The following is a 57671-nucleotide window of genomic DNA, read 5'->3' on the forward strand; positions in this document are numbered from 1 at the left end:
GGTTTTTTTGTGAATTTAAATTTTTGTGATTTTTTAATTTTTTCATGAAAAGTTTGGAAGATAAAATTAAAATTCTCTCGTTTTTTGATTTTTCTCTTTGAAAGTTTCATAATAAAATCAAAATTTTGCCTTTTTTTGATTTTATTTGTTAGAAGACACAAAATAAAATCAAAATTTGCTGTTTTTTTGATTTTATTTTGTTATAATTGATTGAAATAAAGGAAATTTAATATTTTTTTGATTTTATTGGAGGATTTATGGATTATTTATACACTTTATACTACAAGAATAAAAATGAATATGAAAAAATTTATAAATCGAGAATAGATTTTAGTGAGACTTTAAAAACTAATTTATCTATAAAACCTTATAGGGAAAATTTGTCCTTTCAGCTTTATTATGTCTTCAATAGAGAAACTTCAAATCTAATAGACATGGTAAATCAAAACAATAATATTTTGGAAAAATTAAATGATGAACTTCCAATAATTGCTAAAAGTGCAAATTTATTGGAAATTATTTCTAGTGAATTAAAAAGCTCTAATGATCTTGAAGGCGTAAAATCTGAGAAAAAAGAAATAATCGAAACTACAAGAAATATTTTAAATTCAAAGGACCCTAAAAAATTAAGACTCACTAGCATGATTAAATCCTATCTCTTACTTTTAAATGATAATTCTTTGAAAGTTCCATCAGATTTAAAGGATGTTCGGAAAATTTATGACGAGATAACTAAGGGAGAAATTGAAAAAAAAGACCAACCTGATGGGAAATTTTTTAGACTGGATCCAGTATATGTTCAAAAGAAAAATTCTGTAAATGGTGAGATAATACATCAAGGGATTTCAGGAGAAAACAAAATAGAAGAATCAATGTCAAATCTTCTAAATTTTCTTTTAAATACCGATTTAGATTTACTCATAAGAGTTGCTATCGCTCACTATTATTTTGGATACATTCATCCCTTTTACGATGGCAATGGACGTGTAAATAGATTTATTTCAAGCATCTTTCTTAGGAGCAAGTATTCTTATTTAACTTCCATGTCTCTTGCTCGTGGATGCTGGATTAACAAAATTTCCTATTACAAAAGCTTTGATATAACTAATTCAAAAATAAATAAGGGCGAAGTAAATTACTTTGTAGACGAATTTTTAAAAATTTTAATAGCTGGTCAAGAGGATATTATCTTTAATTTGACTAATAAAATAGAAAATTTAAAGCTTGCTAGAAAGTGCATTGAAGCTAAAAGTTCAAATTTGAACACCGAACTAAAAAAATCTATCCTATTTTTACTATGTCAAAATTATTATTTTGACAACAATAGCGGTCTCACACGAGATGACATATTTGAATATACTGAGGATTTTAAAAACAAAAACAAAAAAATTAGAGAATTAAAGGAACTTGAAAAAGATGGTTTCATAAAGGCTATAAAAGAAAGACCTTTAATTTATACTTTAGATAAAAATTTTATAGAAAATTTATAAAATAAAGACTTGCTGTGCAGGTCTTTTTTATTGAACTTAAGAAAGTCTCTGTCTTTCAATGAGATTCATTATTTGTTAAAATGTAGTTAGGAGGTCATTATGCCAATACTTAGTTTAACGAATATTAAAAAATCCTACATAGACGAGGAAACTATTAGAGATGGAAATTTAATAGTGGAAGACCGCGACAAAATTGGCCTTATTGGAATTAACGGCAGTGGCAAGTCCACTCTTTTTAATATAATTACAGAAAATCTCTCCTACGATGCTGGGGAAATTTTTAGAAAAAAAGATTTAAAAATCGGCTACTTAGAGCAACAGCTAAATCTTCATCAAGAAGGCAGCATTTATGACAATTGCCTTTCTATTTTTTCTGATTTAATTGAGCTTGAGAAAAATTTGAGGGCCCAAGAGCATATTATTGCTGAAAATCCAGACAATTTGGAAGAGGAACTGAATAAGTATCAAAGGATGCAAGACGAGTTTCACAAGAGGGAGGGCTACTCCTTTCACTCAAGGATCAGGGGAACCTTAATTGGTCTTGGCTTCACAGAAGATGATTTTGACAAGGACATTAAAACCCTTTCTGGCGGGCAAAAGTCACGAGTGGCTCTTGCCATGCTCCTACTTGAAGATGCAGACCTGCTTCTCCTTGACGAGCCTACCAATCACTTGGACATTGATGCTATCTCTTGGCTGGAAAAGTATTTGAAAGATGTGGACAAGGCAATTATTATTATCAGCCACGATAGATATTTTTTAAATAATATTGTTTCAAAAATTGTCCTCCTGGAAAATGGGGAGACTAAAACTTATGCTGGCAACTACGACAACTACATGAGACAGAGAAAAAAAGATTTTGAAGTCCTTAAGAGGCAGTATGAAGACCAGCAAAAGGAAATAAAGAGGCAGGAAGAAATTATAAAGAGATACATGAATCTTGGTCGCGACAGGTTTATCAAGCAGGGCAAGAGCAGGAAGAAGATGCTGGACAAGATGCAAAAAATTGAAATGCCTGCGTCTAATAAAAAGACAAATCTTTCCTTTGCAACCAATAAAACTTCAGGCAGAGATGTCTTGGAGATAAAGGACCTTTCAAAATCCTTTGGCGACCACTTAGTTTTTCACGACTTAAATGCCTTTGTCTACAAGCAGGATAAAATCGGCTTAATTGGCCCCAATGGCGTTGGCAAGTCCACCCTCTTTAAAATTATTGCAGGAGAGCTTAGTCCAAGCTCTGGCGAGGTTAAAATTGGGTCTAATGTGGACATAGCCTTCTTCTACCAAGAGCTTGACAACTTAAATTTAAATAAGACTGTCATGGACGAGATCTGGGACGAATTTCCAAAGCTTGAACATTTTCAAATCAGAAAATATTTGGCAGAGTTCCTCTTTGTGGGCGACGACATTTTTTAAAACTGTAGATGAACTTTCAGGCGGCGAGCGTGGAAGACTATCCCTTCTAAAAATTATGTTAAAGGGTGCAAACTTCCTTGTCCTTGACGAGCCAACTAACCACTTGGACATTGACTCAAAGGAAATCCTTGAAGACGCCCTCTTAAAATATGAGGGCACCGTTCTTTCCATTTCCCACGATAGATATTTTTTAAACAAGACTGTGGACAAAATTTTTGAAATGAAGGAAGATAGCATAAATGTCTTCTTGGGCAATTACGATTATTACCTAGAAAAGACCACTGAAACTGAAAGCCTTAATGATGACTACAAGTCCAAGACAGAAATTGCCAAAGAAAAGCGTGAAGAGAGAGAAGTCCGCAAAAAAAATAGAGCCCTTCGCAAAGAAAAAGAAAAGCTTGAAAAAGAAATTGCGGACATGGAAGAAAAGTTATCCACAATCGATGACAAACTGCAAGACCAAGAGACTTACAGCGATTATCAACTAGCAAATGATTTATCAATAGAGCGTCAAAGCCTTGCAAACACTTTAGAAGACCTCTATGAAGCTTGGATGGAATTGGAAGAGAATTAAAAGATTTCAAAAATTTTTTTCCACAGGACTTTTTGCGATGACTACTTTATCCCCAATCTTATGCACATTATCCACAGGTTAATAAACACCTGTCTTGAAAAATAGTGCACAATTCATGCACATTTTGAAAAAATTATCATTAAACATAAAAAATGTCTATATTTTCCAATTATTAACTGGATTTTTACAAAAAATATACAATCTTATCCACAATTTGCCAAAAGTTATCAACTTTTGTGTATAAAATCAAAAAGAGCTGCCTAAAAACAGCTCTTTTATCTTATTTATTATTTAATCTTTTTATCATGTCCTCTGCAGGGTCTAAAATTTCAATTTCTGTAAGTTTTTCAAATTCTTCCTTCATGTAAGGAAAGTGAGTGCAGCCTAAAATTATGGCTCTAGGCCTTCTTTCCATCTTGTTAAAAAAGTTAAAGAGCTCTCTTAGTCCAAGCTTATAGACAATTTCTTCAGGGGAAGTTTTCTTTTCGATTTCTTCTACTAGGGCAAGGATCCCTATTGCAATTGTGTTTCTAAAAGTTTTTTCTGACAAAATTTTATCTATGCCATGGGCTGATTTTGAATTTGCTGAGAGGATTACTATGTCTTCATAGGAAGAGTCAAGATTTCTATAAAAGTCCAAGGGAGTAATGATTTCGATGTCCTGACGGTGGGTTAAGCCCTCCACATCTATAGAAGCAGAAAGGGAATTGCAGTAGATAAAAATTTTTTCAGCTCCCTCTTTTTTTGCCTCCCTTATTTTTTCTTCAACAATATTTGTAAGCTCTTCCCTTGAATAATATTGAAGGGCGGATTGGTCCTTTGGGTTCTTGGAAATTGGGAAGCTCAGTGGCTCAAATCCCTTTTTCTTTAAAAGGTCCACTCCCATTTTTGTGTCCACATAAGTTCCTGCGAATACTCCTACTTTCATTTTTTCACTCCTTTAAAATAAATCCATTTTAATTTTTTCTCCAAAATTCTGTATTTAATTTCTTTTGCAGAATAAATTTCTCCGTCAATGTTATATAAAAATTCTCTCTCTGATGAAATTTTCCCTGACCTAGTTAAAATTTCTCTCACGCCACTTTTCCCAAGGTGGTCTCCCCTCCTGTAGGAAGTAAATAAGCTTGCTATCCTAAGGGGACTCATCTTCTCTGCCAAAATTAAATTTAAAAGCCCATCGTCAATTTTTGCCCTTGGGGCAGGCTTAAAACCATTGCCATAGTAGGACCCGTTGCAGAGGGCAGAAATTAAAAAAGAGCCAGATAAATTTACTTCTTCATTTTTTTCGTCAAGACAGGAAATTTTTAAGTCTACATTTTCCAAATTCATTACAGATTTTACTACGCCATAAAAATATCCCAGCCTGCCTCCAAGCTTTTTTCTCTTCATTATGTCATAGGCATACTTCAAAACATTGGTGTCAAAGCCAAGACTTGTGACATTGATGCAGGTTTTTCCGTTAACTTCAATTAAATCAATGGGGGCAATTTCATAATCAAAAATATTTTCTAACTTAAAATTATGGTAAGAAAAATTTTTGGAAAAGTCGTTGCCTGTGCCTCCGGGTATGAGTCCAAGAGCAGTTTCACTTCCGCAAAGGACAGAGGCAACTTCAGATAGGGCGCCGTCGCCACCTTTTATGTATAAAATTTCGCCGCCCCTGTCCCTAAAGTCCTGGGCAAATTTCACTGTGTCTCCGGCTTTCTCTGTGATTTTTATTTCATCTTCATCAAAATATTTTAAAAGTTCTCTTGCAAGGGTCTCGTCATAGGACCTGCCAGACTTAGAACTTATTATAAAAAGCTTTTTCATATTCACCACTTATAATAATTATATTATATGGTAAAAATTATTCCAATAGAGTTCTTTCATGGCTTTTGGGGTAAAAGAAAAAAAGGAGGGATCTTATGAAATGGAGAGGACGAAGACAAAGTTCAAATGTATCAAGAAGTAGAGGCGGCGGAGTAGCCCTTGGTGGCGGTGGACTTCTAGTGGCACTAATAGTTTTTTTACTAACGGGAAATCCAATGGACGCAATTCGCTCTGGCTTTGGTGGCACAGCACCTACGAGTACACAAAATTATGAACTTTCACAAAAGGAGCAAGATTTATACGATTATTCAGCTGTAGTTCTTGCAGATACAGAGGACGCTTGGCATGAAATATTAAAAAATGAAGGCGTAAATTATAGGGAGCCTCAGCTAAAGATCTTTAAGGGTCAAGTAAAGTCTGGCTGCGGCCTTGCCAGTGCAGGCATGGGACCTTTTTATTGCTCAAGAGATGAGGCAATATACATGGACCTCTCCTTTTACGATTCACTCATAAAAGACTTTGGTGCAGATGAGGGCGACTTTATCTTGTCCTATGTAATTAGCCACGAGGTTGGTCACCATGTCCAAGAGGTGACGGGAATTATGGACCAGTACCAAGAGCTTATGGGAAAACTTTCTGAAGAGGAGAGAAATGCGCTTACAGTTAGACTAGAACTGCAAGCAGACTATCTTGCAGGTGTTGTAGCGAGATATCAAGAGGACAAGGGCTATCTGGATCCAGGAGACATTGACGAGGCAATATCAGCTGCCTGGTCCATTGGTGACGACACCTTGCAGAAAAAAGCTCAGGGCTATGTGAGACCAGAGTCCTTCACTCATGGCTCCAGCGAAGAGAGAACTCGCTGGTACAAAAAGGGCTACGAGACAGGCGACCTTTCAGCCTGGGATACTTTTTCTGCGAAAAATTTATAAAATTTAAGAAGGCAAAAAGGTTTATTATGTGACATACCTCAAATACCCTTATTTCGCTCCAAACATCCTTCTTTTTAATTTTGATTTTAAATTAATGGAATATTTTTATGTGTTTCATGCTAAAACCTCATCACGCTCCTGCTTGTGAGCTCTGGATGGAATATAATGTTACCGTTTATATAAAAAGATCCCAGGGGTTAATCCAGGATCTTAACATTTCTATATTTTGATTTTAAAAGCAGTTTATTAAATTTTTTCTCTTTTTTGTTATTACAAATACAACTTTATTTATAATTAGCAGAATTTTATCATATATAATCGGCCTTTTATTTCTTCCATTTCAACTGATTAAAAATTGCTATACTTATTCAAGGTTCAATGCTTTGAACAAACTTAAATAAATATTCTTATAACAAAACTCGAATATTATTTAAAAGGTAATTTAATCATTGGATATACATTAACATTCAGGAACTTTTACCTTTTCGCGTTCGTAATCACCAATTTTATATTGTCCTAAATTTAAAAATATTCATCATATTTTCAATGAATACAAAAAGCTGACTCAGGTAGAGTTTGACCTCCGTCGACAACTATACTTTGGCCTGTTATATATTTAGCCTCATCTGAAGCTAAAAATATAGTAGCATAAGCAATATCTTCAGGATCTCCGAGTTTATTGAATGGAATTATTGACTCTTGATTCTTTATATATTCTGCTCCTAACACATCTCTCATTCCAGGAGTTAAAATATTTCCTGGCTCTACGGCATTTATATTTATTCCCAATGTGGAGAATTCTAAAGCCGCCGTTCTGATAAAACCATTCACTCCACTCTTGGCGGCACTATAATGAGCCAATCCAGGGTTTCCAACTCTATTTCCTGTTATAGAAGAAATAACAACAATCTTGCCACCTCTATTAAGATAATTTAAAGACACTTTTGTGTTTATAAAGATACCGTTTAAATTAATATCTATAATTTCTTTCCAATCATCTAAATTCATATCATTTATTCTTATTTCTGGAAAATAACCTGCGTTTAATACAACAATATCTATTTGCCCTAAGAACTTATAAGTAAGTTCAAACAAATTTTCAGTTTGAGTAACATTGGTAACATCAGCTTTAATAAATTTAACTTTGCCATTATAATTATTTAAGCTTTTTTCTGCATCAATACCTCTTTTTTCATCTCTACCAGAAAAAACTACATTAGCTCCATTTTCGGCAAACACTTTAACAATAGAATAACCTATCCCCTTGCTTCCACCTGTTACAATTACATTTTTATTTTTTACAGAAAAAGGCATTATATACCTCCTTTTTATAAATACCAATTTGTTGGATTCTCATTAAGATTTAAAAGAATGTTTTTTTCTTGAGAATACTCTAAAATTGTTCTTTTATGCATCTCTTTTCCAATACCTGACTCTTTATAACCGCCAAACATAGCTCCAGCTGGAAATTGATTATATGTATTAATCCACATTCTACCTGTTTTTATATTGGATACTACATTAAAAGCCTTATTAATATCCTTGGTAAAAACTCCTCCTGCAAGTCCATAGTTAGAGTCATTAGCCATTCTTATTACATCTTTTTCATTATCAAAAGGTATAACTACAGCCACTGGGCCAAATATTTCCGTTTGAGAAATTTCCATATTATTATCAGCTTCAATTAATGTGGGTTCTAAAAAATTTCCATTTTTTAAGATTCCTGTTGAAATTTTTTTTCCTCCCGTTAATAATTTGGCTCCACTATTTAAAGATTTATTTATTGTTTCAAGCACTTCGTCTAAGTGTTTACTTGAAATAAGCGAACCCATTTCTGTTTTATAATCCAGAGGATCACCTACATTTGTACGCTTAAATACATCAATAAGTTTTTGAACAAATAAATCATAGAAATCTTTTTGTATAAATATCCTAGAGCCAGCAGCGCAAGTTTGCCCTTGGTTTAATAAAATTCCTAATTTAGCTCCCTCAGTAGCTAAATCTACATTGCAATCAGAAAAGAATATATTAGCACTTTTTCCACCTAATTCTAATGATGCTGGAATTATTTTACTAGCAGCTGAAACATACAAGTCTCTACCAATGCTAGTTGATCCTGTAAATGAAATCTTATCTATATCATCATTTTCTTTTAAATAATTTCCACATTTTCCGCCTGATCCAGTAACAACATTTATAACACCCTTAGGTACTAAATCTTTAATTAAATCCATCAATAATATAATTGAAACGGGGGTACTGCTTGAAGGTTTTAATACTATTGTATTGCCCGCCGCTATAGCTGGAGCAATTTTCCAAATTGCTATAAGTAATGGAAAATTCCATGGAATTATTTCTGCCACAACACCATATGGCTCATACAAGTTTATACTTAATAAGTTTTTATCAACAAAACTAGAACCGCCTTCTAGTGTCCTAATAGCTGAAGCAAAGTATTTTAAATGTGATATTGCCTTAATTATATCAATATTTAATGTTTCTCTTATAGGCTTTCCTGTATCTATAGTTTCTGTATAAGCGAATAATTCTTTATTATTTTCAATAATTAATGCTATTTTATATAGTAATTCTGATCTATATTCTAACGTTGATTTTTCAAACTCTTCAAAAGCTTTTCTAGCAGAACTTACAGCATATTGAACATCTTCTTCAGTAGCTTCTGGAATTTTTGTAATTATCTCACCCGTAGCAGGATTATAAACATTCTTCCACTGACAATCTTTAGAATCAATAAATTCTCCATTTATAAACATTTTTAGATTAGTTTGTAAAATCATAACAACGTCTCCCATTATCTCATTAGCTATCTTTGTGTAATAATTTTTTTATTACATCATAACTAATATCTAATCCCAAACCATCATTACCATAATTATTTGAATTCACGCATGATACACCACTACAACTTAAAATATTTGATGCCATATTTTTCCCCAAATCATACAAACAATCTTGTATATTTTGATCTGGATAACCACGAACTTCTATAGAATCATCAATAACATTTAAATTATTGTCTAAACCAAATTTATTAAATACCTCTTTTGCTTTATTTTTCCAAGAATAATTGCTAAAAAAAGCCCAATAATTATTCTTCATATTTTGATGCTTAAGATATTCTAATAAATTTGCCATAGGTGGAAATATGTCATTATCATAAGTAGGAGCTCCCAAAACAATACCCTTATACAACCAGGCGTCAGCAACGATGTTAGTAACATCTTCATTTGATACATCACACATCTTAATGCGTTTTAATCCATTTTCTGCTGCTCCTCTGGCAATTATTTCAGCCATAGTCTTAGTATTACCATACATTGATCCATAAACAATTAACATACCATCTATAGTTTTTTGTTGTGCTAAATCTTTATAAACTTCTAATATTTTACTTATGTTTTTTCTCCACACAACACCATGAGTAGGGCATATAATTTTTATATCTAAATCCTTTAGTTTCCCGAGAGCATTAATTGCATGAGAAGAATATTTTCCAACAATATTTATATAATATTTTTGTGTATCCCTAAGATAATCTTCTTCGTATTCTACTTCATCATCAAAGACAGCTCCATTGAGAGCACCAAAACTTCCAAAAATATCTTGAGAAAATAATATTGATTCATTTTTATAATAACAAACCATCGATTCAGGCCAGTGAACCATAGGTGTTAAATGAAAGGAAAATTCCTTGTCCCCTAAATTTATGCACTCACCGTCTTCAATCTCAATTATATTTTCATAAATATTATAATAACTTTTTAATAAATCTTTTGTCTTTTTATTGCATATAATTTTTACATCTGGATAAACACTAATAAAGTTTTTAATTCCACTCGAATGATCTGGTTCTATATGATTGATTATCAAATAATCAATGCTACTATTACCTATAACATCATAGATTTTTGAAATGAAATCACCAAATACTGTATCTTTTGTCAAATCAACACATATATTTTTCTCACCTTTAATAATATAGGAGTTATAAGCCACCTTATTTGGGATTTTTATCATTCCTTCAAAAATAGATAAATCTCTGTCATTTGCTCCTATGTAAAATACATTATTAGAAATTTTTCTAGATTTTAAAATGTTCATAAAACCACTCTTCCTTTTTTTTAAACAATATGATAAGTTTAAAAAACTTATCATATTGTTAAAGATATAATTTATTTAGTTGGTAATATTTTTTCTACCTCTTCATGTGGTCTTGGTATTACGTGTACAGAGATTAATTCCCCAACTCTTTGAGCTGCTGTAGCACCTGCGTCTGTAGCAGCTTTGACTGCACCTACATCGCCTCTAACAAGAACTGTTACAAGTCCTCCGCCAATTTCTTCTTTACCAATTAAGGTTACATTTGCGGCTTTAACCATTGCATCTGCTGCTTCAATAGATCCTACTAATCCTTTAGTTTCAACCATTCCTAGTGCGTCTAACATAAATTTCCTCCTTATTTTTTAATAATTTTTATATATGTAGAAGGTTGTATACCCATGGCATTTGCCTCCTCTACATCAATATGACATTCTAAACTTGATTTTTCAGAAACTCTTATAATAACATCATCCAAATAGTTTCCTCGTATTCCTTGGAAAGAAATACAAACCAAGTCGTTATTCTTCACACCAAATTTCTTTGCTTCATCTGGAAGCATATGGATATGCCTCTTAGCTACTATAGCGCCTTCTTTTAAAACGATGGCTCCTTTCTTACCCACAATTGTAATCCCTGGTGTGTTATTTAAATCCCCAGATAATCTTACTTCTGGTTTGATTCCTAGTTTAATACAGTCTCCGTATAATAGTTCAACTTGGGTTTGTGATCTAAACGGTCCCAATACTCTAATTTTTTCAATACAACCTTTTGGTCCACAAATGTTAACCGTTTCTTTACAAGCAAATTGACCAGGTTGTTTTAAGTCTTTTATGGAAGTTAATTCATAATCTTTACCGAATAATAAATCACAATCCTCTTTACTTAGGTGAAGATGGTGATTTGAAATTCCTATAGGGATAACCCCATCCTCTCCATAATTATTTGAAAAGAAAATGTCATTTTCATTATCCACAATCATTTTTTGAACTCGTTCAAATAAATTAGATGTGTTTTCATACATATTAAACACCATCTACTTTCTATTCTTAATTTCATAGATTGCCTGACGTATAGCATTTGCTATTTGTTCATCGCTATATTTTATTTCATCTGTTTTTTCAAAATTCAAAGTCTTTGGCTCATTATAACAACATGTTGGATTAGTAACCTTAGACATTACATCTTTTTGAAATTTCTCATCTTGTTGTATTACAGTTTTAGGGTTTTTACTTTCAAAAGCAACTTTCTTTATATTAATTAAGTGCTGTGGCCCAACATTTTCTGAAACAGAGCTTCCTCCGCAAGTACCACATCCTAAAGTAAAAGCAATTCCTAAGTTTGTTGTTAAACCTGCTCCACCAGTAGCTCCACCAGAATTAATGATAATTCTTGATGCTGGTTTTACAGAAAACTTTAGAACTATCTCTGGATTTTCAGTATGAACACTAAGAGTATGACCCATTCCATGTTCTAATAGCTTAAAGCAAAGTTCACAAGCTTCTTTCCAATCCTTAACAACATAAAATCCTAATACACAAGTAAGTTTTTCATAGGATAGTGGATAATTCTCGCCAACTCCTGCTTGAGGACCTACCAAAACCTTAGTGCCTTCAGGTACTTTTATTCCAGCATGCTCAGCAATATATTTGGCAGATCTACCAACAAATTTAGCATTCATACTATGAGTGCCAGGATTGAAAATTACATTTGCAACTTTTTCAATTTCATCCTTATTTAGGAAATATCCTCCATTTTTTTCAACTTCCTTAACCACTTCTTCGAAATTTGATTCTTCACAAACAATAGATTGTTCAGAAGCACAAATTGTACCGTAATCGAAAGTTTTACTAATGAAGATTTTTTCAACAGCTTCTTTAACATTGGCAGTTTTTTCAATATATGCTGGAGAATTACCTGCACCAACACCAATAGCTGGTTTTCCAGAACTATAAGCCGACTTGACCATTCCAGGTCCACCTGTAGCTATAATTAACTTTACATCGTCACATTCCATCAAGGCCTTAGTTGCATCAAGGCTAACCTTGTCTAAAATAGAAACTACATTTTTAGGTGCCCCAGCTTTTTCTGCTGCTTCATTAATTAATTCAGCTGCTTGCTTTCCACTCTTGATAGCACTTGGGTGTGGTGAAAAGATAATTGCATTGCCTGACTTTATAGCAATTATACTGTTATAAATAACAGTAGCAGTAGGATTTGTTGAAGGAACTATTCCCATAATTAGTCCAACGGGATGAGCAACTTCAATTATTTTCTTTTCTAAATCCTCCCTGATAACACCAACTGTTTTTAGATCTTTGATTTCTTGATAAAGAAGATAAGATGCCATATGGTTTTTATAAGCTTTATCATGGGCATTTCCAAAGCCTGTCTCTTCATGCGCTAGTAGCCCTAAAAAATAAGCATTTTCTTCAACTACATCAACAATGTTTCTTAGAATTTTATCAATTTGCTCATTAGTTAATTTAGCCATTTCATCAGCAGCTACTTTTGCTATCCTTGCTTTCTCAAGAGTTTCTTCTACAACACATTCTTTTATTTTAAAATCATCCAAAATGTCTCCCTCCTTTCTTAAAATCTATCATTCACTGTATAATTCGTTTTCAATACCTTCTATAACTTCAGACTTGTTCATTTTATTTAAATCAGCAGAAGCAACATCTGACATTTCAAAATAAAGATCTTTCAAATCCTTTACTCTGTATTGTTTTAATCTTTCTGTTGTTGTCTCAGCCTCATTTGTTTTAGAAAAATCTATAAGCACTTCAATATCGAGTAGATTGATTTCTTCTAAATCAATTTCTTTTTCAAATTCTAAATCTAATTCTTCTGTTATTTCTTCTGTAGGCTTTTCTGAAGAATCCCCTTCAGGTTTTTTTCCGTTTTCTAAAACCCAAGTATCTGGATCTTCTAAATTTCTCCCATCATTTGGGTAAGGTATTTTAGACCTTAAATTTCTCGAAAAAACCTTCATAACTTGTTCGTCTGGTCTAGGTATTACACAAATGTTTTTAACACTCTTTTCTTGCACTCTTTCCGCTGCCGTATATCCTGCGCCCAAAGAAGCTTTAACAGCTGCTACATTTCCTAAAACCATAATCATTGTAAGGCCTGCTCCAGCATGTTCTTTTTTAAATAAATATACATCCGCAGCTTTCAACATAGCATCCGCTGCTTCTATTGAAGGTAGAAGACCCTTTGTCTCTATCATTCCTAAAGATTCAAAATTCATTTCAACCTCCTATTCTATATAGAACAATCACTATCTATGATACCTATGACAGTGGCATCAATTGGTATATTGTTATCACCTAAAGCAATTCTTGCAGAGCTCCCTCTAACAACAATAACTCTATCTCCTATACCAGCTCCGATCGTATCTACAACAACAATCTTTTCTCCTTCATTAATGCCACCGATAATTGAACCAATCATAAGTTTATAGCCTTGTATTACATCAAGTTTTCTTGTTGCCCATACATTACCTGTCAATTCTACATTAATCATCTATCTCACCCAAATTAGCCTTTTCTTTTATAGCTCTAAGAGCTGTCTCTACATCTTCAATATTCCCTAACACTGCAATAGTTGTTAAAGTTTGAGGACAATTGCCTTTAATATCGTAGACAACTACATTTGCAGCTTTTTCAGCCACGTCAGCAGCGTACAATATCTCATAAATCATCCCTTGAACAAGACCAACTGCTCCATACATTTGAGAATCATATTCTCTAATTCTGGTTTTAAGGATATTCCTACATGACTCTCCAGGTGATTTAATAATTTTTAATCTAATCATAATCTATCCCTCTATCTTTGTTGAAATAGAAGAACCAAGTGCAATCCCTAGAGGAGTTATAAACAGAGGATTGTATGGTTTAACTGTTTTGATTCCTAAATTTTCTTCTATCATTTTTTCAATACCACTGAAACAGCAACTTCCGCCTACAAGGTATATTTCGTCTACATTTTTCCCAGCGATATGATCTCCAATAATTGTTGATATTTTATCAATTACGGGTTTAACTATAGGTCTCAGTTTATCATGATTTTTATAATCTCTTTTCATTAACTCTGCTTCATCATAATTTTTTTTCAAAGCACCAGCTATTACTAAAGAAAAGTGACTACCTCCAGTTGCTTCATCAGATATATAGACAACCTCACTATCTTTTATTACAGATATTCCTGTTGTTCCCCCACCAATATCAACAATTGCACCATTTTGTATTTGTAAAAGTGCATTAGCGGCTGTAGGTTCATCAAAAGTGTCTGCATTAATAAATCCAGAACTTTCAATAACATTTTTTATTACCCCATTATCCAAGTTTTCTGTTCCTGGTGGAATAGCGCAAGATGCATAAACAAGTTCAGCACCTATTCTCTTTTCAAGATTTTCTTTTATTTCTTTTAAGGAATCTACAGCACCAATATAGTCAACTACCATTCCGTCTCTAACAACATTATCCCATTTAAGAAATCCAGCTACTGGCTTCCTCTTTTCATCAAGAACCGACACCGTGATACACGCTGTACCCAAATCTATACCAGTATATAACTCTTTAAATCCTTTGTTTTTTGGATTTTTTATTTTTCTTTCAAATTGCTCAACGAACTTATCTACTCTTGAAAAATTATTATTTAATGTCAAAATATACCTCCATATGCTAATCTATAAAACTTTTCAAATTGTTAAAAACGCTTATTATAATATATTTTTGGTACTTATCTAAATTTTTCTCATTAGTTTCGAAAAAATTTTTTATTTCAATACAAATTAAATATATTAAGTTCAATCCTTCTGTTTTATTAGATTCTATTAATTTTTCAAATGAATCATTTAGTAGGTGTTTTGTATGTTTTTTTAAATCAGGTAAAGAAATACCAACCTCGATTAATTCATTATCAATCTTATAATTCTCTTCTTTATCACAAAAATCATTTAATACTTTTACAATTTCATAAGAATTCTTAGCTAAATCCTCATTATTTTTATTTATTAAAAATATGTAAAATATAATTTTTGAGATTAGCATATGAAAATTTTCATAAACAACATTACTTTCAAAAGACTTTATTACCGATAAATCATTGTTTTCAATATCTTTTGTATGATTCTTTGGCTTATTAATATTGTTAACAGTTTCTGATGTAATCTTTACACGTTTATCTATTAAAAACTGTCTGGCTCCTGGTGTCAATTTTACATCTTTCTTAACGACAAATTGATTAAAAGGAGATTTTTTAAATTGCTCTCTTAGATCAAATTCTGTTAAATAAATCATTTAAATCACCAACTTACAAAAGTTTTTTATAAATCTCCTCTATATCCTCTAGACTAGGTTTAACAGGGTTTGTTAATGTACATCTATCTTTTAAAGCCTCATTTGCCATTTTAGGCACCGCAATTAAAAATTCATCCTTGTCAATTCCAAGTTTTGATAAATCGAAACAAATACCTAAATACTTTTCAAATCTTTGTAGTTTGCTAATAAAATTATTAATTCTTATACTATTAGAACCACTAGAAATTCCAAAAACATTTGCTAATCTCAAATATCTTTCTTGAATATTTATTTCATCAGTTTTGAAAGAGTTATATTCGATCACATATGGCAAAATTATCCCACAAGCAAGCCCATGAGGTAAATGGAAATGAGCTCCTAGTGCATGTGCCATACTGTGACATATTCCCAAAGATGCGTTTGTAAAAGCAACCCCCGCTATACAAGATGCGTTATGCATTTTACTTCTATATAACTCATTACTTCCATCGTTTACAACAGCTGGTAAATATTCGTAAACTAACTCTACTGCTTTTTCAGAAAGTGCATCTGTAAAATCTGTAGCACTTGTTGAAACATAAGCTTCAAAAGCATGTGTTAAAACATCCATACCAGTGTTTGCGGTAACATTTTTAGGAACAGTTTTTGTATATTGATAATCTAAAATAGCAATATCAGGTTGCATTAAGTAATCAATCAATGTGTTTTTTGTATTAGTAAGTTTGTCGGAAATAACAGCAAAATCTGTAACTTCACTACCTGTTCCACTAGTAGTTGGTATAGCAACTAGCCTAATATCTTCATTATTAGCTTTATAATAAATATACTTAACAGCTTTAGCTGTATCAATAGCCGAACCACCACCAAATGCAATGATTATATCTGGTCTATATTGTTCCATTAATCTAACACAACAAGCAACTATTTCAGTTGTTGGATCTGGTTGAACCTTATCAAATACTATTAACTGTGCCCCTGGACATAAAATTCCTTGTATATTGTTAACAGCGCCATTTTTGAATAAAAATGGATCACATACAAGTAAAACTTTATTATAATTGTCTATTTTTTTTAAAGCATTATATCCAATTTTAATCTTAGTCTTTAATTCAAAATCCAATTTCATCCTCCTTTATTCACGTTCTAATAAATGTTTATAATAATCAAGTATATATTCGCAGAAATCATTTATTTCTTCTTCACTATCAATAGAAACATTATATATACAATCAACTTTTGCATCTTCTAATTCACCATTAAGATTAATTTCATGATCTTTTATAGATGCAAATGATAGCCCGATTACTTTCATTCTAAAAGATTTCGCAAAATTAGGAGGATAAGTTCTTTTCTTTTGACAAAGGTTTGATATGAAAATAATTAGATTAGCGTCTTGTTGTGTTGAAATAATGTTAATTCTTCTCCATGGGCTTTCTATATAACTACCAGGTATGTCAATTGTATTTTTTCTATATATGATATTTGAGGTTTTCTTATCTCTATTCTCTCCGTTTAATTTATTTGAAATCAACCTTTTTCCTATAAACTCTGGTCCCACAAGCATAATTCTTTTTCTTTTCAAGTTTTTGTAACCTCACAAACGGTATAACCTAAAATATCTTTAAGCTTCGAATTGACTGTTTGTAATGAAACTTCTACAGCTTCAACATCACCTGAAATAACAACTGAACCAGTAAATCTATCTAAAAAACTTATTTCAACATTTGCCGCTTTTGACGCTATATCGGCAGCAATCATAGCGGTCTCAAAAGGAGATAAGGTTAAAATCCCTATAGCTCCAAAATCCTCAATTCCTAAATTTTCATAAATTTGTTTAACTGGTGAAGAGATGACATGTGCAACTGTTACTTGCTTTCCTGGAACCGACTCTTGTACAATCCTTGGTTCATTAAAAGAATCTAACATTTATAATCACCTCTATAATATAATTAGTAATTTAAAGGTGCATCTGCTATTGAAAGAACAGCGTCTCCAAATGCGTTACAAGCAGCCTCACAAGCTGATTGAGTTCCTGTTACTAGAGCAAAACCACAGTTAGTATTTGTAGGAGGTCCTACAAACTTAACTAGTTCCACATCAGCAGCTTTAATTGCTGCATCTAGTGCATAAGTAAACTCAAGTGGAGCAGCCACGAAATAAGCTAGCGATTCGCCTTCTTTGACATTTGCCATTTCAGAAAGGTAACTTCCAGTTCTGCTTATACAATGAGCAAAATACCAAATTGAATCATCATCATTACAACTAATAAATCTTGGACCATCTTCATAAAATTCTTCAATAGTTTTCATACCACTTCTTACTTCAGAAGGATCTGGACCAGAAATAATTCCAATGATTTCGCCTTGAAGCTTACTTGAAGCATGACCAGCTCCACAATACATAGTATCCCCATAAGCAACAGAGACATTTGCCTTTTTAGTAGCTTCATCCATTGCTATATATCCAACATCATCATTATCGCCTGAAAATATTCCAATGCTTGTATGGCCTTCAGGTAAATTTAATTTTTTTACCATATCAGGATTAACATTGGACACAATTCTCATACTTAATACTTCACACGGAATCTTATCGTATTTCATATTGTTACCCTCACCTTTCAAATTTTCTGATTGGTTCTAGAACTCTCCACTTGCAATCTAAATATTTTGGAAAGAAAACTAAATCACCTTTACTAAATTCAATCCATTCGCCATCACAACAAACTTCAGCACGTCCATAATCAATCAATACAGTTTCATCACTGTCATAAGTATAATCAAATTCACAAATATCACTTTCCCATGTTTTTTGCGTCGACATAAATTTTATTTCAGCATCACATGGTTTCCTAACTAATATTTTCACAATAACAACCTCCCATAATGCTTAATTTTTTGAGGCATCCATATTCTTAGTCAAAAACATAGCTACTATTATCGCTAAAATCCCGCCAATTAATTTAGTTGCTATTAACGCACCTATAAAGTCAGGCATATTAGCTGAAGCATAAGCCAAATGATCACCTAATGCAAAAGCAGCTGGAACCATAAAAGCCATTGCCATAGTTTTTCCTCTTGAGTCCATATCTTTAACCATAGCAAGCATTGGCAAACTATTAGCAACACATGCAATAATACCAGCCATAGCTATTTCATTCACGCCAAGAACACTACCAAACTTAGATAGTGGTTTATTAAATGTTCTCGTAATAAAATCAACAAAAGGATAAGCTCCTGCTAATGTAATCCCAATTATTCCAACTGTTTCTAGTTGAGGTCCTATTGGGGCCATTCCTTTTATTACTTCAACACCTGTTAAAGCTTGAAAAATTGCAACTGCTAAGGATAAATAAACTATAACAGTAATAAATAGAGCAAATTTTTGGAAACCTTTCATTAGTTTTTCTGGTATTGCCACTAAACCTATTGATAAAAGGATAGATAATACAATAGCAGGTATAAGGTTTTTTATAATAGTTAATACCTCAAGTCCCATCATTATTCCTCCAATAAATGATGCTATTGGTATAACAATTATCCCACACATTACACCCTTTGCTAAATATGGGTGATCTTCTTTTTCTATAATCCCCAAAGCTACTGGTATAGCAAATGTGATACAAACACCCATCATACTTGCGTATAATCCTCCTGAAAATACTGCAATATCAGGATTGTTTGTAAGTTCTTGAGCCAATGGATATCCACCCATGTCAATAGCTAAAAGAGAACCAGCTAACATTGACGGATCAGCACCAATAGCCCTAAATCCAGGAGATACAATTGGAGATAAAATTTTTCCTAAAACAGGAGCTAAACACATAAGACCAACCATTGAAGTGGCCATAACTCCCATAGCTTCCATTCCTTCGTCAAATTTACTTCCAAATCCAAGCCTATTTTTCAAGATAACTCTATCTATTGCCGCAATTAAAGCAAATATAGCCATAATAAACATTATAATTTTGCTAATCATACTACTCTCCTATTTGTCTTTATATATGGCTTTCAATTATTGTACAATTCCTCTTTCTTGCAAAATCCTTTGCACTCGTTAATCCTTCTCCTGTAACGTTTGCAATTGTAAAACTTGCCATATCATCTCCATTAAATCCGATCGCTGACAAACTTGATCCATTCTTAACTAAAATAGAAGTTCTTAGTCTTTTATCCGTTTTTTCTAGTCTAGAAATCATTTGAGAGTGAATAATCACAGTATGTTTTAATCCTTGTTCTATAAAATTAGCAACATTGAGTGCTTCTTCAAAATCTGAAACAAAAACCAAAGGAACAACAGGAAGTAAAAGCTCTTCGGTAACCAAAGGGCTTGTTTCTTTAGACTCAATAACTATTAAATCATAGTCTCTTCTTCTATCAATCTTTGCTGCATCGAGAATTTCATTTGCACTCTTACCTTCAAATTTTCGATTCATTTTTTCTTCATCATTTAAAATGATATTTCTTATAACGTTACACTCGCTATCACTATCTATATAGTAAACTCCATTTAGTTCAAGTTGGTTTATAAACTCGTCTTTAATTTTATCAACCACAACTATATTCTTTTCAGTAATGCAAAGAATATTATTATCAAATGAAGCACCTTCAACTATACATTTAACAGCTCTTGAAATATCAGCTGTTTCATCAACGATACAAACTGGGTTTGCTTCTCCACCAGCAATAACTCTTTTAGGAGTCTTTAATGAGGCTGATTTCATAGCTCTTCCACCCGTAGTGACAACTAGATCTACATCAGGATGATTCATAACTTCTTCCGCTACAGATTTATTAGTTTGTTCCAAAACTTCTACAAGATTATTTATCCTTATGGTTTTGTATATAATGTCATTAATTAAATCACCTACATATTTAGAACATTCATTAGCTCTAGGGTGAGGGATGTTAATTATCGAATTTCCAGCGGCAAGCATCCCTATACAATTATTAATTAAAGTTGCACACGGATTATTGCTTGGATGAACAGAACATACCACTCCATAAGGTAAGTATTCAGTTATTGTTCTTGAAACATCGGATGATAATGTAGTAGTATATAAATCTTCTATTCCTGGAGTTTTCATAATAGAAAGTAGTATTTTTTCAACCTTATCTTGAAGTTTTCCCATACCAGTTTCTTCTAGCTCCATTTTAGCTATATCTAAGGCCCTGTCCTTCAATCCAGCTCTAATAGCCTTTATAACTTCGGTACGGGCAATTATAGGAAGTTCATTATAATTATGAAATGCCTCTAATGAAAGAGAAATAACTTTTTCCACAACATTATCATTTGTTAATGTTTTATAATTTTTTTCACTCATTGATTCTCTCCTTATTGATAATCAAAGGTTATTCCCTTTTCTTCAGCCTTATCTAGTGCTAGTAGTGTTACTATATCACCCTTATTAATAATAATATTTGAATCTGTTTGCATTTTATCAATGTCTGTTGCTGTTATTAGTTTTTTTTCATTTTTATTATATTTATAATCCAACTTATTATTTTCTTTAGTCAAGTTTTTCCAGTTAAAATCTATACCATATTGTTTTAAAATATCTTTGTATTTTTCAATCCTGTTTTTAAATGAGATAGGAGATACTTCAGTATAAAGTATCTCTTTCTCTCTTATAAAAACCTTATTTCCGTTCTTTATGGCCTCGATCATCCACTTACTTTCGTAGTCATCAGGAATCAACAGTGCACACTTTGACAACAAATTTAGTGATAAATCTAAAAACAATACAGATCCATTTTTATCAAGTGTTTTCAAATCACTTCGGTTGATTACTAGATTATTCCCAGCAATCTTTGAAATCTCTTGGCTTTTATATTCATAATTAATAAATAAAAGTTTATATTTTTTCTCTAAGTTTTCAAAGAACGAAATTAACTCATCAGATGAAAATTCATCAAATTTATTTGGTATAAATATATATAATTTAGGAAAGGAATTGCTTTTTTCTTTGTTGTCTAATATTTCTAGGATAACCTTACGAATAAGATTATCTAGTTCTATATTATTCATACATTTCCTCCCTTAATAGATAATTATTCTACTGATGGTAATATATTTTCTACTTCGTTGTGAGGTCTTGGTATTACGTGTACAGAAACAAGTTCACCAATTCTTTGTGCTGTAGCTGCACCTGCGTCAGTAGCTGCTTTAACTGCACCTACATCTCCTCTTACCATAACAGTTACAAGTCCTCCACCAACTTTTTCATAACCAATTAGAGTTACGTTTGCAGCTTTAACCATTGCATCAGCTGCTTCTATTGATGCTACTAATCCTTTAGTTTCAATCATTCCAAGTGCATTTAAGTTCATTATTATCCTCCTTAATTTAACCACCGATTTGACATTTCAAACCATTAGATTCAACAATATCTTTAAATTTTGATGCATCTTCTTTTTTTAATGGTTTAGCAATGTCACTCATTCTATAATCTCTGTCTAAAAGTCCATATTTATTTTCTCCATATACGTGATATGGAAGAATATGAATTGTATCAACATCATTTAGACTTTTTGCATAATCACAAATCCTTTCGAACTCCTCTTTGTTTGCATTAACATTAGGAATAGTAGGGACTCTTATTATTACATCGGTAATTTCTGATATTCTCCTCGCATTCTTATGAATGAGATCTAATCCTGTTCCCACATATTTCTTATGGACATCTTCAAAAGTAGATTTGCAATCTAATAAAGCTAAATCCAAATATTTAAATACAGACTCGACTGCATCTTCACTGCCATATCCTGTAGTTTCCATTGCTGTGTGCCAACCTTGAGCTTTACATGCTTTAAGAAGTTCTGTTGCAAACTTCCATTGAACAAGTGGTTCTCCGCCAGACAATGTTATTCCTCCCCCAGATTCTCTATAAATAATAGTATCTTTTTTTAGTATTGTGATGACTTCTTCAACAGTCATAACCTCACCTTTAAGAACCAGAGATCCAGTTGGACAAATATCTGCGCAATCTCCACACCCCACACATTTATCTCTATTTACTAAACCTGGGTTGTTTTTATTTATTGCGTCATATTTGCAAATTTTTGCACACTTCCCACATTTAATACAAGTTGACTCATCATACATTACCTCCGCTTTCCTGTTTTGAGATTCTGGATTTGAACACCAATAGCACGAAAGCGGACAACCTTTTAAAAAAACTATCGTTCTTATTCCAGGCCCGTCATTGATGGAAAAACGTTGTATGTTAAAAACAACTCCTGTTTCTTTATAATTAATTGATACCATCTAAACCTCCTGAAACTTAAATCAGACTAATCAAAATTCCATTTCAGTACGTGCAATAATGTTATCTTGTACTTCCTTAGCAAGTCCTATAAATTGAGCACTGTATCCAGCAACACGAATTACTAAATCTTTATGTTTTTCTGGGTGTTTTTGTGCGTCAATTAAAGTATCTCTGTCGATACAGTTAAATTGAATATGCATACCCTTTCTTGCGAAGTATCCTCTTACTAGAGATGCTAAATTCATAAGTCCCTTATCTCCTGCTAATGCACCTGGCGAAAACTTCATGTTATAAAGTGTTCCGTTACTTGCTAAAGCATGGTCTAACTTAGATACTGAGTTTGCTGCTGCTGTTGGTCCAAGTCTATCGAATCCAGCTCTTGGTGATACACCATCAGCTAGAGGTTCTTTTGCAAGTCTTCCTGTAGGAAGTGGTCCAACGTCTTTTCCGTATAATACGTTAGCAGATACTGGGTACATACCAGCTTGGAATCTACCGCCACGAGCGTTTCTATGTTTTTCTACTTGTTCACAATAAATTCTACCTGCAATGTGGCTAAATTGGTCGACTTCATCATTGTCATTACCAAAAGCTTCAGTGTTTCTTAATATTCTAAGCATTTCTTCGTATCTTGGGTTATTAGATTTAGCTGTTGTTTCATTTGAGCTAATAGAGTTTCTAAAGTTAGAAAGATTTGAAGAAGATCCACCTAATATTTCTTTTACTCTTTGATAAATTAGGTCTTCTGCATTATTTGAGTTAAAGTCGACTCCAGAAACATCAACTGTTGCACCATTAGCATTACCAGATGCAATAGAAAGTTCAGTAGAGCCAATATTAGGAACTGGATATCCAAAGTTGTTTTCTAGAGCATCTTTCAATTCTTTAACAGTCATCTTCTTGTCTTTGAATACATTTTTGTAAATACAATATAGAGAGTCTCCAGCATCAACTACACCAACGCCTTGTGGACCTGAGAAGTTAAACTTAGCTCCACCTTGTTGAACTGATTTACCTTTTTCCATACAGCCTTCAATAAGAGCTGATTCAAATGGAAGTGGTACTAAATCTCCGTGTGCTGTATCTATACAGTTGTCAGATTCAACCATCTTTCCAACGAAGTATTCCATTTGTTTATCAAATGCTTCAATGAAATCATCAATTGAAGTAAATGTATCAATTTCTCCAGTCTTAGGTCCGAGTTGTTTTCCGTTATAGCTGCGTCCATTATTTAGAGTAACATCAAGAACGTGTGCAACGTTAAATGCAGCTGCATCATGCCATCCGTCATATTGGTGAGCAATATCAGGTTCTACACAACCAGATGGTGTATATGTTCTAGCGAGTTTTAGAGGGATTCCTCTGTTAACCATAGCTGGAATAATTACTTCGTCATTGAATAAGTTAGGCATACCATAACCTAATCTGATAACTTCACAAGCTCTATATAAGAATTCATCAGGAGTTTGGTTTCCAATACGGCATCCTACTGATGGCATTGGTAGACCAACGTGTGCTAATGCATCTAAACACATGTAACTAATGTCATTTGTTAAATCTCTTCCATCTTCATCAGTTCCACCTAGCGCTAAAAGTTCGAACATTTGATATCCTGCAAAAGCTTGAGCTGATACATCATCACGTACTTTATTTTTGTCGTTGAATTTAACGAATAAACAATCTAGTAATTCTTGTGCGAATTCTTTATCAATGCTTGAATCTTTTTCATAGAATGGATAAATATATCTATCAAAAGGTCCTGGTGAATAACTATGAGCATTAGTTTCAATGTTAATTAATAGATGTACAAACCAGAATGATTGTAGTGCTTCCCAGAATGTAGTTGCTGGGTTTTCTGGAACCTTATAGCAGTTTTTAGAGATTTGAAGTAATTCTTCTCTACGTTTAGGATCTCTTTCTTGATCTGCCATTTCTTTTGCTTTTGCACCATATCTATGAGCAAAATTAATTGCTGCTGTATAAGTAATAATTATGGATTTATAAAATTGTCTCTTTTTAATAGCATCAGGATCATCTACATCTAAATTATCAAGAGCTTCAACAGCATCCTTTAATATTCCTTTAAACCCTTCTTTTAAGACTTTTTCATAATTACAACAAACGTGTCCAACACCAGCAAATTGATAGTTACCAACATTAAACATTGCGTAATCTTGACAATCTAGAGCTTCTTGTGACATAAGTGATGTAGCATAATCACTCATTGTTTTACCTTTCCATTTTTTAACAAGTTCTCTAACTACATCTTTGTCTTCTTCACGAATAGCAAACCTGTCACAAAGTCTAGTTTCAACTGTGTCTAATTCAGGTTCTAGCCATTCAAGTGAGTATTCTGGAAATAGTTCGGAAGATCTAATGGACTTACAAGGGGCACCTACGATTAATTCGTCATCCCTGATTGTGATGTGCATGTGATTAAATAGGTGTTCATTAACCTTTGCACGTCTTAGAATAGTAGGTTCACCTTCTGTTTGTTCATAGATATCAGTTACTAGAAGTGCTCTTTCTACTTCAATCATTGGCATAGCGTCTAATACCGCATTTTTTAATCTCTTAACTCTTTCTGTTGGCTCTTTAAAGCCTTTACCAATTAAAGCATCAGTCATTTGTAATCCTCCTTAACATAAATTAAATTTTTCTAACTACATGCTATGTAGAAACTTGCTATTATTCTCGAGCAATAATAGTCACATTCGCTTATAAGCTGGAGAGTAATCCTAAGGTTAAGTGTCTACTTTAACCTAGTAAATTAATCACCTTATACAGTAATTATATGGCTGTCATTTTTTTTATGTCAAGCGTTTTCTTAGTTTATTCTAAATTTATTTCATTAAAATCTATACCCTATAATTATAGTATAATATTTATTTTAAACCATTTTTAAATTATTGTATTTTAAAAGTGCAACATTTTGTTAAGTATAATAGGAAATCGTTTCTTTATTCATTGGTAATTTTTTACTATAAATATGTTGTAAACTTAAAAAAGTTCCTTGCTTACCTATGTATTATTAATTATTATCGTACATGAAAATCATTATATTTATCTTGTCATAATACTCTTTTCTTGATTCTTTGTTTCTTAACTAAACTATTATTAGACAAACACCCTGAGTCATTTTAAGTTCAATTTATATAATTTTAAAAATATCTAATCTATACTGTTTTTCTATATTTATAGTTAAAATTTATGCCGAGCCTCTATATGTAAAAACAATAATAGCAACAAGCTATTATAGGATAGTTTATAAAAAAGGGGCTGTTGCAAAAGTCCCATAATAGAAAAAGACGAGGAAACATAAAAATCCTCGTCTTTTTTTGATACAATGTATTTATGAAAACTGTTAAAAATACATCATCATTAACTAACTATACACTATTTAATGATACAATTCAACTAAGATAAAACTTTAATACAGAAATATATATTCAAAATGATGTTAAAATAAGGCTTGTAAAAAATATAATTGAAAGGTTAAACTTAACGGAACTAAGAAAAGTCTATTCATCATTTGGAAGGAAAGCTGCTGTAAATCCAGTAACCATGCTAGAAATAATAATATACTGCTATTCAGAAGGAATATTTACATCAAGAGAAATAGAAAAATCATGCAAGTATGATTTAAGAATAAGATACCTACTAGATGGAAGCAAAGCACCAGACCGCTCTACCATTAACAGATTCAGACAAAAAATACTAGAGCTAACACCAGATATACTAAATCAAATGGTCCAAATACTGATAGAAGAAAATCAGATAGACCTATCAATTATCTATATAGATGGAACAAAGATAGAAGCCTATGCCAACAGATATAGTTTTGTATGGCGAGGAAGTATAGAAAAGTGGCAAGAAAAATTAACAGAAAGAATAAAAGAAGAACTAGGATTAAGTAAAAGTCTAATTCCAGACCAAGTAATTCAAGCAGTAACAACAATCTTTAATCAATTGAGAAAATATTGCAAAGAGGAAAAAATAAAATTTGTTTACGGAAAATGAAAAAGAAAAACAAAAGAACAAAGGGACTATGAACTATTAAAAGATTGGAAAGAAAAACTAGAAAGCTACAAGAAACATCTAGAAATAATGGGAGACTACAGAAACTCCTACTCAAAAACAGACCATGACGCAACCTTCATTAGGATGAAAGAAGACCACATGAAAAATGGTCAACTAAAACCAACCTACAACATTCAGCTGGCAAGTGCATCAGGCTGCATCATAGGAGAAAACATATCCCACCACCCATCTGATATGTACACCCTAAAACCATTCTTGGGCAAATTACTAGAAAACTATGAAGGAAAACTAGAAAAAATAGTAGCAGATGCAGGATACGAAAGTGAAGAAAACTATGTATTCTTAGCAGAAAATAAATTAACATCATACATAAAACCATCAAACTATGAAAAGTCGAAAACACGAAAATATAAAAAAGAACAAGAATTTAGAGAAAGCTTAAAATACGATGAAAGGCAAGACAAATACATATCACAAGAAGGAAAAGTCTTTGTAAGATGTAAAGATAGGTACGATACTAAGAAAAGTGGTTATGTTAGTATAACAAAAGTCTACAGATGTTTCGACTGGAACAAAGAAGGACAAAAAACCAAGGGAATCTACATATCAGAAACATTTCAAAAATATAGAGAAGAATCCCTAAAAAACATAACATCCGATCAAGGATTAGAAGAAAGAATAAATAGATCAATTCAAGCCGAAGGAGCATTTTCCAAAATAAAGTCAGGCTTAAACTACAACAGATTCCACCACAGAGGAAAAGAAAATATAATAAGTGAAATATGTCTCTTATCGATAGGGCTAAACCTAAATAAACTGGCATCAAAAATAGAAAATAAGAACTTAGAAATCATAAAATACAAAGCTGCTTAAGGAAAAAATATTCATAATAGCAAGCTTTATTAAGTGCACCCATTTTTATAGGGAACAGCATAAAATTATCTAGAAAATATTTTAAAAGCAAAAAATACAATGGCTAAACTTAAATACTTGATAAAAAAAAGATGTTGCAGAGTAGAATCATCTATTCTGCAACATCACCTTATTTTTTTCTGTTCTTATTTTTATAATTTCAAGAATAAATAAAATTATTATTCCAATAAAAAATCCAAGAGGGCTAAAGGTCTCTAAGCTAAGAGGAAGATTTCCACCTATAGTTGTTGGACCCATGACTATGGCATAGAGAGATCCAACCATCATACCTATGATGAGATAGATCATCTTGTCCCTGGTCCTCCTCATCCTATCTCTTATGACTCTAATGGACATAAAAATTCCAAATAAAATGCCAAGAGACATGACAAAAAGTGGCAGAGTTTTTTCAAAATTAAAGCGAAGGACTTCCCCAACAGCTTCAACTACAGGTATGTAAACTCCAGCTATTAGTAAAATAGATGAGCCAGATATGCCAGGTAGGACCATGACAGAAATTGCCAGAGCCCCTGCCAAGAATAAATAAAAGTACTCAAAGATGTTGGGCTCTATTAAATCAAAATTTCCAATGAGCCTGCTCTTGCCACGAAAATAAACTAAGAAGGCAACTACAAGAATTCCAATAAAAATAAAATAAAAATCTTCTTTGTGCTTTTTTAAAATTTCCCTTTCGCTATTTATTACAAAGGGAAGAGACATAATAGTCAGTCCCAAAAAAACTGATGACATAAAATAAATTTCACTTTGAAATAATTCTGACAGGAAAAAAATACTCAAAAGGAGTCCAAAGACCCAGCCCAGACCAAGCTTTAGGAGATAAAAAAAGGCGGGCTTTCTCTTATTTTTCTCTCCCTCAAAAAAGAGGTGGAGAGCTTCTATAAATTTATCATAAAATCCAAGTATGAAAGCAATAGTGCCGCCGCTCACTCCAGGAATGGAGTCGGCAAGAGCCATAATCATACCGTGAAAAATATCAATTAACATAATTCCTCCAGTCCTTTTATGATAACACTTAATTTTTAAAAATAATAAAATCCTGGAAAATTTTACAAATATTTAATAATTTTTATTATTAGTAAATTTTTTATATTTTGTGGCAATATGCTATAATGAAATCAATTAAAATATATTTATATCTTCTAGAGAAAACTATTTAAGCTTAATTCCAAAAAGGAGGAAAAATGAATTACAAAAAAATTATCGAGGACTTAGTTTGTGCAGCACTTGGCGTTATACTTGTAACTTGGACAAAGGATCCTTTTTTAAGTTTTTTTATCTTTTTAATCCTCATTGTCCTTTACAAATTAATTAGAGCTTATTTTTCTAAATAATCTAACTTTCTACATAAAAAATCCACTACACAAGTAGTGGAAAATTTATATAACTTATAGGACTTCTCTGTCTTCTCCTATTTCATCATAAATGCCTTCGATACTATCTAAGTAAATATCAGAAAGTCTTGCAATATAGTTTGGTCCCACTATAACAGCCGCAATTGCTGCAACTATTAGGGCAATAAAGGATACTGTCAAAATCTCTGGCATAGACTTTGCAGGAATTATCATGACAAGTGCCACAATCGAAGAAATAATTGTAACCTTAAATATTTTTACGCCCATGACAAAAGTTTCAGAAAATAACTTAAAGCCTGCCTTTGTAATAAGTTTTAAGCAAGTAAAAAAGGGAAGGTCCCTATATCTCTCATCAGCCATGACAAAATTTGAATAGGCAAAAATAAGTGAAAGAAATACTGTTACTAAAATAAATAAAAGTGAAGCTAATAAAATCCCTCTCATGCCAGCATCAGTTAATACAGCCCCAGTTCCTGATGTTAGAGCTGAAAATAAAAGTGCAACAGAACTTATTAGACCAATTAAAATATTCATCAAGAAGACTTTTCCCGTAATTGTCTTTATTCCTCTAAAATATTCACTGAAGCTTCCTTCTCTATTGTACAAAAGTCCTCTACAGATTATGTAATTAATGATCCAAGCAAATATAGTTCCAATTATAGCAAGATTTCCGTCATAAATTCTTTCAAAAACTCTCGCTATAATTCCACCTAAAATCATTAAAAGGATAACTGAACCGTAATTAAATTTTCTCATTGTGACCTCCTATCTATGTCTGTTTTTATTTTAACACAAAAGATATTTTTAAAAAACTTATTTATATTGGGCCTTGCTTTGGGTATATAAATAAAAAAATAAAATAAAGGAGGAAGTATGAAAAATATAAGTATAAATGAACCTGTTGCAAGTCTTGTGGAAAAATATCCTGACTTGAAAAATATCTTAAAGGATATTGGTTTTAGTGAAATTACAAATCCCTTGGCACTTTCTAGTGTCGGAAAAATTGTTTCAATAAAAAAGGGAGCTGGAATGAAAAATATTGACCTCGACATAATTAGGGAAAAATTGCAGGAAGGGGGCTTTAATCTCATTGAAGACCAAGATCCTCAAGATAATCCTTCAGATGAAGGCAAGAGGCTTGAGCTTTTAAAGTCCTATATTGAAAGAGTTTCCAAGGGCGAGGACCTGGAGGCTGTTAGAAGTGACTTTGTTAAAAATTTTAAGGATGTTTCTTCAAAGGAAATTGTTGCGGCAGAAGAAAGCCTAATAAAAAGTGGTCTTCCCCTTGAAAAGGTTCAAAAACTTTGCGACATCCACTCTGCCCTCTTCCACGAAAGCAATATTATAGACGAGAGCCAAAAGGACCTTGAAAAAATCCCTGGCCATCCCCTAAATATTTTAAGCCTAGAAAATAAAAAAATTAAGTCCTTGGCTGATGGGGTTAAGGAAGGTGAAGACAAGCTAAAAAAGATAAGTGACCTTTTAAAAATAAATTCTCACTATGGAAAAAAGGCTGGACTCATCTACCCTCTTTTGAAGACAAAGTACAAGATAAGTGGTCCAAGTGATGTAATGTGGGCTGTTGATGACGAGATAAGAAGGGACCTATCAAAGATTATTAAGGCAAATTCTTATAACCAAGAGGACCTCAATAAAATTTTAGACAGGGTTTATGAAATGATTTATAAGGAAGAAAGTATCCTATTCCCACTTTTAAAGGAAAACTTCACAGAGGAAGAGTGGAATAAAATCTATGGTGACCTTGGGGAGTATGGACTAGACCTAGTGGGTGAGCTTCCTCTTTGGAAGGACTACAAGCCTAAAGAAATTTCCCCAAAAGAAAAAATTTCTTCTGGAAGCCTAGACTTTGAAACTGGAAGTTTAAAGCTAAATGAGGCCATGCAAATCCTAAGGACCCTTGATGCCGAGCTTACCTTTATAGATAAGGATGACTTGGTTAGATTTTATTCTGAGGGGGAAGACAAGATTTTCCCTAGACCTAAGTCCTGTTTAAATAGGGATGTAACTTCTTGCCACCCTCCAAAGGTTGTGCCAATGGTTAAGTCCTTGCTTGATGATTTTAAAAACAAGAGGAAGGACCGTCTGGTGGTGTGCAGGAATATTAAGGGTAAGAAAATTCTTGTTAAGTATCTTGCAGTCTATGAGGATGGGGAATATATAGGCACCCTAGAAACAGTTGAAGACATAAGCCAATACTAAAGAGATTAAAAAAAAGCCACTATGAAAGTGACTTTTTATTTTTATAAATCTTCTTCAACGGTATTGGAATAAATCCTCTCATTGTTTTCTTCATAAATATCAGCTAGGCTTGCACGAAATCTTGGTGTTAAGAGGAAAAAGGCGATAGCAGCAATTCCACCAAATATAAATGTAAAAATAAGTGCTGCTGGACTTTTAAGAGATAAAATTCCTGTGACAAGGGCTATGGCTCCTGTCAGCAAGGAAATCTTATAGACTCTCACTCCTGCCATAAAACTTTCCTTAAATAATTTTAAACCTGTCCTTAAAATGAGCATAAAAGTGTCAAAAAATGGAAGGTCCCTGTATCTCTCATCTGCCATAAAAAAGTTCACATAGGCAAAAAGAAGAGATAAAAGAATTGTTATTAGTATAATTAAAACTATTGCGATTATAAGAACTCTTGTATTATTTATTGCAAAAGGCGTAAATAAAAATCCTGCTCCTGATATAAGTAGGGCAAACATAAGTAAGATGACAGTTATAACTCCCACTAAGATGTTCATTAAAAATGCCTTGCCTGTAATAGTTTTTATTCCCATAAAATATTCAGAAAAACTTCCCTCTCTCGTGTAAAGAAGTCCCCTGCAAATTATGTAGTCAGAAATAAAAGTGACAAAGCCTCCAAGAATTGACAAGTTGCCGTCAAAAATATTTTGCAAGATTCCAACAATTATTGCATTGGCTATAAGTATTAAGATAATAGAGCCGTAATTGTACTTTCTCATAATGACCTCCTATCTATGTCTGTTTTTATTTTATCACAAAATATATTTATAAAAAACTTATTTATATTAAGTAGAATTTTGGGTATATAATAAAGGAAATATAATAAAGGAGGAAGACATGAAGAAAATATTAGGAGCTCTAGTGGCAAACTTTTTGTCCTTTTACATATTAGACATGATATTTGAAAATATTTATTTCTCAAAACCAAGTGCCTTTATAGCAATGGCAATAATTTTCTCACTAGTTAACCTTACAATAAAACCAATACTAAAAGTTTTATCCCTTCCAATAACAATAGTAACCCTTGGACTATTTTCCTTGGTTATTAACGCAGTGGTCCTTGAAATTGCCTTTAACCTTGTGAGGTCTGCATCTATTGGAAGCTTTGGCACAGCCTTTTGGGCAAGTATAGTTTTGAGTTTTATTAATAGCACTATAAGAGAAATAATGAGTAAAAACTTTAAGTAAAATTTCATAAAGAAAAAATGCCGCAGTTATGAAAAGTCACTGCGGCACTTTTAATTAACGGTATTTTAAAACTTCTGTAGCAAGCTCAAGCATTTCAATGGCAACATTGAAGTTTTCGCCAAAAAGATCAAAGACAGCATCTTCAGAAAGAACTCCACAAGGAAGGTCCTCTGGAATTTCGCCCCTGTCATATCTTTCCAAGTCTTCAAAATAAGTTTCAGAAGAATAATAATCGCTGAGCTTTTTGTATTCCTCTTGATGAGCCTCAAATCTTTCAATGGCAGCTCTCAAATTCTCAATTACATCATTGTGGTCATTTAAAATCTTTTCCATTTCACTAATTCTTTTAATAGGATCCATAATATCCTCCTTATAATTAATTACATAAATCTTTATACCCTTATTATAAAAAATAAATTGCAAAAGAAAAAGATAGGACTTTCATCCTATCTCTTATGAGGTTTGGTTTTTCGATTCTATCTAATCTAACTTATTTTATATAGTGAACATGGTCAATAATATCTTTGTAAACTTCCTCTTTTCTCTCGTTATAAATAACTTTGTTTTGCTCAAAAATATTATTACCCTGGCTATCAATGGATACAATTAGGGGACCGAATTCCTCTACATCACATACCCATAGAGTCTCTGGCATTCCCAAGTCTTTCCACTGTGCATCTACTATTTTATTAACTCTTGTAGCTGCCCAAACTGCATTGCCTGCAGGTATTACTACATGAATGGCTTTATTTTTTTTGCAACCACGAGCAGTTCCTTCGCCCATGCCACCCTTGCCAATTATGACTCTTACTCCAGTTTTGTCGATAAACTCTTCTTCGAATTTTTCCATTCTCATTGAAGTAGTTGGTCCAACAGAAATCATTTCATAGTTTCCATCTTTTTCTGAAATAATAGGTCCTGCGTGTAGTATTGCCTTGTCTTTAACATCTACAGGAAGTTCTAGTCCCTCTTCTATTACTCTTCTGTGAGCAACATCACGACAAGTTACCATTCTTCCTGAAAGATAAATTATATCTCCAACCTTTAAATCCTTTATATCTTCAGCTGATATAGGTGTTGTTAAAATTTTTTTACTCATAATTCTATCCCCTCATGACTTAGTATTTCATAATTCATTTCTTCATCAAGTACAATTAAGCCCCTTCTGTGAGACCAACATCCAACATTAAGTGCAACAGAAAGCACGCTTGGATGCCTTGCAGTGTTTACAATATTAACACCCATTACAGAATTTTCTCCTCCAAAACCTTGAGGTCCAATTCCAATTTTATTTATGCCATCTTCAAGTCTCTTTTCTAGGTCTCTAGCTCTCTCATCTTCGCTGTGGTCTCCAACCTTTTTCATGAGAGCAAGTTTTGAATTCATGGCTGCAGTTTCAATAGATGTTCCTATTCCAACTCCAACTAAAAGTGGTGGACAAGCATTAAGTCCATAGGAAGTCATTCTGTCTAGGATGAATTTTACAACAGCTTCGTAGCCTTCGCCTGGCATAAGGGTTACACCTGCACCAGGAAGTGAGCAACCGCCACCTGCCATGTAAGTGTAAATCTTGGCTGATGAGCCAGGGACAATTTTTGTAAATACTGTTGGAGTTCCCTTGCCAATATTTTTTCCTGTATTATATTCTTCAAAAGTTTCAACGCTATTGTGTCTAAGAGGAGTTTCCATAGTCGCCTTATAAGTAGCCTCTCTTAAAAGTTCTTCTAAGTTAGCTTTAAAGGGGAAGTCTTCTCCCACTTCACAGAAAAATTGTAGGACTCCTGTGTCTTGACAGGAAGGTCTCTTCATTTCCCATGCAAGCTCTTGATTCTTTTTCATAGTTTCATAAATTGTCTTTGCCATAGGATTTGTCTCTTTTTCTGAAAGTTCCTTTAATTTGTCCTCAACATCCTTGGGAAGCTTCATACTAACTACACCAACAAAGGCTGCCATCTCGTCAATAAATTTTTTTTCTAAATTTTCTCTCTTCATTTTTTACTCCTTTTTAGTTTGGAAAGAAGGGGAAGAATATTGGTAAAAGTATTAAAGCTATTGCTCCACAAATTAGCATAAGTGGCAAGCCCGCCTTAACATAATCGTTAAACTTATATCCCCCAATGTTATAAACCATAGTGTTTGCTGGCATACCAATAGGCGTTGCATATGCCATTGACCCACCAATTACTGTCGCCATTAAAACTGCTCTTGGGTCTGCTCCAATTGCCTGTGAAATAGAAAGTGAAATAGGAACCATGAGAGCTGTTGTAGCTGTATTTGACATAAAATTCGTAAGTGTTGCACAAATTATAAAGATTATAATCATAAGTGCTGTTGGCGATGGATTGTCTCCAAGCTTTGAAACAATTGTACTTGCTATTAAATCTCCTGTGCCCGTTTCCTTTAAGGCAGTTGCAAGTGCAAGGGAGCCAACAAAAAGTAAAATAGTATTCATGTCAATGGACTTAATTGCATCTTTACTGGAAATTACTCCCATGACAACAAGTGCCAAGGCTCCAATCCAAGCAGAGATGAAAAGTTTTACTCCAATTTTCTTTTCAAATACCATTGCCAATACTGCCAAAATTAAAACTATAAGTGATGCCCATTGTTTCCACTGAGGCACATCCTCATAGGACTTCTCTTGGGAATAAATAGAATCAGCATCTTCATTGGCTACATTGTCTGGCAAGAGCTTGTATCCAATTGTGACAAAAAATATTATGCCAACAATCAAAACTGGAATACCAATCTTTGCATACTCGAAAAATCCAAACTCAAGTCCAATGGTTTCAAGTCCTGATTGGGCAATCATGTTGCCTGGCGCACCAATCAAACTCAAATTTCCACCCATGGCTGCTGCAAAAACAAGTGGTAACAAAATTTTTGACTTAGGAAATTTTGTAGACTGAGAAATACCTATTAAAACAGGAATCAATACTGCGGCTGTACCAGTATTTGATAAGATTCCAGACATAAGCCCCGTAATAATCATTACCGCCGCTATAAGTTGTCTCTCTGTCTTGGCAAATTTTGTAACAAGACCACCAACGCGCTGTGCCATTCCCGTTTCAAAAAAGGCAGCACCAATAATAAACATTGCCATGAATAAGAGCACATTGGAATCAGTGAAGCCTGCAAAGGCATCCTTTGGCTCCAAAACTTTAGTCACCACCAGGCCTACTGCTACAATCATAGCTGTAACCCATAGTGGGATTTTTTCCCATGCAAACATAATTATTGCAAAAAGTAAAAATCCAATTGTTATTGTTTGTGTATTCATAACATCCCCCTCATGTACTTTATGATTTCATTATATGGAAGGCTTTTTACTTAATCTATCTCATTATTAAGTAAAAATTTTGTTGTGAAAACAAAAATTTTTATTTTCAAAAGTATTTTTATCTGAATTCAAAAATTTTAATCTTAAAATTTTACAGGTTAATTTTTCTCTCTCCTCTTAAAATAGAGCTTTCAAAATTTTTTGCCTTTTTTGTCTTAGCTTTTAATCTTAAAATATATCTAGTCAAAATTTTAATATATGAAAACATTTAAGTTTAAATATTTTAAAACTTTAGCTTGCCCTTTCAAAAACTCAAAAAAAACTTCGGACTAGCCGAAGTTAAATTAAATAATTTTATTCATGTTTTTCTCTAAATCTTCAATAATTTTTTTATAAATTTCCCTCTCAATGTCCTTGTAGTCTAGGTCCCTTTCCTTTTTTTTATTCTCTTCGTTTTCATAGACCCAATCCTTCTTTGCCCTCAGCCAATTTAGATTGTCATCACTTAAAAAAACTTTTTTAAACTGTGCATCAATTTCAAGAGTCTCCTTGTCCAAGCTTTGTCGATATTCAGAAGGAGATCTGCCAAAATTTTCCCTAAAGGCTGCATTAAAACTTCTCACATTGGGAAATCCGTGATCAAGGGCTATCTCTGCTATTTTTTTCTCGCTCTGCTTTAAATCCTTAGTGGCACCAGAAAGTCTCTTCCTCAGCAAATATTCTGTAAAAGAAATTCCCAGGGTCTTTGAAAAAATTTCAGATGTATAGTTTGGATGATAACCAGCAACTTCAGCTACATCCTCTAAGCTTATCTTGTCCCTATAATTTTCATCAAGATAGGCAATAATGTTTCTTACCACTTCATTTCTATATGAAGTTTTCTTGTCATCACTGTCTTTTTCCTCTTTTAAGGCAAAATTTTCAATAGAATTTAAAAGTATTTTGTCTGTAGCGATAGACCTCTTGATTTTATTTTCCAGGGACTCCTCCTTAAAGGACTCGACAATTTCCACAAGACTTTTTCTGAGTTCCAAGGCATACTTATTGTTTCTTGTACTTCCATCACTTGCCCCCGTCCAATGGTATCTATCTCTATTATTATCAAACCCATCTAAAATTTTTGGATTGAAGTGAAATACCAAGGCTATAGTTTCCTTATCTTTTGCAAGAGTTGCGTGACCCTCATTGCTGTCAAAGAAGGCTATATCTCCCTTGGAGAGCTTATAAATTTTTCCATTGACACAAGCCTCCAGCTTGCCATTAATGACAACTAAGCACTCCACATCTTCGTGCCAATTGTAGTTAAAGGCGCCAACATAATAGGCGTAACATTTAATTGGGAATTTTTTATTATTAATTTTTCTATAGTATGTAAAGTTTAATTCCTTCATCTTATCAACCTCACCCTAATTGTATCATATAGCTTAATTTATTTAGAATTATAAAATAAAAAACCTGCAAAATTACTTGCAGGCTTAAAACTAATCTTCCATTAAATATTTTACTGTAACTGCTGCCATTGATTTGGCGCAGATGACCATGGCATCTTCTCTTATGTCAAACTTTGGATGGTGGTGAGGGTAGGGCGCATCATCCTTCTTTGCTCCCACATAGAAAAAGCAGGATGGTCTTTTTTTGGCGTAGAAGGAAAAGTCTTCTGATGGTGGCTGTGGACCTCCGTCACTTATTTCTTTTACTTCAGGAATCTTTGCCTCCTTAATTGCATCTACAACAAGATCTGTCATGGCTGGGTCGTTGTATAAAACGGGATAGTCCTTGGCGTAATTTATCTCAACTTCCATGCCAAAAGTTTCCCCAATGCCCTTGGCAATTCTCTTAACTTCTCTCTCGATAACGTCGCTGGTTTCATCAGACATTGCTCTGACATCTCCTGTCACTGTGACAGAATCCTTTATAATGTTAAAGGTTCCCTCGCCGGCAAAGGACCCAATTGTCACAACTCCATTTTCAAAGGGAGAAAGTCTGCGGGACACAATACTTTGAACTGCTGTTACAAAGTGTGATGCTGCAACTATGGCATCATTGGATAGGTGTGGCATGGACCCATGACCGCCAAGGCCCTGGAATTTTACCCTAAACTTTGCCCTGCCCGTTTGAGTGTTGCCCTTGTGGTACTGAACTGTTCCAAGGGGCATAGATGACATTACATGGATTCCAAAGACATTGTCCACGCCCTCTAGGACTCCTGCTTCAATCATTTGCCTTGCTCCTCCTGGAGGTGCTTCTTCTGCGTGTTGGTGGATGATTACAATTTTTCCACGCAAGTTATCCTTTTTCTCATTTAAAATATCTGCCAAGACCATTAAGTAAGCTGTGTGGGCATCGTGGCCACAGGCGTGCATAACTCCATCATGCCTTGAGGCAAAGGGAAGTCCCGTCTCTTCATGAATGGGAAGGGCGTCGAAGTCTGCCCTAAGTGCTATAGTCTTGCCCGGCTTTTTTGTGTCGATGACAACCCTAAGACCCTTGCCGCCCATATTTTCTGTCATTTCCACATCCTTGCCCTTATAAAAGTCTGCTACATATGCTGCAGTCTCAACTTCTTCAAAGGAAAGCTCAGCATTTTCGTGAAGGTGACGGCGGTATTTTACCATCTCATCTTGTCTCTTATCAATTTCCTCAAAAATTTCCTCAAGTAACATATTCTCCCCCTCTATAAAATTTTTCTCATAAAAAAATTATACTCCTAAAAATTTGCATTATAAAGGGACTACAAATGTAGCCCCAAATTTTTTTATTATTTTAGAAACTTAGTCTTTCTTAAAAAATTCTACGCCTGCTGTGAAGATGTCTTCTATTTCTATGCCTGGTATGTTTTTAAAAGTATCTTCTAAGACTCTTTCGCTGTGACCCATCTTGCCAAGGATCTTGCCGTCCTTTGACATCAAGGCTTCTACATTTAACATTGAGCCATTAGGTGCATCTTCGTAGCAAATTGCCACTTGTTCATTTTCTAGAATTTCATCAAGCTTTTCTTTACTTGCTATAAATCTTCCTTCGCCGTGAGAAATTGGCACCTTGTAAGTTTTTCCTACTTCAAGTTTAGCAAGCCATGGTGAATTATTTGACACCACCTTAGTGTCTACAACTCTTGCTATGTGTCTGTTGCAAGTGTTATATGTTAAAGTTGGGTCCTCTTTTTCTAGGTCTTTAATCTCACCGTAAGGTAGAAGTCCTGTCTTAATTAGAGCTTGGAAGCCGTTACAAATTCCAAGTATTAGTCCGTCATTTTCGCCTAAAAGTTTTTCTATTGCCGCCTTAACTTTTTCAGACCTTATTACATTGGCTATAAATTTACCAGAACCGCCTGGTTCGTCACCAAGTGAAAATCCGCCAGGTATTGCCAAAATTTGTGCCTTAGAAATTTTTTCTGCCAATTCTTCTATAGATTCTTTAACTTTTTCATTGTCCTTGTTTTTAAATACTATAACTTCTGCACTTGCTCCAGCTCTTTCAAAGGCTCTTGCTGTGTCGTATTCTGAGTTTGTGCCAGGGAAAGCTGGTATTATTACCTTAACCTCATCTACTGGCTTCTTGGACTTCATCCTTCTCTTAGGAGCTTCTTTTTGTTTAACTTCAGTTAATTTATTTGAGTCCACTGGCTTAAAGATTTTATCCATTGTCTTAAGGTAAGCATTAGATAATTTTTCTACATCTAATTTTTTGCCATTTACATACATTTCGTAGTCATCTCTAAAGTCGCCAATTTTTTCTATAAAGTCTCTGTCTTCCTTATATTCAACTACAAAAGAGCCGTAAAGAGGTGAGTATAAATCTTCTACTTGAAGATCAAAGCCCACATTGTCTATTGCCATTTCAAAAATTTGTGGAAGTGTGCCCTTGTGATTTATGGTTGCAGCAGAAATTATGTTGCCCTTCTTTATTTCATTTTGTAAGTTTATAAAGTTTTCCTTAGTTTCTTCAAGATTAAGTGTGCCAATGTGGTCTCTATCTGTCCTTATTAGACCAATTTTTCCTATGCCCTTAAATTCTGGACTGATAATATTTTTTGCCTCAACAGTATTTACTGCAAAGGAAATAAGTGTTGGTGGCACGCTTATGTCTTCAAAGGTTCCACTCATGGAGTCCTTGCCCCCAATAGGTGGTGCATCAAAATATCTTGATGCAGTTAGGGCTCCAAGTAGTGACTTAAGTGGTTTTGACCAAGACTTTTTGTTGTCCATTTTTTCGTAAAATTCTTGGAAGGAAAGTCTTATGCCAGCAAGAGGTGCTCCTGCTGCAACAAGTTTTGCAATAGATTCAATTACTGCGTAATAGCCGCCAAGGTATTGTGACTCTTCAGATAATTTTGGGTTGAAGCCATAGGACATGACTGATGCAGTCTTGGACTCCCCATCATCTGTTGGAATAAGAGCTGCCATAACTTGGGCTGGAGTGTTTTGCTTTTTGCCGCCAAGAGGTTGCAATACAGTTGCTGCTCCCACTGAAGAGTCAAAGCGTTCTATCATATTTTTCTTGGAAGTAATATTTAAGTCAGATAAATATTTTTCTAAGTCTTCTGCCCCATCTTTATTAACTAAAAATTCTGGGAAGTCTTCAGAAACAACTTCAACTTCTTCTCTTCTCTTTGCTCCAGTTTGGTTTACAAAGTCGTAGCTCATGTCGCAGATAATCTCATCTTCGTAGTACATCTTAAGTCTATTGTCGCCAGTTACTCTTGCAACTACTGTGCTTTCCAAGTTTTCCTTGTCTGCCAAGTCCATAAATGTGTCCACATCTTCTTTGGCAACGACAACTGCCATTCTCTCTTGTGATTCAGAAATTGCAATTTCTCTTGGCTTTAAGCCCATGTATTTTAGGGGAACCTTGTCAAGTTTAACTTCAATTGAGTCGGCAAGTTCTCCTATGGCAACGGAAACTCCGCCTGCACCAAAGTCGTTACACTTTTTAATTAACTTTGCTGCCTTAGGATTTCTAAATAATCTTTGAATTTTTCTTTCTTCAGGTGCATTTCCCTTTTGCACTTGGGCAGATTCAGTTTGAATAGAAGAAACCTTGTGAGATTTTGATGAGCCAGTTGCTCCACCAATGCCATCTCTGCCAGTTCTGCCGCCAAGAAGAATTATGATGTCGCCTTCTGTAGGTTCAATTCTCTTAACATTTTCAAGAGGACAAGCTGCTATAACTGCGCCTGTTTCCATTCTCTTTGCCACATAGCCTGGGTGGTATAATTCGTCAACAAGACCAGTTGCAACGCCAACTTGGTTGCCGTAAGATGAGTAGCCTATTGCCGCTTCAGTTACAATTTTCTTTTGTGGAAGTTTACCCTTTAAAGTTTTTTCAATTGGAGTGAAAGGGTCGCCTGCGCCAGTAACTCTCATGGCTTGATATACATAAGATCTTCCAGAAAGTGGGTCTCTTATGGCACCGCCAAGGCAAGTTGAGGCACCGCCAACAGGTTCAATTTCTGTTGGGTGGTTGTGAGTTTCATTTTTAAACATAAGTAGGTAGTCGCGGTCTTCAACCTTACCATCAACTTCTACCTTAGCCTTAATCTTTACAGAGCAGGCATTTATTTCTGATGAAACTTCTAAGTCGTCAAGCTTGCCATTTTTTCTAAGTTCCTTGGCAAGAATTGTGCCAAGGCTCATTAGGGTAATTGGCTTTTTGATGTCAAGCTTTCTTCTCATGTCAAGATAAGCATCAAAGGCTCTCTTTATTTCCTTGTCAAGTTCAGTAACCACATCAAAGTCAATGTCAAGCTCTGTGTTAAAAGTTGTATGTCTGCAGTGGTCTGACCAATAAGTGTCAATTATGGCAACTTCCGTTTCATTTGGGTCGCGATTTTCAGACTTGAAATAATCTTGCAAAACCTTTAAGTCTTCTGGACTCATGGCAAGAGATTTTTCATCCACGAATTTCTTTAAGCCTTCCTCATCTAAGTCATTAAAGCCTTCATAGACAAGATTTTCGTGGTTTTTCTTCGCATCTTCTCTCAAAATAGTTTCTGCATAAACATCAACTTCTTGTGAGTCAACAGGATTTATCAAAAAGTTTTTAATTTTTTCAAGTTCACCATCATTTACGCCGCCAATGTCGTAAACTTCTGTCACCTTTGCCCTAACTTTTTCATCAGTGAAAAGAGCAATGGTTTGAACAAGTCCATCTTCTCTGTTGTCAAATTGTCCAGCTTGGTATTGGATGCCTATTGGATTTTCAAAGGATTCTTCCAAATTTTTGTAGTCTTCATAATAAACATCTTCCACTGGCGCTTCGTAAAAGACAGATGCCATGGTCTTATCAAGAGTTTCATCTGATACATCTATATCATATCTTCTGTAAGTTTTTAAGAAAGTGGCATCAATGCCAAGAGAAGTTTTTATTTCTTCTCTAAGGGATTTTGACTCATGATCGAATTCATCTTTCTTTGCAATATAAATTCTCTTTACATTATTTTTCATCTTCAACTAACTCCTTTGGCTCCACTGCATAATCGCCATTAAAGCAGGCTTTGCAGAAAACATCTTCTTTCATCAAAGTAGCATCTAACATCCCTTCCATGGATATAAAGGCAAGGGAATCTGCGCCGATTCTCTCTCTCATTTCTTCAACAGAATAATTTGCGGCAATAAGTTTCTTTCTTGATGGCGTGTCAATGCCATAGAAACAAGGATATTTTACTGGAGGAGAAACTATTCTCATGTGGACTTCCTTGGCTCCAGCCTTTTTCATTCTCATGATGAGATTTTTAGAAGTTGTACCCCTAACTATGGAGTCGTCTACCAAGACTATTCTCTTGTCACGCAAAACTGTTTCTAGTGGATTTAATTTTAATTTAACAGAAAGTTCTCTCTCTTCTGGTGTTGGCTTTATAAAAGTTCTGCCCATGTACCTATTTTTTACAAGGCCTTCGGCAAAGGGGATGCCTGATTCTTGTGCATAACCCATAGCTCCAGGTGTGCCTGAGTCTGGAACTGCAAGGACAAGGTCGGCTTCAACTGGAGCTTCTTTGGATAAAATTTCTCCACATCTTCTTCTGAAGTTGTAGGAGTTTACGCCGTCAAGGGTTGCATCAGTTCTTGCAAAATATACATATTCAAAGATGCAGTGCTTTTTATCTTCCTTTTCAAAAAAGTCTGAGTGGATTCCCTTTTTATCTACAACAATAATTTCTGAAGGCTCAACATCTCTTATGGCGTCAGTGCCAATTATTTCAAGAGGAGCATTTTCAGATGCAATTATTACTTCGCCATTTTTTGCTCTGCCAATTAAAAGTGGTCTAAAGCCGTAGGGATCTCTAAAGGCAACTAACTTGTCTTCGAAAAGCATTACTACACTGTAGGCACCTTTTATTCTCGCCATAGTTTTTTTCACAGCTTCAACAATGTCGCCCTTATAGTATTTTGCAACGAGAGACAAAATAACTTCTGTGTCAATGGCAGTTTGGAAAAGCATACCTTCGTCTTCAAGTTCTCTTCTTATTGACTTGTGATTAACTAGGTTACCATTGTGGGCAAGGGCAAACTCCCTATTCTTTGAGAAGGCAAGTAGGGGTTGTGAATTGTATTCATAGGAGCCACCTGCAGTTGCATAGCGGACATGACCTATGCCAATATTTCCCTGTAATTTAATAAAACTTTCGTCGTCAAAATTATCGTAGACAAGACCCATGCCCTTGTCTAGGACCATATTTTTTCCGTCAAAGACGCAAATACCGCTGGCTTCTTGTCCCCTGTGTTGAAGAGAATTAAGTCCGTAAAATAATTTTTTGCTCACATCACTTTTTGAGTAAATGCCAATAACTCCACACATTAGCCTAACACCTCTTCCTTAAAATTAGAATTTCCTAAAAAATTAAAATAAAAATCTTCCATTCTTCCTCCAATTAAAAAAGCTCATCAAAAGATGAGCGTAAAAAACTTTTAGGTGAAAAATTAGTCGCAAAAATTGCGTCAAGAAGTCCTTGAGGTCTATCCATAAAACTATTTGTAAACGCAGGGCAAAAAAGCATACAACTAATCCTCCAAATAATAATAAAATAATTATATCATAAATTTATTAAATTGTACTAAGGCTAATCCTATTTATTATTTAAATTTCAATTATTATCCTTAGCTGCATTTATGTCCACTATAAAAATAGAAAGCATGGTATAAAGTAGCCAGGACTTGTTGGGGTAGGAGAGATAAATTGGCTCCCAAGTTGGAGCAAATTTTTCCTTATAGGCTCTCAGTCCTTCAAAGGAATAAAATTTGTAGCCAAACTTGTAAATCAAGTAGGCAAGTTTTTCTTCCACAAAACTATTTGTGTTGATGCCAACATTAGATAGGGGCGCCATGCCCAGGTCAAAATAAACTTTTCCTTGGTCTTTAAAATATAAGAAGAGTTGCAAAAATAGAAAATCCATAATTCCACTTGGCGCATTTTCTCTCTCAAACCTCATTAGGTCAATTGTCACCCAAGTTTTATTGGGGTTGGGCATAATATTTGCAAAGGCGAAAATTTTTCCATCAGCATCCTTTGCCACAGCCATCTGACATAAGTTTAAATAGTCCCTATTAAAGTAGCCAAGAGAAAATCCCTTCTCCCTCTTGCCAGCTAACCAGTCATCAGAAATTTCTTTAAGCCTATTCATAAACTCATGGTCAAAGGGCGGCTTTATAACTTCAAAAGTGTAGCCTAATTTATCAAACTTTGATAGGACATTTCTCTGTGACTTGTGCTCTCTTCCCTCTAAGTTAAATTTCCCTAAATCTAGGGCTGCCGTCTCCCCAAATTTTATAAAGGAAAAGCCAAAATCGTGAAGCTTAATAGTTTCCCCTTGTCCAACTTCATAAAAAATTGGCTTGTAACCGTAGAGGTCTGCTTCTTTTACAAATTTTTCTAGGAGCTTGTCAAAGTCCTCGGTCCTTCCAAAGGGCTCTCCCATGACAATGACTCTGTCCTTATAGGTTGAAATAGAAAGACCACAAGTTATGACTCCATCTTCTTCGTAATAATAAAGATCCTTGTCGCCAACTATGGCAAGGGGCGCTTCTGGAGAGCAGTCGTAGTCACTTAAAAGCTTCCTAATCTTTTCCAGATCCATTTTTTCTCCAAGCTTAACTTTTTTCCCCTTTAAGAAAAACAAAAGTAGTCGCATTGAAATAAATAAAAGTATAAAAATAATAGAAAATCGCAAAAAACTTTTCTCAAAGGGAATTAAAAAGAAGTCCCTGTAGTGAATTGGCTTTAGCCTATAATTTATTGCCATAAAATAAATGGTAATTACAGAAATCACAAGAAAGTAAAGGCTGTCCATGGTAATTGCCTCAAAGGAATATACAAGTTGTTTTCTGTAGGGCATCTTTCGCGTGGAAACTGCCAGAAGGATGACTAAAATTAAAAATACCATTTCAATTATTCCAAAGCCGCTTAAAAAAGAATAGATAAGGGCTAGGGAAAGAAAAATTATGGTAAGTCTTGGTGTCTTCTCCACCTTTTCTCTATTGGCTCTGCCTAAAATTATAAAAGAAACTCCAAAAATTAAACTTGGAAATTGGTAAATCAAGTTTGCATATAGGGGACTAAACTGACTTAGCCAATAATGTTCATTCATCTCTTCTGGAATAGTTGCAGATAAAATCATAAAACTTCCCGTCAAATACAAAAAGAAGGAGAGAAGGTCTAGCCCCAAGGACCTCATAATTCTCGAGGGAATCTTGTCATTTTTCTCGTCAAAGATGGTGCCCAAGTCCCTTACAAAAAATACAAGTCCAAGGATAAAGGGAAGGATGTAATAAAAAATTCTGTAGAGAAGTAGCCAGCTTAGGACTCTTTCACTTTCAATGCCTATAGAAGAAAAGGCAGTTAGTATTACAAGGTCAAAGGACCCTAGTCCGCCAGGTATAAAGGAAGAAATCCCAATGATGTTTGCAATAACAAAAGCAGAAATAATTATAAAAATATTGAGCCTTATGCCAAGTAAAAATCCAAGGAAGGAGAAGAAAAGTCCTGCACAGGTCCACTCACAAATTGACACAAGAGAAACTTCTGTGGCATATTTTTTTGAAAGGGAAAGCTCTCCATCATTTCTAATTTTTGAAAGGAAAAATAAAACAGGATAGTAGAGAATTGCTCCCAGTAACCAAATTTTATAGTTGATTAAAATTTTGCTCTCATAAAAAATTAGAAACACTAGAGATGTAAGTGCCAAAAAGGACAGACCTGCAAAGTCAAAGAAGAGGGACTTCACCAAAAATTTTAAAAAGTGCTTGTCTTCCTTGCCCTCGCCAAAATATCTCATCCTAAGTCCAATATTTATGAGGCCGCCAAAGCCTATTAAATTGTTAAAAGAATTTACAGTTATAGATCTTTTTACAATGTAATTTTTGTCCCTGTCTAATTTTAAGAAATTGCTCAAGAGCAAATCGTAGAAGATCATGGGCGAAAAGGCAAGAAGCCCTAAGACTGCCATGGCGAAAATATTTATTAAAGAAATTTCATTAAAAATATTTGAAACTTCTTCCAGGGAAATTTCCTTTCTTAGTTTTGTAAATTCAAGAATTACCAAAAGAATTACTCCAAAGAGAAAAATTGGCTTAATTCCCCTGGCAAATTTTTTTAATTTTTCCACTAATTAACCTCTTTCTTTAAAAAATCAAGGACCACTTGGTTGTATTCATGGGGCTTAGTCCTTGCCACCTTGTGTCCATGATTTTTTATAATATATAATTTAGATTTTTTTATTTTTTTAGCAATATTGTGAAAGTTTTCCAGATAAATTAAGTCTCTCTCGCCAGCAATAATTAAAACTGGAAAATCAAACTTTTCGTAGTCGGAATCCACAATTTTTATTTTATCAAAATTTAATTTATAAACAGAAAAATAATTTCTAAGACCTGTAAAAATTTTGGATAATATTTTTAGGTTGTAGTAAAAAATGTAGGTGGCGATTCTTGGAATAAGTTTTACCTGTGAAAAATCCTTGTTGGGAGAATTTAAAATAAGCCTCTTAACTCTCTTGGGATAATTTTTTGCAAAAGTTAGGGCTAGATTTGCCCCGTCAGAAAAACCCAAAATATTTATGGTCTCTATCTTTAATGCTTCCAAGACCTCATAGACATCAAGGGACAAGTCCTCCAAATTTAAAGAATAATTTTTGTCGCTTTTGCCATGACCTCTTGTGTCCATGGCTATGACCAAAAAATCCTTCTTAAAGACAACAATTTGCTTTTCAAAAAAGGAATAGTCGTCACCATTTCCATGTAGCAGTAAAAGTGGCTCTCCACTTCCAAGAATTTTTACAAAAATTTTTGCACCGTCGCGCATTTCAATAAATTTATCCAAATCCCTCACCAAGCATATTCTACCACCTTTAAAAGATGATGGCTTAACTTTTAACTTGCCAAGGCAAAAAAAATTTTCAAAGAAAAAAGAGGCTGTTGCAAAAGTCCCATAATAGAAAAAGACGAGGAAACATAAAAATCCTCGCCTTTTTTTGATACAATGTATTTTTGAAAACCGTTACAAATACATATAACAAGAGGGTAAAGAATTCATAATATGTAATGACAGATACAGAAAAAGAAAGATTGGATACATAACAATAACAAAAATCTACAGATCTTTCAACTGGAACAAAGAAGGACAAAAAACCAAAGTAATCTACATATCAGAAACATTTCAAAAATATAGAGAAGAATCCCTAAAAAACATAATATCCGACCAAGGAATAGAAGAAAGAATAAATAGATCAATTCAAGCCGAAGGAGCATTTTCCAAAATAAAGTTAGGCTTAAACTACAACATATTCTACCACAGAGGAAAAGAAAACATAATAAGTGAAATATGCCTCTTATCAATAGGGCTAAACTTAAATACTTGATAAAAAAATGATGTTGCAGAGTAGAATCATCTATTCTGCAACATCACCTTCTCATTCTTATTTTCAAACCATTTCATATATTCCATCCGCTACCGTATTTAAAAACTCATAATCATGCGAAACAACAATTACAACTTTATTAGATTTTTTTGCCAAATCTTTTATAGCTTCTGATACAATTATCATATTTTTGAAATCTAAGCCACTTGTAGGCTCATCAAAGATTATGATTTCTTTATATGAAAGTAGAGCTAAGGCAATTGTTAACCTTTGTTTTTGTCCTCCTGAAAGCGACATTGGATGCTTATCTCTATATTTATCTAATCCAAGCCTATTTAGAACTACATCTACCTGATTTAATCTATCCTCAGATAAATTTAATTCACATTCTTCTTTTACGCTTCGAGTAAATAATTGTGAATTAATGTCTTGTGTTACAAGGTATGTGTTTTTTAATCTATCTTTATTATTTAAAAGTTTATTGTCTAAAAAAATACTTCCTGTATTTTTCTTCATAAGTCCTGAAATACATTTTAACAGACTTGTTTTTCCTATACCATTTTTCCCAACTATACCTAATACTTCACCTCTATTCAAAGAAATATTAATATCTTTAAATATAAAATTTCCATTTATTATATACGATAAGTCTTCACATAAATACTCATCATTTTTATTAAATTCTTTTTCAAGAACTTCCAACTTCGGAGTAGATAAAGTTCTAATTTTGAGTTTATTTTCTTTTTTTGAGTTAAATAATTTTATCTCTTCTTGTGTAAAACAATCCTTAATTATGCCTTCGTCTATATAATATGCTTTATCAATAATGTCTTTTAAGTAATATAATCGATGTTCTGCAACTATAATTGTCTTCCCTTCTTTTTTAAATATTTCAATATTGTTTTTTATCGTTTCAATTGTATCCATATCAAGATTTGAAGATGGCTCATCCAATACGACAATATCTGTGTTTAATGCAAAAATAGATGCAAAAGCTAAAATTTGTTTTTCCCCACTCGACAATGAGATGACATTTTTCCCTAATAATCTATCTATATTTAAATTATTAATAGTTTTTTTTAAGCTTTTTTTTATTAACTCTGGATCAGCTCCCATATTTTCAAGACCAAATACAATTTCTCCCTCGACATCAGAATTAAAAAATTGAGATTTTGGATTTTGAAATATCGAACCAACTTTTTCTGAAATTTTATATTGTGATATATTTCTAGTAGATTCTCCCTCTATTAAAACTTCTCCAACAAAGTCAGTTTCTTCTTCAAAATGTGGTATAATTCCATTTATTAATTTAGTCAATGACGTTTTGCCTGAACCACTTAGTCCCATAAGTAGTATACATTCGCCTTTTACAACATTTAAGTTGATATCTTTTAATATTTTATATCCCGTTTTAGAGGTACAAGATACATCATTTATATTAACATAACCCATTCTAACTCACCTAAAATATAACCATAATTAAAACAACAGATAAAATCACTAATACATCATAAACAGTAAATTTAAAATCAATTATCGTTGTTTTTCTACCTGGATTCTCGACTCCTCGTGTTACAGCTGCCTTAGATAACTCTTCAGACATATCAATTGCAGAATTTATTATAGGTACAACAAATATATCCATGTTTTTAATCATACTAATCCCCCTAATCTTCATTGATTCTCTAACACAATGTATATCTTGTCTTAATGTGGGAAAATATCTATAAGTTATCATAAATGCTAAAATAAAATTTTCTGAAAATTTAAATTTTCTAAAAACTCCTGCAATTCCTCTTACAGTCACCGTTTTGTATAACAATGTTCCTGCCATTATGCAAGGAAAAATCTTCCTTGCATAAGAAACAGGTACAATAAATGTCGTTACAATCCACTTGGGTGAATGGGGGAAAACAAAATAATTTATTATTAAAAAAGTAATAAAAGTTAAATATACTTTTAATCCTGATTTAAAATTTCCGCAAACTGTCAAAATAATCAACAAATAGCTCATTAAAATTAATTCACTTGCCACAGATCTACTTTTAAAGAAAAATATATTTACCAATAAAAGCAATATTATTGGGGTTCTAGGATCTAATTTTAATCGCTTGAACATTTTAATTTCTTGCCTCAAAATTTTTATACAAAAATGATTTTAAAATTCCACAAGATAATAATCCAAAAACAAATGGTGTTACAATTAACACAATTAACATTTGTGTATTAATAAAACTTTTTAATGTATTAACATAATCTACTGGCATTCCATTTTCAAGTATTTTTGATATGAATTCATCTTTTAAAATCCATACTTGTGCTGGAGAACCTATCATACCTAGTGAAAAAAAAGCATATGAAAGTGAATTCCCTTTATAACTATCATACTTTGATAGGTACCTTATAACTTCTGCCAAAATACTGGCAATTGCTAATGATGCAATTATTATTAAACTAAATTGACCAGTTAAATAGTATATTATAGCAACAATAGCTCCCATTATTATGACTGCTCCTGTTTTTTTAACTTTTTGAACCATAATCATATATGGTATAGCTCCAACCAAGGCTATAAATCCAGGCATAAGTATCCACATTAATGGATGAAGACCGCCTAAAAGCATAAACCCAAAATTAATTGCAAAATATATTGCAGTAAATATACCTATTGTAATAACATCTTTTCCTTTTAATTTTTTATTATCCATTTTAATCCCCTCAATAAATAAATTCTTCTGCCATTTTTGTCTTTTCTCTTTATTTTATTTTTAATTTTTTACATTCATATTTGAAAGAGCCTTGGCTTGCATTGCTAAACCTACCATTATCATAGTAAAATCTACAACTGGTTCTGCCCACCAAACAGCCCCTGCTCCAAATATTCTTGGCAATATAAGTAAGGCTGGGACAAGTAGTATTAACTGCCTTAGCATTACAATAATTCCAGCTTTTTTCCCATCCCCAATCGCTTGAAAAAAAGTTATTGTCATAATCATAATTCCATAAAGAATAAATACTGAATAGAATATTCTGAAATTATTAACTCCGCTTGAAATTATATCCTGACTTACTTTAAATAAACCAAGTAACTGTTTTGAAAATACTTGTGCTGGTAACCAAAAAATTGCTGCAAGTACTGTTCCTCCTATAGAAAATATCTTCATAGTTTCCTTTACTCTATTGTATTGTTTTGCTCCAAAGTTTGTGCCAATAATCGGCTGTAACCCCTGACTCATTCCCCAAATTGGTATAAATGAAAACCCATAAAATCTCAAAGTTGCTGACATTAATATTGCATTTGGATCTCCACCATATTTAAAAGCTTGTTTATAAAGTAATGTTTGTTGAACCATGAAAAATACTTGCATGATCATAGCTGATACTCCTACTCCAAACATTTCCTTTGATATATCTTTTTCTTTTTTTATTTTCCCTATTTTTACATTTTCACTTTTATTCTTAAAATAATAAAGAGTAATGACAGCTTGAATTATTTGTGCTGTTACAGTGGCTATAGCTGCTCCCTCAATGGCATAATCGCCCATTAATTTCATTAGTATTGGATCAAGAGCTATATTGATAAAGGCACCAAGTCCCATAATAGTCATTGCTCTTTTCATAAGACCTTCACCACGCATTACCATATTAGCTGACTGGGTAAAGTTTACAAATATTGAACCTATAAATATTACTCTTAAATATCTTATTCCTAATGCCTTTATTTCTCCTGTTGCTCCAACTAAATCTAAAAAATATGGTCCTAGAAGTATTCCTCCTATTGTTATAATCGTTGAAAAAAAGATAACCCAATAGATAAGATTTCCCATAAGTTTGTCTATAGTATCATTATCACCTTTTCCCATGGCTCTTGATAAAATGGATGCCGAACCTATCCCTATAAGCGTTGCAATCCCATTATTAAAAAATGTAAGTGGCATAGCTATTGAGCAAGCCGCCATAGCATTCTCACCAATTATTTGTCCAGCAAATATTCCATCCATAAGTGGATATAGGCCTATAACTACCATCCCAATTACTGCTGGTATAGATAATTGAAACATTAAAGACAATGGCTTCTTGGTTAACAACTGTTCTTTCATGTTTTGTTCCATTTTTAATCCCCTCAATAAATAAATTCTTCTGCCATTTTTGTTTTTTCTATTAAATTCTTGTAAACTTTTGATTTTTGTAAAAGCTCTTCATGCTTGCCTTGGCTTTCAACTTTTCCGTTTTCAAGAACTACTATCTTATCTGCATTTTCTATGGATTTCATTCTGTGTGAAATGATGACAACTGTTTTATCTTTAATTAAATTATTTAATGACTCTTGAATTTTTTTCTCATTGTCAACATCAAGGCTTGCTGCTATCTCATCTAAGATCAATATCGGTGCATCTTTTAAGAAGGCTCTGGCTATTGATAATCTCTGTCTTTCTCCCCCTGATAGCTCAGCACCGTTCTCACCAATAAGAGTATCGAAACCCTTATCCATTTTTTCTATAAAATCTGTGCAATTTGCAAGTTTTGCTGCTCTTTTAACTTCTTCGTCACTTGCATCTTGCTTACCAATTCTAATATTTTCCATAACGCTTTGATTAAAGAGAACTACATCTTGGAAAACTATAGAGACCTTATCAAAAAGGGATTCTGTTGATATTTCTTTTATATCTTTGCCATCGATTAAGATTTTTCCCTTGTCATAATCATAAAGTCTTGATATAAGTTTCAAGATAGTTGTTTTACCACAGCCGCTTGCTCCTACCAAAGCAGTGACCTCTCCCTGCTTAGCCTTAAAGCTTAGGCCATTTAAAACTTTTGCGTCTTTATTGTAGGCAAACTCAACATCTTTTAGATCAATATCAAATTTTTTCAAATTATAATCTTCGCCTTCTTGTAATTCTTGATTTTGAATTTCCTTTAATCTTTCAATCTTTGGTGTTAAATAAAATATCTCCATCATGCCCTCTTTAGATGCATCTAGAGCGTCTTTTATCTTCATAGCCGCTAGTAAATATCCTATAAGGTAGAGGGCGCTTATCTCTTTATTAATAATTAGATTTACACCGACAAATATTACGACAGCAAGGGAAATAAAGCTAAATATTGAAGATATGGACATTATTAAGATGTTTGAAATTTCTGCTTTTAAGTGCACTTTTTCACTTTTATCCATTTTTTCATATAGCTTATCTTTCATTTCCTCTGATAAGCCATAGGCTTTAATCTCCATTTGCATCTCGATATTTTCTTGAAAGCTTTCTGAGTTTTCTCTTAAGACCTTGTAATATTCTTTCTCTCCCTTAACTGAATGTTTTTTAGATAGTGGTATAAATATAAAGCTTAGAACCGTTGGTATAATTACAGCTAAACCCATCTTCACATTGCCCACTAGCATCATGATGGATATTAGTGGGAAAAAGAGTACCATGCCGCCCACCTTTGGTATCGAGTGGCTCATTGCATGCTCTATTCCTTCAATGTCAGCCATGATTGTTTGCGCTAGGTCAGAAATATCATGTTTAGAAAAGTAAGATAGAGGTAATTTTGATAAATTTTCTGCTGTTCTTATTCTTAAGTCTGCACTTTCTTGATATGTTGTGCTATATAATTTATCGTATTCGATAGAAAGCAAAATATACATTGCTAGCAAGGTCAAAACTGAGAATACTATATAAAATCCCTTGCTTTTACCAATATTTTCCAAAACTTCCTGAGCAAAAATCATTAGTAATATGGCAGGAAGCATGTTTATACAATAAACGAAAAATGAGGATAATGTTGCTTTAGTTAGATTTCTTGCTCCTTTATCTGTAAGAGCAAATCTTTTTTTATAAAACTCCTTCATTTGAAACCCTCCATTCATTCGCACTGTTAAACATCTCTTGCAATCTCTTATATCTTGTGTCTTTTGACATTAGCTCTTGATCTGATCCTCTTTCTATAATTTTTCCGCCATCCATCACAATAATTTCATCAAGGTCTTTAATTGTAGATAGCCTGTGTGCAATCATGATAACTGTTTTATCCTTCATAAGATTTTTGAAAGCTTTTTGAAGTTCATACTCGTTATCTGGGTCAATAGATGCTGATGCCTCGTCCATAATAATAATTTTGGAATCCTTTAAAATTGCTCTAGCAATTGCAATTCTTTGTTTTTCTCCACCAGATAAATAAACTCCTTTTGAGCCTATGATTGTATTTTCTCTTTCTGGGAATTTTTCTAATATTAAATCGCATCCTGCTAATTTTAAGGCTCTCATAACATCATCTTTCGTCGCATCTTTATTAGCTAAGGCTACATTTTCATAAATGCTCTTCTTGAATAATTTTGAATCTTGAAAGACAAAGGAGATGGCTTTAATTAAGGCTTCGTCAGAATATTCACTTATTGCTATCCCGCCTATCTTTATGCTTCCTTCATTAACATTGTAAAAACCTGATATAAGTTTTGCCACTGTTGATTTGCCTGATCCAGATGAACCGACTAGTGCATAGGACTTTCCTTCTTCTAATTTAAAGGATAAATTTTCAATGACGGCCTTATCGTTATAAGCAAAGCTTACATTGTCAAACTCAATATTATAGTTCTTAAAATTATTGACATTGCCATGGACCAATTTATCTTTTTGCATATCTTCATAAAGTGCCTCTAAAGTATCTACTGCATAATTGCCTTGAGAAATATACATAGAGTACCACATCATTCTCATGAATGAAACAAAGAGAACTCCCGATAAGAATAAAATCATAATAAGCTCAAGTAAAATCACCTTGGCGCTGCCTAAACTAGTCATAAAATAAACTATAGGAATAATTAAAATTGCAATCAAACCAAAAAATAACCATTGATACAAAACATAGGGCTTTTTACAAGATAGTGAATAATTATAAGCATACTTTGAATAATCTTTAATCGCCTTGTAAAAGCTTTTAAATGACTCAACATTTACTCTAAATATCTTTACTACCTGCATCCCTCTAACGTATTCAACAGTTTCAGCGCTTAGTTTAGCTAGAGCTTCTTGATATATCTGCATAAATTTTTGCTCGCCCATCATCGCCCCTAAAATTAAGCCGCCGATTATAGTAAGAGCAAGCAAAGTGATACCAACCCTTATACTAACTATAAAGCCAAGTGCAAGTACAAGCACGGGTGTAACTATTGCCTGAGAGCTATCAGGAATCATGTGCGCTACAACCTGATGAGTTTGTGCGGCATTGTCATCTATGATCTTTCTTATTTGACCAGATGGATTTAGGTCAAAGAACCTAAAACTTGCTTTCTCTAAGCCGTCTATACCTCTTTTTCTTAAATTTGTTTCAAGCCTAAATCCTAGTATGTGTGAAAATGTTGCTGAAACAATATATAATATAGCTCCACTTGTTAATGCAACGACCGATTTTAATGCTATGCTCTCTGCACCAGATAAATTTGAATTAATTATTAAATTATCCAGAAATTTGTAGACTAAATAAAATCCATATACCGTAAGTGCAGCAGATATAGCAGAAAAGACTATAGCTAAAACACCGAGATATTTTTTATCCTCTACATAAGCAAATAGTTTTTTGTAAATCTTCATAATCATATCTCCTTTCTTTGATATCCCTTTTAGATATAAATTTACTTATTTGATAATAAGTATCATTGCTTTCATATTATATATCGGTTATAATTGCTAATACACTAGTTTTGAATTAATAAGGCTAATTGGAATATTGTCTAAAAGGGATAGGTGTATTATGTCATATTATGATTTTGTAAAAGAATATATGAAAGTGGACGAATGTAAAAACAATAAGAAGTATTCAAGTGCAGGGCACACTTTTTGTTGGAGTAAAGATGATTCAACTTATGCAGAAGGGCTTTATTGGTTCTATGAAGGAGATGGATTTATTATTGATGTCCATGATTTTTATATCAGAGAAGAAGTAATTCAAAATAGCACTTATAGCATGGCAGATTATGTTTCAATTTATTCAAGCTACATTGTCAGCGCAAACGGAGAAAAATTTAATCCCTATCAAACACTTACAGCAAACTCATTATGTACTTTTGACTTTGACAACATAAGAGATGATTTTGTTTTTTTATTACACGAGAATTGTTGTTATCTTGCTGTTTCCATTGGTTTTAAAAAAGAGTTAATAGAAAAACATTTAGCATCTATTAACATTAATCCAGAATCATTTTATTCAGCTTTACTTCAACCGAATCAAATAATTCTTACAAAATCCTTAGAAAAAGTTGCAATGGAAATATTAAATTGTAAGATGGACCCTCCTGCCGCTGATTTTTTCTTTAAAGCCAAAGCAAATGAATGGGTAAGCATTGTTATAGATACCTACTTAAATAGAAATAAATATAAAATTGAGTCCGATGATAATAAAGCACTTGAAGATGTAGCAAGATTTTTAGATGATCATTTCGCCATGAATGTAAATCAAGGAACCCTTGAAAAAATATCTAAAATGAGCGGAACAAAATTAAAAAATTTGTTCAAAGAAAAATATGGTCAAAGCATTACAGAATACACCCAAAGAAAAAGAATGAATGTAGCTGAAACTCTTCTCTTAAATACCGAACTTCCAGTAAAGGAAATAGCGGAATCTGTTGGATACTCATCAGCAAGCAAATTTTCCATTTATTACAAAAGGTACAAGGGAAAACTTCCTAGTGAAGTTCGTAATTTAGCTTGCAAGGATCACAATTTAAAATGCGATTATTGTGATTAAAGTATTTTTTTATTTATAGGTCCTTATCTTATATGATTTTATAGATATTGGTATAGGTATATATAAATTTAATAAAAAATTGGCAAAAAAATAAAGGGGCTGTTGCAAAAGTCCCATAATAAAAAATATAATAAGTGAAATATGTCTCTTATCAATAGGGCTAAACTTAAATACTTGATTAAAAAAAATGTTGCAGAGTAGAATCATCTATTCTGCAACATCAGCTTAAAATTATTTTTGAATTTTTCCACCAAAATTATTTTTCGTCAAAATTATTTTTCAAATAATTTATTCTTCAACAGAAATTTTTGATGCACCCTCAATTTTTACATTTGAGTTGTAATATTTTGTAAGTGCCTTAATCATGTAGGCTGGATCCATGGCTCCTGCTGTTTCATAATTTGAGTGCATAGCAAGTTGTGGAAGTCCAATGTCAACTGCGTGAAGGGAAACTTGAGTGTTTGATAAGTTTCCAAGAGTTGAGCCACCTTGCATGTTGCTTCTGTTGGCAAAGTGTTGCACTGGAACTTCTGCCAAGGCACAAATCGTTTTTGAAGACTGCTTGTGAAAAGGCATCTGATGTGTACTTTTGGTTGGCAGCTTCTTTTATTACAATACCTTTGTTCATGAAAGTTCTGTTTTCATCGTCAGTTAATTCCTTGTGGTTTGGATGAACTGCGTGAGCATTGTCTGCACTAACTAGGAAGGATTTTGCCACTGCCTTGTGGTATTCTTCTTCGTCAAATCCAAGACCTGCATTTAGTCTTTTTAATGTGTCGTGAAGAAGTGTAGACATGGCACCTTGCTTTGTGTTTGAGCCAACTTCTTCGTTGTCGAAGCAAGCATATACATTTACTGCCTTGTCGTTAGATCCTGCTATAAAAGCCTTTAGTGATGTGAAGGCACATTCTAGGTCGTCAAGCTTTGGTGATGATACAAATTCATCCTTGTAGCCCCAAACTTTTCCTTCTTGTCTATTTACTAGGAATAAATCTTTGGAAATAATTTGTTCTGCACTTACTCCAAGTTCTTCTGCTATCATCTTGTCGTAGTCGCCCTTTTTCATGGCGCCTGCTGTAAATAGTGGAAGTAAATCTACTTGTCTATTG

52 protein-coding genes and 2 pseudogenes (1 of these 54 running past the window's edge) are annotated in these 57671 nt (G+C 33.3%); 10 read left to right on the plus strand and 44 right to left on the minus strand.

Translation table 11 applies throughout. The annotated features are described in order from the left end of the window. The first annotated feature begins 257 nt into the window (after window positions 1-257). Window positions 258-1490, plus strand: a complete 1233-nt coding sequence (locus HGPG_RS08240; protein ID WP_019125604.1) for a Fic family protein — start codon at window positions 258-260, stop codon at window positions 1488-1490. Between the two features lie 99 nt (window positions 1491-1589). Further along, window positions 1590-3480 (plus strand): annotated as a pseudogene (locus HGPG_RS08245) (ABC-F family ATP-binding cassette domain-containing protein). 280 nt (window positions 3481-3760) lie between these two features. Here HGPG_RS08245 and HGPG_RS08250 read toward each other — a convergent pair. Together HGPG_RS08250 and HGPG_RS08255 are read right to left on the minus strand one after the other, a co-directional pair. Continuing rightward, complete coding sequence (locus tag HGPG_RS08250; protein WP_019125605.1) at window positions 3761-4408, minus strand: aspartate/glutamate racemase family protein; 648 nt, start codon at window positions 4406-4408, stop codon at window positions 3761-3763. Continuing rightward, window positions 4405-5292 (minus strand): diacylglycerol/lipid kinase family protein, encoded by an 888-nt coding sequence (locus tag HGPG_RS08255; protein WP_019125606.1) that lies wholly within the window; start codon window positions 5290-5292, stop codon window positions 4405-4407. The genes HGPG_RS08250 and HGPG_RS08255 overlap by 4 nt, the downstream gene beginning before the upstream one ends. A gap of 95 nt (window positions 5293-5387) precedes the next feature. Here HGPG_RS08255 and ypfJ point away from each other — a divergent pair, with 95 nt between their 5' ends. Continuing rightward, on the plus strand, window positions 5388-6224 hold the full coding sequence (ypfJ, locus tag HGPG_RS08260; RefSeq protein ID WP_019125607.1) for a KPN_02809 family neutral zinc metallopeptidase: 837 nt from the start codon (window positions 5388-5390) through the stop codon (window positions 6222-6224). A 543-nt stretch (window positions 6225-6767) separates the two neighbouring features. On the opposite strand, the gene HGPG_RS08265 is transcribed toward ypfJ, so the two are convergent. The 22 genes from HGPG_RS08265 to HGPG_RS08370 form a co-directional block, all read right to left on the minus strand. Further along, window positions 6768-7538 carry an SDR family NAD(P)-dependent oxidoreductase gene (locus HGPG_RS08265; protein WP_019125608.1) on the minus strand — a complete coding sequence of 257 codons (771 nt, stop codon included), beginning with the start codon at window positions 7536-7538 and terminating at the stop codon, window positions 6768-6770. Window positions 7539-7552: 14 nt separating this feature from the next. Further along, window positions 7553-9022, minus strand: a complete 1470-nt coding sequence (locus HGPG_RS08270; RefSeq protein ID WP_019125609.1) for an aldehyde dehydrogenase family protein — start codon at window positions 9020-9022, stop codon at window positions 7553-7555. Window positions 9023-9044: 22 nt separating this feature from the next. After that, entirely contained in the window at window positions 9045-10346 is a 1302-nt protein-coding gene (locus tag HGPG_RS08275) for an FprA family A-type flavoprotein (RefSeq protein ID WP_019125610.1), read from the minus strand. Window positions 10347-10417: 71 nt separating this feature from the next. Then, on the minus strand, window positions 10418-10690 hold the full coding sequence (gene eutM, locus HGPG_RS08280; protein WP_019125611.1) for an ethanolamine utilization microcompartment protein EutM: 273 nt from the start codon (window positions 10688-10690) through the stop codon (window positions 10418-10420). A gap of 11 nt (window positions 10691-10701) precedes the next feature. Continuing rightward, complete coding sequence (locus tag HGPG_RS08285; protein ID WP_019125612.1) at window positions 10702-11367, minus strand: phosphate propanoyltransferase; 666 nt, start codon at window positions 11365-11367, stop codon at window positions 10702-10704. Window positions 11368-11379: 12 nt separating this feature from the next. After that, a complete protein-coding gene (locus HGPG_RS08290) occupies window positions 11380-12918 on the minus strand; it encodes an acetaldehyde dehydrogenase (acetylating) (RefSeq protein WP_019125613.1) in 1539 nt (512 codons plus the stop codon). A gap of 27 nt (window positions 12919-12945) precedes the next feature. After that, window positions 12946-13596 carry a BMC domain-containing protein gene (locus tag HGPG_RS10715; protein ID WP_019125614.1) on the minus strand — a complete coding sequence of 217 codons (651 nt, stop codon included), beginning with the start codon at window positions 13594-13596 and terminating at the stop codon, window positions 12946-12948. 14 nt (window positions 13597-13610) lie between these two features. Further along, window positions 13611-13871, minus strand: coding sequence for a EutN/CcmL family microcompartment protein (locus tag HGPG_RS08300; protein WP_019125615.1), 261 nt, complete (start codon window positions 13869-13871; stop codon window positions 13611-13613). Further along, window positions 13864-14163 carry a BMC domain-containing protein gene (locus HGPG_RS08305; protein ID WP_019125616.1) on the minus strand — a complete coding sequence of 100 codons (300 nt, stop codon included), beginning with the start codon at window positions 14161-14163 and terminating at the stop codon, window positions 13864-13866. Before HGPG_RS08305 ends, HGPG_RS08300 begins: the two co-directional genes overlap by 8 nt. A gap of 3 nt (window positions 14164-14166) precedes the next feature. After that, complete coding sequence (gene eutJ / locus HGPG_RS08310) at window positions 14167-15015, minus strand: ethanolamine utilization protein EutJ (protein WP_019125617.1); 849 nt, start codon at window positions 15013-15015, stop codon at window positions 14167-14169. 16 nt (window positions 15016-15031) lie between these two features. Further along, a complete protein-coding gene (locus HGPG_RS08315) occupies window positions 15032-15649 on the minus strand; it encodes a hypothetical protein (protein ID WP_019125618.1) in 618 nt (205 codons plus the stop codon). 13 nt (window positions 15650-15662) lie between these two features. Continuing rightward, window positions 15663-16769, minus strand: a complete 1107-nt coding sequence (locus tag HGPG_RS08320) for a 1-propanol dehydrogenase PduQ (protein ID WP_019125619.1) — start codon at window positions 16767-16769, stop codon at window positions 15663-15665. Window positions 16770-16781: 12 nt separating this feature from the next. Next, window positions 16782-17231 (minus strand): EutP/PduV family microcompartment system protein, encoded by a 450-nt coding sequence (locus HGPG_RS10000; RefSeq protein ID WP_019125620.1) that lies wholly within the window; start codon window positions 17229-17231, stop codon window positions 16782-16784. Beyond that, window positions 17228-17575: an ethanolamine utilization microcompartment protein EutS gene (gene eutS, locus HGPG_RS08330; RefSeq protein WP_019125621.1), complete on the minus strand. Its 348-nt coding sequence runs from the start codon at window positions 17573-17575 to the stop codon at window positions 17228-17230. Before eutS ends, HGPG_RS10000 begins: the two co-directional genes overlap by 4 nt. 23 nt (window positions 17576-17598) lie before the next feature. Next, window positions 17599-18252 carry an ethanolamine utilization microcompartment protein EutL gene (gene eutL / locus HGPG_RS08335; RefSeq protein ID WP_019125622.1) on the minus strand — a complete coding sequence of 218 codons (654 nt, stop codon included), beginning with the start codon at window positions 18250-18252 and terminating at the stop codon, window positions 17599-17601. A 10-nt stretch (window positions 18253-18262) separates the two neighbouring features. Next, a complete protein-coding gene (locus HGPG_RS08340) occupies window positions 18263-18517 on the minus strand; it encodes a cupin domain-containing protein (RefSeq protein ID WP_019125623.1) in 255 nt (84 codons plus the stop codon). 21 nt (window positions 18518-18538) lie between these two features. Beyond that, entirely contained in the window at window positions 18539-19627 is a 1089-nt protein-coding gene (locus HGPG_RS08345; RefSeq protein ID WP_019125624.1) for an ethanolamine utilization protein EutH, read from the minus strand. Between the two features lie 19 nt (window positions 19628-19646). Next, window positions 19647-20972 carry an aldehyde dehydrogenase gene (locus tag HGPG_RS08350; RefSeq protein WP_019125625.1) on the minus strand — a complete coding sequence of 442 codons (1326 nt, stop codon included), beginning with the start codon at window positions 20970-20972 and terminating at the stop codon, window positions 19647-19649. Between the two features lie 11 nt (window positions 20973-20983). Then, on the minus strand, window positions 20984-21676 hold the full coding sequence (locus tag HGPG_RS08355) for a hypothetical protein (protein WP_019125626.1): 693 nt from the start codon (window positions 21674-21676) through the stop codon (window positions 20984-20986). A gap of 23 nt (window positions 21677-21699) precedes the next feature. After that, complete coding sequence (eutM, locus tag HGPG_RS08360; protein WP_019125627.1) at window positions 21700-21978, minus strand: ethanolamine utilization microcompartment protein EutM; 279 nt, start codon at window positions 21976-21978, stop codon at window positions 21700-21702. A 16-nt stretch (window positions 21979-21994) separates the two neighbouring features. Further along, window positions 21995-22915, minus strand: a complete 921-nt coding sequence (locus HGPG_RS08365) for a glycyl-radical enzyme activating protein (RefSeq protein ID WP_019125628.1) — start codon at window positions 22913-22915, stop codon at window positions 21995-21997. Between the two features lie 30 nt (window positions 22916-22945). Next, window positions 22946-25543, minus strand: coding sequence for a glycyl radical protein (locus tag HGPG_RS08370; RefSeq protein WP_019125629.1), 2598 nt, complete (start codon window positions 25541-25543; stop codon window positions 22946-22948). Window positions 25544-26363: 820 nt separating this feature from the next. Here HGPG_RS08370 and HGPG_RS10405 point away from each other — a divergent pair. Together HGPG_RS10405 and HGPG_RS10410 are read left to right on the plus strand one after the other, a co-directional pair. Then, window positions 26364-26936 (plus strand): transposase, encoded by a 573-nt coding sequence (locus HGPG_RS10405; RefSeq protein WP_483466568.1) that lies wholly within the window; start codon window positions 26364-26366, stop codon window positions 26934-26936. 87 nt (window positions 26937-27023) lie between these two features. Further along, a complete protein-coding gene (locus HGPG_RS10410) occupies window positions 27024-27830 on the plus strand; it encodes a transposase (RefSeq protein WP_019125631.1) in 807 nt (268 codons plus the stop codon). Between the two features lie 147 nt (window positions 27831-27977). On the opposite strand, the gene HGPG_RS08380 is transcribed toward HGPG_RS10410, so the two are convergent. Continuing rightward, window positions 27978-28874, minus strand: a complete 897-nt coding sequence (locus HGPG_RS08380; protein ID WP_019125632.1) for a DUF368 domain-containing protein — start codon at window positions 28872-28874, stop codon at window positions 27978-27980. 197 nt (window positions 28875-29071) lie between these two features. Between HGPG_RS08380 and HGPG_RS10270 the strand changes: the two genes are divergently transcribed. Beyond that, window positions 29072-29221: a hypothetical protein gene (locus HGPG_RS10270; RefSeq protein WP_019125633.1), complete on the plus strand. Its 150-nt coding sequence runs from the start codon at window positions 29072-29074 to the stop codon at window positions 29219-29221. Window positions 29222-29275: 54 nt separating this feature from the next. Here the strand turns inward: HGPG_RS10270 and HGPG_RS08385 are convergent, their stop codons facing one another. Beyond that, window positions 29276-29998, minus strand: a complete 723-nt coding sequence (locus tag HGPG_RS08385) for a hypothetical protein (RefSeq protein ID WP_019125634.1) — start codon at window positions 29996-29998, stop codon at window positions 29276-29278. Between the two features lie 117 nt (window positions 29999-30115). Here HGPG_RS08385 and HGPG_RS08390 point away from each other — a divergent pair, with 117 nt between their 5' ends. Then, window positions 30116-31462 carry a DUF438 domain-containing protein gene (locus tag HGPG_RS08390; protein ID WP_019125635.1) on the plus strand — a complete coding sequence of 449 codons (1347 nt, stop codon included), beginning with the start codon at window positions 30116-30118 and terminating at the stop codon, window positions 31460-31462. A 41-nt stretch (window positions 31463-31503) separates the two neighbouring features. On the opposite strand, the gene HGPG_RS08395 is transcribed toward HGPG_RS08390, so the two are convergent. After that, complete coding sequence (locus HGPG_RS08395; RefSeq protein WP_019125636.1) at window positions 31504-32229, minus strand: hypothetical protein; 726 nt, start codon at window positions 32227-32229, stop codon at window positions 31504-31506. 118 nt (window positions 32230-32347) lie between these two features. On the opposite strand from HGPG_RS08395, the gene HGPG_RS08400 reads away from it, so the two are divergent. Next, complete coding sequence (locus HGPG_RS08400; RefSeq protein ID WP_019125637.1) at window positions 32348-32698, plus strand: phage holin family protein; 351 nt, start codon at window positions 32348-32350, stop codon at window positions 32696-32698. 54 nt (window positions 32699-32752) lie between these two features. On the opposite strand, the gene HGPG_RS08405 is transcribed toward HGPG_RS08400, so the two are convergent. The 10 genes from HGPG_RS08405 to HGPG_RS08450 form a co-directional block, all read right to left on the minus strand. Next, window positions 32753-33058 carry a DUF4298 domain-containing protein gene (locus tag HGPG_RS08405; protein WP_019125638.1) on the minus strand — a complete coding sequence of 102 codons (306 nt, stop codon included), beginning with the start codon at window positions 33056-33058 and terminating at the stop codon, window positions 32753-32755. A 130-nt stretch (window positions 33059-33188) separates the two neighbouring features. Beyond that, window positions 33189-33797, minus strand: a complete 609-nt coding sequence (gene ttdB, locus HGPG_RS08410; protein WP_019125639.1) for a L(+)-tartrate dehydratase subunit beta — start codon at window positions 33795-33797, stop codon at window positions 33189-33191. Next, window positions 33794-34690 carry a L(+)-tartrate dehydratase subunit alpha gene (ttdA, locus tag HGPG_RS08415; protein ID WP_019125640.1) on the minus strand — a complete coding sequence of 299 codons (897 nt, stop codon included), beginning with the start codon at window positions 34688-34690 and terminating at the stop codon, window positions 33794-33796. Before ttdA ends, ttdB begins: the two co-directional genes overlap by 4 nt. 13 nt (window positions 34691-34703) lie before the next feature. Next, window positions 34704-35978, minus strand: coding sequence for an SLC13 family permease (locus HGPG_RS08420; protein WP_019125641.1), 1275 nt, complete (start codon window positions 35976-35978; stop codon window positions 34704-34706). Window positions 35979-36322: 344 nt separating this feature from the next. Beyond that, window positions 36323-37369, minus strand: coding sequence for an AraC family transcriptional regulator (locus HGPG_RS08425; protein WP_019125642.1), 1047 nt, complete (start codon window positions 37367-37369; stop codon window positions 36323-36325). A 90-nt stretch (window positions 37370-37459) separates the two neighbouring features. Next, the gene (locus HGPG_RS08430; RefSeq protein WP_019125643.1) at window positions 37460-38641 is read right to left on the minus strand and encodes an amidohydrolase; all 1182 of its coding nucleotides are present in this window, start codon (window positions 38639-38641) and stop codon (window positions 37460-37462) included. 108 nt (window positions 38642-38749) lie between these two features. Next, window positions 38750-42421 (minus strand): phosphoribosylformylglycinamidine synthase, encoded by a 3672-nt coding sequence (locus HGPG_RS08435; RefSeq protein WP_019125644.1) that lies wholly within the window; start codon window positions 42419-42421, stop codon window positions 38750-38752. After that, the gene (gene purF, locus HGPG_RS08440) at window positions 42411-43772 is read right to left on the minus strand and encodes an amidophosphoribosyltransferase (protein ID WP_019125645.1); all 1362 of its coding nucleotides are present in this window, start codon (window positions 43770-43772) and stop codon (window positions 42411-42413) included. Before purF ends, HGPG_RS08435 begins: the two co-directional genes overlap by 11 nt. Before the next feature lie 286 nt (window positions 43773-44058). Further along, window positions 44059-46575 carry a bifunctional lysylphosphatidylglycerol flippase/synthetase MprF gene (gene mprF / locus HGPG_RS08445; protein WP_019125647.1) on the minus strand — a complete coding sequence of 839 codons (2517 nt, stop codon included), beginning with the start codon at window positions 46573-46575 and terminating at the stop codon, window positions 44059-44061. Further along, entirely contained in the window at window positions 46575-47288 is a 714-nt protein-coding gene (locus HGPG_RS08450; RefSeq protein WP_036732021.1) for an alpha/beta fold hydrolase, read from the minus strand. Before HGPG_RS08450 ends, mprF begins: the two co-directional genes overlap by 1 nt. Window positions 47289-47556: 268 nt before the next feature. On the opposite strand from HGPG_RS08450, the gene HGPG_RS10150 reads away from it, so the two are divergent. Then, window positions 47557-47826, plus strand: coding sequence for a transposase (locus tag HGPG_RS10150; RefSeq protein ID WP_261794325.1), 270 nt, complete (start codon window positions 47557-47559; stop codon window positions 47824-47826). Window positions 47827-47889: 63 nt separating this feature from the next. Here the strand turns inward: HGPG_RS10150 and HGPG_RS08455 are convergent, their stop codons facing one another. Genes HGPG_RS08455 through HGPG_RS08480 form a run of 6 tightly spaced genes read right to left on the minus strand, consistent with a single transcriptional unit; the run spans window position 47890 to window position 55409 of the window. Further along, window positions 47890-49278, minus strand: a complete 1389-nt coding sequence (locus HGPG_RS08455; protein ID WP_019125649.1) for an ABC transporter ATP-binding protein — start codon at window positions 49276-49278, stop codon at window positions 47890-47892. 10 nt (window positions 49279-49288) lie between these two features. Further along, window positions 49289-49945, minus strand: a complete 657-nt coding sequence (locus HGPG_RS08460) for an energy-coupling factor transporter transmembrane component T (protein ID WP_019125650.1) — start codon at window positions 49943-49945, stop codon at window positions 49289-49291. A 1-nt stretch (window position 49946) separates the two neighbouring features. Next, window positions 49947-50534, minus strand: coding sequence for an MptD family putative ECF transporter S component (locus tag HGPG_RS08465; RefSeq protein ID WP_019125651.1), 588 nt, complete (start codon window positions 50532-50534; stop codon window positions 49947-49949). Between the two features lie 60 nt (window positions 50535-50594). Continuing rightward, window positions 50595-51938: an MATE family efflux transporter gene (locus HGPG_RS08470; RefSeq protein WP_019125652.1), complete on the minus strand. Its 1344-nt coding sequence runs from the start codon at window positions 51936-51938 to the stop codon at window positions 50595-50597. A gap of 11 nt (window positions 51939-51949) precedes the next feature. Continuing rightward, window positions 51950-53671 (minus strand): ABC transporter ATP-binding protein, encoded by a 1722-nt coding sequence (locus HGPG_RS08475; RefSeq protein WP_019125653.1) that lies wholly within the window; start codon window positions 53669-53671, stop codon window positions 51950-51952. Next, window positions 53655-55409 (minus strand): ABC transporter ATP-binding protein, encoded by a 1755-nt coding sequence (locus HGPG_RS08480; protein WP_019125654.1) that lies wholly within the window; start codon window positions 55407-55409, stop codon window positions 53655-53657. The genes HGPG_RS08475 and HGPG_RS08480 overlap by 17 nt, the downstream gene beginning before the upstream one ends. Window positions 55410-55569: 160 nt before the next feature. Here HGPG_RS08480 and HGPG_RS08485 point away from each other — a divergent pair, with 160 nt between their 5' ends. Continuing rightward, complete coding sequence (locus HGPG_RS08485) at window positions 55570-56562, plus strand: helix-turn-helix domain-containing protein (protein ID WP_019125655.1); 993 nt, start codon at window positions 55570-55572, stop codon at window positions 56560-56562. A 288-nt stretch (window positions 56563-56850) separates the two neighbouring features. Here the strand turns inward: HGPG_RS08485 and HGPG_RS08490 are convergent. Further along, window positions 56851-57671: pseudogene (locus HGPG_RS08490) on the minus strand (M18 family aminopeptidase) (it continues 503 nt past the right edge of the window).

The sequence above is a fragment of the Peptoniphilus grossensis ph5 genome, from assembly GCF_000311825.1.
Classification (GTDB): Bacteria; Bacillota; Clostridia; order Tissierellales; family Peptoniphilaceae; genus Peptoniphilus_A; species Peptoniphilus_A hominis.

Bases quoted from the DNA above. Each gene is read 5' to 3' on its own strand.
- HGPG_RS08240 (WP_019125604.1), top strand. From the start codon at position 258: ATGGATTATTTATACACTTTATACTACAAGAATAAAAATGAATATGAA.
- HGPG_RS08250 (WP_019125605.1), bottom strand. From the start codon at position 4,408: ATGAAAGTAGGAGTATTCGCAGGAACTTATGTGGACACAAAAATGGGA.
- HGPG_RS08255 (WP_019125606.1), bottom strand. From the start codon at position 5,292: ATGAAAAAGCTTTTTATAATAAGTTCTAAGTCTGGCAGGTCCTATGAC.
- ypfJ (WP_019125607.1), top strand. From the start codon at position 5,388: ATGAAATGGAGAGGACGAAGACAAAGTTCAAATGTATCAAGAAGTAGA.
- HGPG_RS08265 (WP_019125608.1), bottom strand. From the start codon at position 7,538: ATGCCTTTTTCTGTAAAAAATAAAAATGTAATTGTAACAGGTGGAAGC.
- HGPG_RS08270 (WP_019125609.1), bottom strand. From the start codon at position 9,022: ATGATTTTACAAACTAATCTAAAAATGTTTATAAATGGAGAATTTATT.
- HGPG_RS08275 (WP_019125610.1), bottom strand. From the start codon at position 10,346: ATGAACATTTTAAAATCTAGAAAAATTTCTAATAATGTATTTTACATA.
- eutM (WP_019125611.1), bottom strand. From the start codon at position 10,690: ATGTTAGACGCACTAGGAATGGTTGAAACTAAAGGATTAGTAGGATCT.
- HGPG_RS08285 (WP_019125612.1), bottom strand. From the start codon at position 11,367: ATGTATGAAAACACATCTAATTTATTTGAACGAGTTCAAAAAATGATT.
- HGPG_RS10715 (WP_019125614.1), bottom strand. From the start codon at position 13,596: ATGAATTTTGAATCTTTAGGAATGATAGAGACAAAGGGTCTTCTACCT.
- HGPG_RS08300 (WP_019125615.1), bottom strand. From the start codon at position 13,871: ATGATTAATGTAGAATTGACAGGTAATGTATGGGCAACAAGAAAACTT.
- HGPG_RS08305 (WP_019125616.1), bottom strand. From the start codon at position 14,163: ATGATTAGATTAAAAATTATTAAATCACCTGGAGAGTCATGTAGGAAT.
- HGPG_RS08315 (WP_019125618.1), bottom strand. From the start codon at position 15,649: ATGATTTATTTAACAGAATTTGATCTAAGAGAGCAATTTAAAAAATCT.
- eutS (WP_019125621.1), bottom strand. From the start codon at position 17,575: ATGTTAGATTCTTTTAATGAACCAAGGATTGTACAAGAGTCGGTTCCA.
- eutL (WP_019125622.1), bottom strand. From the start codon at position 18,252: ATGAAATACGATAAGATTCCGTGTGAAGTATTAAGTATGAGAATTGTG.
- HGPG_RS08345 (WP_019125624.1), bottom strand. From the start codon at position 19,627: ATGATTAGCAAAATTATAATGTTTATTATGGCTATATTTGCTTTAATT.
- HGPG_RS08350 (WP_019125625.1), bottom strand. From the start codon at position 20,972: ATGAGTGAAAAAAATTATAAAACATTAACAAATGATAATGTTGTGGAA.
- HGPG_RS08355 (WP_019125626.1), bottom strand. From the start codon at position 21,676: ATGAATAATATAGAACTAGATAATCTTATTCGTAAGGTTATCCTAGAA.
- eutM (WP_019125627.1), bottom strand. From the start codon at position 21,978: ATGAACTTAAATGCACTTGGAATGATTGAAACTAAAGGATTAGTAGCA.
- HGPG_RS08365 (WP_019125628.1), bottom strand. From the start codon at position 22,915: ATGGTATCAATTAATTATAAAGAAACAGGAGTTGTTTTTAACATACAA.
- HGPG_RS08370 (WP_019125629.1), bottom strand. From the start codon at position 25,543: ATGACTGATGCTTTAATTGGTAAAGGCTTTAAAGAGCCAACAGAAAGA.
- HGPG_RS10410 (WP_019125631.1), top strand. From the start codon at position 27,024: ATGGGAGACTACAGAAACTCCTACTCAAAAACAGACCATGACGCAACC.
- HGPG_RS08380 (WP_019125632.1), bottom strand. From the start codon at position 28,874: ATGTTAATTGATATTTTTCACGGTATGATTATGGCTCTTGCCGACTCC.
- HGPG_RS10270 (WP_019125633.1), top strand. From the start codon at position 29,072: ATGAATTACAAAAAAATTATCGAGGACTTAGTTTGTGCAGCACTTGGC.
- HGPG_RS08385 (WP_019125634.1), bottom strand. From the start codon at position 29,998: ATGAGAAAATTTAATTACGGTTCAGTTATCCTTTTAATGATTTTAGGT.
- HGPG_RS08390 (WP_019125635.1), top strand. From the start codon at position 30,116: ATGAAAAATATAAGTATAAATGAACCTGTTGCAAGTCTTGTGGAAAAA.
- HGPG_RS08395 (WP_019125636.1), bottom strand. From the start codon at position 32,229: ATGAGAAAGTACAATTACGGCTCTATTATCTTAATACTTATAGCCAAT.
- HGPG_RS08400 (WP_019125637.1), top strand. From the start codon at position 32,348: ATGAAGAAAATATTAGGAGCTCTAGTGGCAAACTTTTTGTCCTTTTAC.
- HGPG_RS08405 (WP_019125638.1), bottom strand. From the start codon at position 33,058: ATGGATCCTATTAAAAGAATTAGTGAAATGGAAAAGATTTTAAATGAC.
- ttdB (WP_019125639.1), bottom strand. From the start codon at position 33,797: ATGAGTAAAAAAATTTTAACAACACCTATATCAGCTGAAGATATAAAG.
- ttdA (WP_019125640.1), bottom strand. From the start codon at position 34,690: ATGAAGAGAGAAAATTTAGAAAAAAAATTTATTGACGAGATGGCAGCC.
- HGPG_RS08420 (WP_019125641.1), bottom strand. From the start codon at position 35,978: ATGAATACACAAACAATAACAATTGGATTTTTACTTTTTGCAATAATT.
- HGPG_RS08425 (WP_019125642.1), bottom strand. From the start codon at position 37,369: ATGAAGGAATTAAACTTTACATACTATAGAAAAATTAATAATAAAAAA.
- HGPG_RS08430 (WP_019125643.1), bottom strand. From the start codon at position 38,641: ATGTTACTTGAGGAAATTTTTGAGGAAATTGATAAGAGACAAGATGAG.
- HGPG_RS08435 (WP_019125644.1), bottom strand. From the start codon at position 42,421: ATGAAAAATAATGTAAAGAGAATTTATATTGCAAAGAAAGATGAATTC.
- purF (WP_019125645.1), bottom strand. From the start codon at position 43,772: ATGTGTGGAGTTATTGGCATTTACTCAAAAAGTGATGTGAGCAAAAAA.
- HGPG_RS08455 (WP_019125649.1), bottom strand. From the start codon at position 49,278: ATGGGTTATGTTAATATAAATGATGTATCTTGTACCTCTAAAACGGGA.
- HGPG_RS08460 (WP_019125650.1), bottom strand. From the start codon at position 49,945: ATGTTCAAGCGATTAAAATTAGATCCTAGAACCCCAATAATATTGCTT.
- HGPG_RS08465 (WP_019125651.1), bottom strand. From the start codon at position 50,534: ATGGATAATAAAAAATTAAAAGGAAAAGATGTTATTACAATAGGTATA.
- HGPG_RS08470 (WP_019125652.1), bottom strand. From the start codon at position 51,938: ATGGAACAAAACATGAAAGAACAGTTGTTAACCAAGAAGCCATTGTCT.
- HGPG_RS08475 (WP_019125653.1), bottom strand. From the start codon at position 53,671: ATGAAGGAGTTTTATAAAAAAAGATTTGCTCTTACAGATAAAGGAGCA.
- HGPG_RS08480 (WP_019125654.1), bottom strand. From the start codon at position 55,409: ATGAAGATTTACAAAAAACTATTTGCTTATGTAGAGGATAAAAAATAT.
- HGPG_RS08485 (WP_019125655.1), top strand. From the start codon at position 55,570: ATGTCATATTATGATTTTGTAAAAGAATATATGAAAGTGGACGAATGT.